The following is a 46,283-nucleotide window of genomic DNA, read 5'->3' as shown; positions in this document are numbered from 1 at the left end:
CCCCGAGGGATCCCTCCACGGCTACTTCGACGCCAACCCCTACGACGGCCGAGGCGACGACCTCAGCGGCCAGGGCGCCATCGACACCGAAGGCTGGACCCAGACCCTCCTTTCCGCCCAGCCCAACAGCGTCATATGACGGTCCGCACGATCCAGTACGGCGATGCCCCCGAACGCGCGGGGCATCGCCGTACTGACGCCCCGGCGCGCCGGTCAGCCACCTCATGCTCCGCCCGAGCGGCAGCTTTGCAAGGCTCGGCACAGTGCTCGTGCTTCTCACGGCTCGTGGATCCGGGTACGGCGAGCAGCGTCAACCTGGGCATCTATTCGCACAACACCACCTGGTCAACGCGATGGCCCTACCGCTTCTTCGCCCGCTGGGCCCGCGCCGGAGTCATCAACCAGATCCAGGCCGCCCTCCTGTTGAATCAGCTCGCTGATCCAGGGCGAGGCTTCACCGCCGTTGTCGTCGGCGAGCCGCAACGCGCGTTCCGACCGGTGGATCCGGCGCACTGCGACGGCGAGTGTGCTCCTTGTCGCGTTTGTGGCCGCGATCGTTTCGTTCCGTCACATGCACGAATTGGCTCTGAGACACGGGGAAGACAGGTTGGCCGCGGCGCTGATCCCTTTGTCGGTGGATGGGACGATCATCGCCGCGTCGATGTCTCTTCTCCTGGCATGCCGGTATGGCAAGGGCGGTGGGGCCCTGCCGTGGACGCTCCTGGTGGTCGGTGGGCTGGCGAGTTTGGGGGCCAACGTCGCGGTGGCCGAGCCCACATTGATCGGCCGAGTGATCGCCGCATGGCCGAGTTTTGCCCTGATCGGGGCCTACGAGATGCTCATGAGCCAGGTTCGGCGTTCTGCCGGAGAGCAGAAGTTCGCTGGTGCCCGGGAGTGGGCGAGGCAGGCGCTGGACACCTTTGAAGGTAAATGTTAATCATGTTACGCGGCAGTGATCACTATTGCTGCTTTTGCGTTCGGGTCTCGTACGGCTGACTCGGGAGTGGCGTTGTGATCAGTATGCGTTCGCGTTTCTTATGCCTGGTCGCCGCCATAACAGTGGCGCTCCCCGGGCTGGTGGCGGTCACGGCGCCGGCGTCCGGCGACACCGACACGGCCGCCGCCGCGGCCTGCATCGCGGGCGCTCCCCCGCCGGAGCCCACGCCGAACGCGGAGCGGCAGGCGGTCTCACCGATCAAGGAGCTCAAGGGCCTGACGGTCCGGCCCTCCTACACGGTCACGGCCGACGCCAAGGCGACCAAGACGATCTCGTACGACGACGTCCGGCTGGACCTTGGCGTGACTGCGCTGGACGAGCCGACCGAGATCGGGATCACGCCGCTGACCGAGGAGCAGCTCCCGGTGCTCGGCGCGGGAATGGAGAACGTGACCGAGGGGCCACGGGCCGGCTATCGGTTCACGCCGACGCCGTACGAGTTCGAACAGGACATCACGGTCAGCGTGCCGTATGACGCGGCGGAGCTCGAGGCGGCGGGGCTCACGCCGCAGGACGTGCGGACGTACTACTTCGACCCGGTGAGCAGCTGCTGGCAGGCGCTCGAGGTGGTCTCGGTCGACACCACGCGGCAGCTGATCATTTCGCGGACGAACCACTTCACCGACATGGTGAACGCGACGGTGAACGCGCCTGAGGGTCCCGACCAGGTGTCGTTCGACCCGACCAGGATCAGCGGTATCCAGGCGGCCGATCCGTCGAACGCGGTCAACCAGATCGCCGCGCCGACGGCGAACAACCAGGGCGAGGCGCGGCTGGCCTATCCGCTGGAGCTTCCGGCGGGACGCGAGGGCATCGAGCCGGCGCTGAGCGTGGCTTCGGCGCTACAGCATCTCGCCCAAGCCGGTCGCTGAACTCCCGCCGTCCCGCTTTGCGCAACACCGCCCGGATGACCTCAGCGTCCCGGTCCCGCGCCGTCCATAGCGGGCGGCGGCACGCGCCGTACCCGAACTCCGGCTTGCCGTCGCTCATAGTCCACACCGTAAACGCGCTGAGCCTTCAGTCCCAGCGTCCTGCATCAGTGCAGGTCAGGCAAATCCGTTGGAAATTTCCCCAGGACTAAAGGCCTCCCCTCGGTGGCGGAGGAGAGACTCCCGCACGCCGGGCGGGGCCCCGCCCCGCCCGGCGTCGGTTTCCGGCTCGGCCGTGAGCAGCAGGGCCGTAGCCTGTGCCGTATCGCGTTCGCGGTGCTGTGCCTGGCGGGTCGCGCCGACATGCCTCCGAGGAAGCTCTCTGCCGCGGTTGGCGACGGCGGGGGTGCAGCGGTGGATGCTGTCACGGCGCCCTCGTCATGGCCGGCGGGCCTCTGGGCGGCGGCGGCGCTGTGGCGGGCCGCCGATCGGTGACCCGCCCGCGCCGCCGCCGGTCACGGTGTGGCCGTGCCTCCGTCCACGCCGATCGCCGGGAGCGGCCGCGCTGCCCTGGTCGCCGCTGTGTCAGGCCCGCACGCCGCCTCCAGCAGGTGGTCCCCGATCGCGAAGTCGATGGCGTGCGCGACAGGGCCACCGTTCTCGTCGAGCTGCTGGTAGTTCCTCAGGTTGGTGCCGAAGGCGAACTGGTGGCCGCCGTCGGCGTTGGAGAACGCGAAGGTCTGCATGCCGGGGACGCTCCCGTCGTGCCCCCAGAACCTGCCGCACGGCAGGTCGAGGGGGAAGATCCCGAGACCGTAGTCGAACACAGCGCCTGAGAACGACCGGATGGGTACGGTCTTCTGCATCTCGGCGAGCAGGGTCGCGTCGAGCAGCTCGCCGCGCAGCAGCAGCCGGAAGAAGCGGTTGAGGTCCTCCATCGTCGAGGCGACCGCACCCGACGTCCAGGCCCAGGACATGTTGTAAACGCTGTAGTCCTTGGGCGGGTCGAAGTACCCGAACAACGCCTCGTACGCCTTGGAGCTCGGCCCGGGGAGGTACGGCGTACGCGGGAACGACGTGTGCCGCAGCCCGGCCTTGCGGAAGACGTGGTCGGTGATGTACCGCTCGGCGCTCGTGCCCGTCACCTTCTCCAGCAGCAGGCCGGCGATGACGAAGTTGGTGTTCGAGTACGCCCCGGGTGTCACCCCCGGCTGCCCGGTCGCGGGGGCGCCGAGCCCCGCCCGCGCCAGTTCCTCGGGCGGGAAGGTACGGAAGCGGTTGGCGTCCAGGCTCTCGACCGTCGGGAAGAGCACATCGGTGTGGTTGGCGATGTGGCTGGTGTGGTTGAGCAGCATGCGTACGGTGATTTGCTGCCCGCGCTCCCCCGGGATCAGCTCCGGCAGGTAGCGGCCGATGGGGGCGTCGAGCTCGATCGTGCCCTTGCCGACCTGCTGTAACACGGCGACCGCGACGAACGATTTGGTGATGCTCCCGGCCCGGTGCACCATGTCTGGACGCATCGGGCGGCGGGTCTCGGCGTCGGCGACGCCTGAGGCGCCCTTCCAGCTCCGCCGGCCGTCCACGACGTTCGAGTAGATGCCGTACATGCCGGCCTCGTGCACGGCGTCCAGCGTCTGGCGCAGCCGCTGCCGGTCGAGGCCGCCGTCTTCAGCGGCGGCCACGGGGCTCGCCGCGAGCAGCGCGACGGCCAGGGTCGCGGCTCCCAGCCGCGAGGCGAACGTGGCTAATCGACGAATGGTCATGACGCTCAGCATGAGCCTTCCGCTCGGCGGAGGGTAGTGCGTGTGTCACAGGACCCGCATGACAGAAATCAGCTCTCGCACCGGGTCGGCGCGGCCGTCGTCGGCGAGACCGTGCAAGGCGGTGTCCATGACACCTGCCTTACCGCCCCTGGCCGCCGGGAACGTCTCCCCAGGTCACAGCAGGCGACCGGGGCCGCAGCTCAGGTGCGGTTCCTGCGTGGATATGCAGGGGGGGGGTCACTGCGGGCGAGCTTCTGCGCGGACACCTCGGCGTCGTCGGCGACCTGGAACGGCTTTCCGTCGCCGCTCCCCTCCACGACGAACCCACCGTGGCGCTCGCTGAACTCCCGCCGTCCCGCCTTGCGCAACACCGCCCGGATGACTCAGGTTCCGCGCCAGCAGGTCGTAGAAGCGCTTCTTCTGGGCGGGATCACGGCGGCGGCTCACCACATGCATGATCACTAGGCGCGGTGGGCGGACGATGCCCAGGCCGGTGTCCAAGGCGATCATCTCGTTGCGAACCACCTGGTAACCGGTCGCGTTCCGGCACCTCGAACGCCTCCACCACGGCGGCGTGGGTCGGCGTCGAGCAGTGCCTGGATCTCGCCTGGTGTGCGGCCTTCGACCAGGTCGACGTACAGCAGCGGCATCGCGGATCTCAGCCCTGCCGACCGGTGACGACGGCGAGCAGACCATCGTCGTGTTCGTTTTCGGATGTCATGGGCGTTCTCCCATCGTCGGTTCGTGTGGCGGGTTACAGGTTTGCCGTGAGGCGGGTCAGGATGCGCGCCGCGGGCTCGGCGGACGCGTGCCGGAAACCGGTGCCGGCCCACAGGTGGAGGCGCTCGGTGTCACCGGCGGCGGCCGCGGCTCTGCGCAGTGGGCTGGTCAGGTGGTGCAGTGCGGGGTAGCCGGCCGGGGCGAGGTGGTGGTAGCGGTCGGTGAACGCGTTGCGGAGCGCGCGTGCGGGGCGGCCGGTGAACGCGTGGGTGACGAGCGTCCGGTCGCGGGCCGGGTCGGCGAGAGCGTCCTGGTGCGTTTTTGAGGCGCCGCTTTCGTCGGAGCGGATCAGGACGGTGCCGACCATGGCGGCCGCGGCGCCGGCCCGCAGGACCTCGGCGACGGCATGGCTGGTGGCTATACCTCCCGCGGCGATGAGCGGGAGATTGGTCACGTGGGCCACTTCGCGCACGAGCCGGGCGATCGGTGTCGCTGCGGGGATGCGGTCGGGGGTGAGGGTGCCCGAGTGCCCGCCGGCCGCACCGGCCTGCACGGTGAGGAGGTCAGCACCGGCGTCGGCGGCGCGGAGCGCTTCTTCGGTTGAGGTGACCGTTTGCATGATCAGCGTGCCGGCGGCGCGTAGCGCCTTGATGATCGCCGGATCCGGGATGCCGAAGGTGAAGCTCGCCAGCGGGACGGGGTCCGCCAGGAGGAGGTCGATCTTATCTCGCCAATGGTCGTCGTCTTCGGTGAGGGCGACTTCGGAGAGAGTGAGTCCGTACTGGTCGGCTTCGGGCTGGAGGGTGAGGGCGTAGCGGCGGTAGGCGGCGGGGTCGACCGGGATCGGATTGGGGGCGAACAGGTTGACGCCGAACGGAACGAAGGCGGCCCGTGCCTCGGCAATCTGCTTGGCGAGTGCTTCTGGATGCTTGTAGCCGCCGGCCAGCAGGCCGAGGGCGCCGGCTTCGGCGGCGGCCGTGACCAGCCGGGGTGTGGTGGGTCCGCCTGCCATGGGTGCGGCCAGCACGGGAACGGACAGGCCGATGGCGGTCAGTGCGCTGTTCATCGGGCTCTTCTCCCCTGCAGGCTTGGATCCGGGCCGGGCCGGTCCGGATCGTGGGACACCACCGAACGATCAGTTCGTTCTCGGCTCGTCGTCCTCGCTCCGAGGTTAAGAGGTGGGACTCGCGACTGTGAAATGCCGATTGTGGTCCATTTATGCTTCTCAGGAATTTGGCTGCCGTCAGGGAGTCGTGGAGCTTCTCGTAAACCGACCGGAGCAGGACCGGAGGGTCGGGCGGGGACGCGAGCAGCGGAACCAGTCGCGGGATGTTCGGCGCCATCCATTCGCCGTGCTTCTCGAAGCCGGCGACCGACGTGTGGGCCTGGATGACGGTCAAGGGCGTGGCCTCGTCATCGATCGACTCGTGGACCGAATAATGAAAGGCATTCCGGGTCGGCGTTGATCGAGTCGGCGAACTCGCGTAGGAGGCCGATCAGAGCGTCGCGCTTACCAGCCGCCGGCTGGGGCCGGTTGATGAATACCACCGTGGCCATGTTCTCTCCTGGAGAGAATCTTCAGAGGACCTCGGCGCCCAAGGCGATGTCGAAGCCGGCGCCGTTGCGTGCCAGGCCCACCAGGAGGATTCCGGCCCATTCAAGGACGTAGGCCATCTCGAGCCCTCCTGCGTCGAGGGCCCGCATGTCCAAGCTCTCCAGAAACGCCGCGACACGTGCTTTCGCCTCGGCGCTGTCGCCGGCGAAGAACACGTCCAGGGGCGTGTCTTCAGCAAGGACGCCGCGGAAGATCGAATTGAATGCCTTCACGACGTGTGCACCCTCGGGGGCGGCGGCGGCGATCTGCTGGGACACCGAGTTGCCCGCGGTAGTCACGAGTCCACTTACGTCGGCGTTGAACGGGTTGGTGATGTCGATGAGGATCTTGCCGGCCAGCGCATCGCCGTAGTGCGCGACCACTTCAACCGCGCCGGTGTACAGGACGGCCACGATGACGATGTCACCCGCCGGCCTTGCGCCGAACGTGCCGACAGTGGCTCCGTTGCCGATCTGGTCGGCGAGCGCCTGAGCCTTGGCGGTGTTGCGGCTCATGAGCTCGATGGTGTGGCCGTGCTTCGCCGCCCGGGTGCCGATGGCGGTGGCCATGTTGCCCGAGCCGATGATGCTGATGGTGGTCATGACGTGTTCCCTTGTTGTGTATGGATCAGTTGGTCGTGGGGGTCTTGCTGGCGTGCTGGGCCGGGGTGTCGAAGGTTCGCCGGCGACCAGGTGTCGGATCGGCCCGCTGACGACCTGGTCGACGGGCTCGGGCTGGCCGGCCTCGTGGTGGAGCCGGGTGCCGCCGCGGATCAGGGCACCGCAGATGACGGCACCCGCCCAGAAGGCGCCCGCGGCCCACCAATAGCCGACGGTGAACCCGTGCACGGTGGCGCTGACGACGGCGGTGCTGCCGTGGTGGGTCAGGTAGTGGTTGGTGGCGGTGGCGATAGGCGGCACCGCGGTTGCGGTCGGCGAGTACGCGTAGCGGGTGACGGTCGACCTTCTAAAGCACGACGAAGCCGTTTAGCCGGAGACCGCCGGCGGGATCAGTGCGACCGCCGAGCTCCAGCCGTCGGTCTGGGCCTTGGCCGAGCCGAAGACCACCCCGAAGATCGCCGCCGAGCCGACATCATGTCGTACTGCAAGGACGGCAACGACGCGAACTCGGCCTGGACCTCCGCGCCCGGCTGGACGCGCGATACCAACCCGCTCCAGCTCGGGTACCTGCCGGCGCCGCGCCGCGCCAGACCGCCGGGACCGGCGCCCGGCCTGCGCGGCGCGGCGCTGACGACCACCAGCGACGCGCTCAGATCACTGTGGTGCCGCCGTCGACAACCAGCTCCATGCCATTGACGTAGCTCGAGTCGTCCGAGGCGAGGAACAATGCGACCGACGCGATCTCTTCAGGGCGGCCCATCTCTCGCCGCGGGATCACGGATTCGAACTGCGCCTTCATCTGCTCGTCCAACACCTCCTCCATTTTCGCCGTGACGACCGAGCCGGGGGTGAGCACGTTCGCCCGGATCCTCCTGTCCCTCAACTCGGACACCCACACCCGTGCGTAGGCGTGCAGTACGGCCTTGCTCGCTGCGTACACGCTCCAATCGGGGTAGCCCCGGAGCGACGCGTTCGACCCGGTCATGACGATCGAGCCTCCGTCGTTGAACAGTGGCAGCGCCTTCTGGACCGTGAACAGCGTGCCGCGCGCGTTCAGCGAGAAGGCGGCATCGAACTGCTCCTCGGTGATCTCGCCGAGCCTGCCCTGCTCGCCGGTCCCGGCACTTGCCCACAACACGTCGACCGTGCCCTTTTCCTGCTTGACCGTCTCGAACAAACGGTCCAGATCATCGAGGTCGGCCGAATCGCCCTGCACGCCGGTCACGTTCCGGCCGATCAGCTTGACGGCTTCGTCCAGCACGTCCTTCCGCCGGCCCGAGATGAAGACGTGAGCTCCTTCATCAACGAACAACTTCGCACCGGCCAGCGCCATCCCACTTGTCGCGCCTGTGATCACCGCAACCTTGCCATCGAGCTTTCCCACGACCACTCCATTCACATGCTGTGCCGATGTTATGTACACCGATCTGCGTACTTAACGTAGCGAACAGTCGCGCGGGGTGCAAGCTATGCACACCGATCGGTACCGAAGTGGGCTACGCTGGGCATGTGACAGAGTTGGAGAAGGGGCCGCGGGGCCTGCGCCGCGGCAGGGGCGCACGAGAGCGCATCCTCAGCGCGTCACATCGACTGTTCCGCGATCAAGGCATCAACTGCACCGGCCTGGACCAGCTCTGCGCGGTGGCTGAGGTGTCCAAGCGCACGCTTTACCAGCACTTCACCGGCAAGGACGAGCTGATCGCCGAATGCCTACGCCGATTCGATCCCGACATCCTGCCCGAAGTGTTCGACCGCACCGACCTCACACCTCGCGAACGACTCCTCGCCGCGTTCGACGTGCACGCGCCCCTGTGCCCATTCATCGCGGCGGCCGTCGAAATCCCCGACCCGGGCCACCCGGCACGCGTACACGCCCGCAACTACAAAAAAGGCTTTGCCGCCCGGCTCACCGATACCGCCCGCGAGGCCGGCGCCACCAACCCCGAACAGCTCGGCGAGCAACTGGCGCTGCTCCTGGACGGCGCCTCGGCCCGCAGCCGAGTCCTCAACACCGAAGCGTTCACCACCGCCGCCGCCATCGCAGCCGTCCTCATCGACAACGCCATCCCCACGGCAGCGGCACCGGCCGGCGCAAGCGCTGTCGAGTAGCACGGCCAGGATGACGATGACGCCGGCCGGGGCGGCGCCCCACGTTCCGGCCGTGGCGCCGGCGCCGACGTGTTCGAAGGCCAGCAAGGATGGCCTCGGAGGCGTAGCCGTGCCCCCAGTGCGCGCGGCACAGGCGGTAGGCAATTGAGACGGTCTCGCCCGCGTCGGTGGGGGCGTGGTCCCACAGGCCGACCCCACCCACCAGAGATCTAATACCCCGTCACAGCTGCCGGAGCTGTTCGCCGCGGCGTGGGCGGCCCGGCCGCGGTGAGAGCGCGGTGGGGGCAATCAATCGGTCACTCGTCGGCTGTGGGAGGGACCGGCTGCATGACGTCGAAGCGGAGCGGGAACGCGGGTGGGGTGAGGAGGGGCTGGCGGCGGCGCTGAGTCCACAGGACGGGGGCGCCGGTGGTGGTGCGGGCGAGGACGGCGCGGCGTTCGACGCGGACCCCGTCGGCGGGGATGGCGGCGGGTTCGAGCTGGTGGGTGGGATGGACGCCGCCGGAGGCCGGGTCGATGAGGAGGTCGCTCTCGGCCTCCGGGAGGAGCACGGCGACCGGGCCGGACAGGTCGGCGGCACGCCCCTGGACGAAACGCCGGATACCGCCGATGGCCTCGATCTCGTACGGGTGCCAGTAACGGGGGAGGCGGGTCATCGGCCGGTACGCGAAACCTTGGCGGCCGGCGGCATCGATGTGCGCCGGCGGGTCGGGAATCGCGTCGCCCTCGCCGCTGACGCTGCGGCCACGCAGGCGTTGTTCGACCGCCCACAGCAGGTTGGCGTCCTCGTCGGTGCCGATGGCGACCTCGTCGAGGACCGGCCCGGTCAGCGGGGTGGCGGCGGTGGCCCAGACGATCAAAGATCGCGAATCGAGCCCTTCGGTGGCGAACAGGCTCCAGCCGGTGGGTGGGGCGAGTGTCCAGTCGTCGCCGAAGGAGTCGTGCACGATCACCTCGTCCAGGGTGACCACGTGACCGGCACGGGCCGTCACCGGGAAGGTGAACCAGTTGTCGGACTGGTTCACCAGCAGGTCGATGAGCAGTAGCGTGGGCAGGTGCGCGCGGTCCGGGGGGTAGCCGCCGATGTCCACCTTGGCGTCCTCGATCTGCCACCAGCGAGGTAGCGGCGCACCGGGGTACACGACGCGGCGCGGGTACAACTCCACGGCGTCGGCCGGTTCGGTGGCCGCCCCCAGCGGATGGTCGGCGTCCACCGAGTACCAGTCCAGGTCGCCGCCGTCGTGCCGGTCGAGGGTCAGTACGGCGTCGCCCGCGGTGAAGGTGGTGCTGTAGCTGAGTTCGGCCGGGTCCCACAGGTCGGCGGGCTCCTGGGCGGGTGGGCGGTACCCGCCGAACCACGCCTCGTCGAGGCCGAGGGAGGCACGCCGCCGCCAGAGGATCCTGCCGTCGAACCCGGTGCCGTCCAGGATCTCGTACGGGACGGGGAGCGCGGTGAGCAGGAGTTCGGGGTCGGCGGGGAGCGGGGTGCCGGCGGCGAGCGCGGCGGCCGCCACGGCACGCCCGGCCGCGACACGGCGGCCGGTGGACCACGAGTCGCCCGGTTCGGATTCCACGATGGCCTCGGCGGGCACGGAACGCGGATCCAGCGCGGGCTGCTCGCCGATCGGATCGATCGGGGTCAACCTGGCCCGGTAGCTGATCCGGACCGGAGACGACGCGTCCTCGCCCTGGTGCTCGCCGAGTTGCCACTGCCGCCCGAGCAGCCAGGCCGGATCGGCCACCTCGGCGGTGAAGCCGCGGGCCAGATCCGTCTGCGCCGGATCGGCCTCCAGCCGATGCATCGTGCCGTACATGAGCGCCATCGCGTCACTTTCGAGGTTCCAGGGGGACCGTGGTGGCCCCGGTGGCGGGCAGGAGGGCGGTAGGCAGCATGCCGCGCAGGCCGGGGGACAGGTCGGCGGGGCGGGCGACCCGGGCGTGGGCCAGTTCCCGGGCGCCGGCGACGAGCTCGACCAGCAGGTCCGGATCGAACTCGACGGCCGGGTCCGGCGGTACGGCCAGCAGGATCGCTTGCTGGGCGCGGGCGCCCGGAGCGTCGAAGCCGAAGGTGACCGCGGTGGTCTGCTCCGTGTCCGGGATCACCTCGGTGAACCGGTCGATCACGGCCGCCGCGACGTCCGGCCCGCCCGGCGGGGCGTTCAAGGCCAGGCCGGAGCCCGCGAAGGCGAGGATCAGACGGCGGCCGTCCTCGGCGGTGACCTGCCACGGATCGCCCGGCTTGTTGGTCCAGGCGGTCAAGGCGGGACCGCAGGATCGCGGGGTCTCGGCGACGAGCTGGTGCGCCTCGATCCGGGCCACGGACTCGCGTACGGCGGCGACCGTGGGCAGCCACTCGTCCCCGATGCCAGGGTCGGCGGTCAGCGCCGGGAGGGCCGTGCGTGGCAGGCGCGAGGTGACGGCGAGCTGGCCGGTGGGGGAGGCCAGCGCCGCCAGCGCCGCCACCAGATCGTCGCGAGCGAGCGCGGCGGCGGGGGACGGCTCGCCGGGGCCGGGCGACGCGGTTCCGGGGGCGGCGGCCAGCCGGGCGGTGAGGAGGTCGGCGGCACGCTCGGCGACGGCGATGACCTGGGCGTCCGGGCCGGTCGCGCCCGGCGGCGGGTCGGGGGCGACGCCCCAGGCACGGGCGGCGCGGCCGAGCCTGGTCAGCACGGCGAGGTCGGGCACGGCGGCGCCGAGTTCGGTGACCAGCGCGGCGCCGAGCGCGGTCAGCGTGTCTGCCACCACGATGTACCGGGCCAGCAGGTCGGCGTCCACGGTGGTGACGTCCACCACCGCGTCGGCCTGTTCGGTGAAAGCGTCGGGACCGGCGGGCCGCCGGCCGAGCAGAGCGGTCAGCCGGGCGGCGGCCTCGTAACGGGCCGGGCCGGTGCCGCCGGCGAGCACGGCGTCGGCCGCCTCGACGCCGAGGTTCGCGGCGCCGGCCTCGACCGCCAGGCGTTCCAGGTCGGTGAGGGAAAGAGCGGGCGCGTCCACCGGGAGCAGCCCGAGGTCGGCCAGGGTGACGGTCGCGGTCGCGCCGCTTCCCTCGGCGACCGTGAACGTCCAGCCGCCGGCCGTGCCGAGCTGCTGTTCGAGGAAGAGCGCCACCGAGGGGTCGGCGAGCAGCCCCGGACTGAGGCAGGCCCGGTCCAGCGGGTCCGCGGGCGGCACGGGTGCGGTCACGCCGGGCAGCGCGACGACGACGCAGGTGGTCACCGCGCGGCCCTGCCGCGGCGTCCGCAGGATCTCCAGGTGCGGCGGGCGGGACAGTCCGGCGGCGGCGTCCATGACCGCCCCCGCCACCTCCGCCCGCCCGTGCGTGACATGCTGCACCGCCTCGGCGACGAGCAGGTCGCCATAGGCGTCCACGGCCGTCCGCAACCGGGCCAGTCCCGCCAGCCGGTCCGGGTCGAGGGACAGCGAGGAGGGCGGCGCGGCGAGTACGGCGAGCCCGTCGCAGACCCGCCGCCCGGCGTGCTCGGTGCGAACCGGGAAGTCGTGCCGTAGCCGCGCCACGTCGGCGGGTGCGAAGACCACCCGTTCCACCTCGCGGCCGAGCGCCTCCGCCAGATGCGCCCCGACCCGCACGTGCTCGGCGATCCGGTCGGCGTCCCGCACACCGCGTGAGGTCAGCTCCAGGTCCCACCGCGCCGAACCGTCGTTCACCGCGCGGTCCCGCAGCACCGTCGCGGCCAGTGCCTGGGCGGGGGAGGGGGCGTGGATCATCCCGGCGGAGTTGGGGCCGGGCGTACCCGGCCGTGGGCCGTCCACCCATCCGTACACGCCGAGCCGCGAGCGGGTGTCCCCGTCGGAGAGCAGGGTGTCGAGGCGGCGGGTGGGCAGGCCGGTCAGCCACGGGTCGACCCGGAACGCGGCGGTGTCCACCACGGCCCGCAACAGCCGTTCGACACGGGCCTCGTCCAGGGAGGTCAGCCCGAGCAGGCCGTCGGCGACGGCGGCGAACCGGCGGGCTTCGGGTGTGGGCGCGGTGAGCGCCGCCACCGAGACGGCGGAGATCCACGACTGCAGCCTGCCGGGTGTCGAGGCGTCCCAGGCGACGGGTTCCGGCGCGGGCGGCGGATCGCCCACGATCACCCGGCCGACGTCCCCGATGGCCACCTGGAGCGAGCGGATGGCCAGCCGCAGCAGCAGGCTGTCCGGCGGGAACCTGAGCAGCTCCTTCTCCAGGGTGTCGATGCTCTGGTAGATCCACGGCACCTCGTACGCGATCTCGACCAGGCGCTTGAGCACCTCGCCCAGCCTCATGCCCTCGGGTAGTTTCTCCGGCACGACGAGTGGTATCCGCAGCGGGCGTGGCGCGCCGGCGGTGCCGTACCGGCGCACCGGATCCAGCTTGAGGTCACGGGACAGCGGGTGCCGGTCGTGCCAGGCCCGGTCCAGGTCGTCCCAGGTCAGGCCGTAGCCGAGCAGGGTCAGGACGAGCCACCACAGTTCGAGTGGCCAGGCGTGCCGGTGCCGGAACAGCGGTGAGGCAGGCAGTTGGCCGATCAGTTCGAGCAGCTGGGCGGTGGAGGCGCCGACCACCGTGCCGCGGGCCCGCGCGGCCGCCGCGTACTCGGCGCGGAGCCGCAACAGGGGCTGCGCGAGCGCGTCCTCGACGGCGGGGTCGCCGGCGTCGGCGGTCCACCGGTCCAGTACGGTCACCGGCAGCAGGCCGTAGGGCTGGGAACCGACCCGCAAGGTGGGGAACGGGCCCTCGGGCAGCAGCGCGGCCGGCGCCCAGGCCGCCGCGTCCGCGGTGCCATCACCGGTGACGCCCCACACGTCCTGCCCGGCGAAGCCCCACAGCGCGGGCCAGAGCCCGGCGACCATGGCGGTGGACGGGTCCCGGTGCGGTTCGGCGGTGCCGGGCAGCGGGCCGAGCCGAGACGGATCACCGGTGAGCGCGGCGGACACCTGCCGCTGCACCTCGGTGGGCGGGCTTTCGAGGAGATCGCGCCAGGGCATCGGGTCCTGGCCGAAGGACGCGGCCGGTCTGCCGTCCACCGAGTTGGTCGGTTCGCCGGGCGCCAGCAGGCCCAGCCGTCCCGCGTCGCGGTGGTCGGCGAAGAGCCGTGCGGGGTCGCCGTCGCCGAGCCCGGTGACGTACAGGACGTCGATGTCGGCGGGGTTGCCGGACAGCGCGAACTTACCGGCGAGCCCGGCGGCGACCGCCTCGTCCCAGTTCTCCCACCAGCGGCGGTCGCCCGGCGCGTCCGGGTCGGGGAAGTCGGTCAGCAGCCGGGTCCGGTCGACGGTCAGGGTCAGCACCTCGACCGGCGGTCCGCCGCCTCTGGCCAGCCAGACGTGCAACTGTTCGGGGAACCCCTCGACGCGGGGGAAGGCGGGCTCGGTCCTGATCTCCTCCGGCGCCGCCTCCCGTACCGTGATCGTGCCGCCCGGGCCGGGGGTCGCCATGCGCCGGACCAGGTAGAGCGCCCGGGCGCCGCCGCCGACGTGGCCGGCGAGGTCGCGCCACGCCTGCTCGGCGGCCGCCGGGGTGGTCGCCTGGCCGAGCGTGTCCGCGTACAACCGGAGTGCTTCCAGTTCGCCGTCGGAGACCTTCGGATCGTGCCGGGCGAACCAGGGTTCGTCCGGCACGACGCGAAGCCGTACCAGTCCTGGTGAGAACCGGGTCTCGATCCGTACGGGAAGCAACACCCCGATGGTCGCGTGCATCCTCATCCTTCCGGGTCGAGCCGGTCGCCGCGGATCAGCACCCGGACCGGCCGGGCGAAGCTCGCCGCGGCCCAGGTCTGCGGGGCCGCGGAGGCGGATTGGTCGTTGGCGAACCGGTAACCGGCTGGAGGTTCCTCGAAGACCAGCCAGTGCCGCGTCACGGCGTCCGGGTCGAAGCCCTGGAAGCCGAAGAAGGTCACGTCCGTGCCGAGCCGCCCCTGGAAGCCGGGGAACACGCGCGGCGCGGCGGGGTCGGGGTCCTGGCCGAAGTCCGGAACTCCGCCGTGCTCGGCGGTGACCAGGTAGACCAGGGTGGCCGGGTAGCGCAGGAAGAGCTGCCCGCGGGACACGATCACCAGGTCGCGCTGTGACACTCCGGCGGGGCGGTGCGGTGCGGTGCCGAGTTCGCTGGCGTCCGGCCAGGTGAGGATGCCGCGGATGTCCGCCACCGGCAGGCCGGTGGCGGTGTCGCGGCGGTTCCAGAACTCCCGCAGCGGGGTGCAGCCGGTGGCGACCGGGATGTTGCGCCAGCGCAGTTCGGCGAGCAGTTGCGTGTTCAGCCCGACGAGCAGCGAGTCCACGAACCTGGGGTTGGTCTCCAAGGCGATCACCGAGTTGTCCGGCAGCGCGCCGACGCCGGGCAGCAGCCACTCGGCGAACGCGTCGTTCACGTCGCTCCACACCGGGCGGTCCAGGCCCACGCACACCTCCGGCGGGGCCAGCGGCTGGGCCGCGTCGAGCCCGGTCACGGTGGCCAGCACCCGGACCCGCGCGGGGCCGTCCACGCCGGTCGGATCGAAGGCGGCACCGACCTGCTCGGACATCGCGCCGAGGTCCACCGGGTCGCACGGAACCTCGTCGGCGGGCGGTTGCGCGAACGCGCGGAGCAGGTCGAGCAGGTCCTCGGGGGAAGCCGGGTGCGGGTAGCGCTCCAGCAGGTCGCGCAGCGCGACGGCGAGCCGCTCCACCGCGTCCTTGTCGTCCCTGACCGCCGCGGCGGCCGCCAGCGACGCGAGCGCCACGGCCCACGGTGCGGGTGAGCCGTCCGCGTGACTCCGCTCCAGCCGTCTGGCGAGCGCCTCAGTCAGTTCGCGGAGGTCCGGATGGGCCCGCGCGGCCAAATCGTGTGCCTGGCCGGCAAGCGGTTCCAGCTCGACGTGCCCGGTCTCCACCGCCTTCTGGCGGTTGGTTTCCAGGTCGGCCGGATCGATGCCGTGCTCGCTGAGCGGCACCCCGTCGTCGCTGCGACCCGGTTCGCGCGGGCAGTCGTTCAGCGCGATCAAGACGTCCCTCGGCCGGACGCGACCCCGTGTGGTGAGCCGGGTACGCGGCGGGCCGGTCCGCAGGATGCGCCGCAGCGCGGTGGAGAACACGCCGCTCGGCAGCGGACGGTCAGCAGCGGTGGCCAGGTCGGCGACCGTGCCGGAGGGGGTGACCACGCGGCCCAGGGCGGGCCCCAGCAGCCACAACCGATCCAGCGGGTCGGCGGGCATCCGCCGGTTCCACAACCCGCCCGCGGCCTGTAGCCCCAGCACGAGCTGGGCGATCCGCTGACGGGCCTCGGCCAGCGCGCCCGCCGACGCGCTCACCTCGGCGGACAGCTCCTCCTGCAGCCGGATGCCCAACTCCAGGCCGACACCGGCGACGCCGCGGTCCCTCGGGTCGGTGTTCAGCGTGCCGCCCCAGACGGTCTGTTCGGGGGCGCCCAGCCGCCACGCCTCGCCGTACCGGGGCAGGCCCACGATGGGGCGGCCCTTGTCGTCCCTGGCGGGGGTGCGCAGGCCGTCCAGGTCGCTGAAGACCGCGGCGGGCAGCGGCGCGTCGACGGCGCCCAGCGGGGCCAGCGCGCCCCGGACCTCCAGGTCGCCCGCCTCCGGGACGCGGGGATAGTCGAGTGGGGCGCGCCCGGTCTCCGGACTGGCCGCGCCGGGACGAAGCAGCGCTGCCAGGTCCTCGAAACTGCCGGGGGGAGTCGCGGTGCGAAACGCCCACCAGTCGTATACCTGGACGCTCACGGGAGCGGTGCCGTTCCAGTTCCGTTGCCCGGCGGCGTCGAACGCGGGCACCAGCACGGCCACGTAGTCGGTGCCGGGCTCCAGGGGATGGGAGCCGGACAGCACCCGGGCGATCCGCCGCCCTTCGGCGTCCTGCTGGACGTGCGCCCACGGATAGTGTCCGCCCGCCGCGCCCAGGGGATGTTTCTGCTGCACGCCGGGGGTGAGGGTCACCTGGCCCGCGGCCAGGGTCAGCTCGACGTCCGGCCGGCCGGTGACGAGCACCAGCCACGGGTGCTGCCCGCCGGTGCCCGCCGCCGGCCGGGGCGCGGGGGTGTACCGCCAGGGCAGCGTGACGTCGGCGAACTCCACGTGCGGGCAGCGGTCGGTCTCGTGGTCGATGGTGCCGGGCGCGGGGTACCGGTTGGTGATCGCGCCGGGTGCAGGCCCCACCACGTCGGCCGGTCCGGCCAGCAGGAAGTTGACGGTCCCGGTGGCGGTACCGGTCGGCGCGCCGTCCGGAGCGGTGCCGGTCAGCGTGACGGTGGTCGTGACCTTGGCTCGGCCGTCCTGGACGCCGGTGGCGAGCCCGGCGATCCGCTCCCGCGCCCACCCGTGAAACGTCAGCCGCTGGTCGGCCATGCCACCCTCCTGGAAAGGTCGTCGCGACTAGAAGGACATGGGGCCGACGAGGTCGGCGTCGGCGACCGCGGTGCCGTGGCCGCCGACCACGGCGAGTTGGTGCGCCTGGGCCTGGGACAGCCCGGCCATGGCCACCCCGCCCCCGGGGGCGTGCACGGTCCAGCTCTCGTCCCGCACGGAGAGGGCCGGCGACACCGCCGCCCGCTCGGCCGGGCCGATCCGGCCGGCCACCGCGGACTGCAGCCAGTACGGCAGCGCGAACGCCCTGATCAGGATCGGTGGAGCGGGGAGCCTGATCACCTTGACCGTGACGTCCAGCGCCGCGGACGGTCCGTCGTCGGCGCCCTCGGCGCCCAGCCGTACCCCGGCGTGCAGCCGTTCGAACGCGCGCCGGTTGAGCGCGTCGGCGTCCTTGAGTTCGGTGAAGCTGCCCGGCGCGAACCAGTCGGTCTCCGGCGTGGTGACCTGCGGCCCGCTCGCGGTGACCGTCTCCGGGCGGGCCAGCGGCGCGCCCTCGAACCGTTGCAGGAGCAGGTCGAGCGGTGCCCGCCGCTGTGTCCACGCCACCTGCCCGAACGGGGAGATCACCGGCAGTCCGGTGTTCTTCGCGGGCTCGGCCGTCACCCTCGGGTCGGCGCCGCCCACCGCCCGCAGGTTCGCCGGGTCGCCGAGTTCGCCGGCCAGTTCGGCCACCGCGGAGGCGACGGGGGTTACCGCGGGTGGCGTCGAGGAGCCCAGCTTGAACGTCTCCTCGAAGCAGATGTCGAACCAGAGGATCTCGAAGCAGACCTTGCCGTGGAAGATCACCGGCCCCGGCCCGGACACCTCCCCGGACAGGTCGAGACCGCCGAGGTTGCGGCTCTTCCAGCGGACCTTCACCGAGGCGTGGACGTCGAACCGGAAGTGGAACGGCTGGAACCGGATGAGCGTGTCGAAGGCGAGGAATCCGCGCACGTTGAACGGGCCCAGATTGATGATCACCTCGATGGACGAGCCGAACTGCAGCGTGTTGGTGGTGACCGCGAAGTAGCCCTCGAACCGGAAGTACAGGATGTCGGTCGGGGCGCCCCGGGTCATCGCGATCCGGGTCAGGCCGGAGGGGAACACCAACGGCGCCGGATTGTAGGCCGGGTGGAACCCTCCCACGGTCAGCACCAGGTACGGCTCGGCCCCCCACGAAAGCCGGAACGACGCCCCGCCGGTCAACTCCAGAATCTCCAGCAGATGGCTGTCGACCAGCACCGCGTCGAACGAGACGACCTGGCCGGCCAGGTCGATGACCCCGAGCACGTCCAACCGGATCTGCAGGTACGGTCGCCCGCCGGAGGGGTTGTCGATGCCGGCCCTGGCCGAGCCCAGGATGATGATCTTCCGTGGCCCCGGCAGCTCCATGAACACGCCGAGGTCGAACCGGACCAGCTCGGCCCAGGACAGTTGCAGCGTCGGCCCGACCACGATCACGCCGGGAGCCGGCGGGAACACCGCGGCCAGGTCGGCGAGCAGCAACGGAGCGTTGCGCACCGGGTCCTCGGGGGCGAGGATCCGTCCCGCGGTGCCGGTGATCATCCGGTTGCGCAGCGCGTCCACGTCGGTCTGCCTGTTCAGCGCCAGCAGGCCGCCCACCGACGACAGCGCCAGGCCGAAGCCGAGCTGGATCGGCGGGAAGGTGGCCCGCATCAGGATCAGCAGCGCGTAGCCGGGGGCGCCGCCCGGCATCCGGGTGTCCAGCAGCCCGGCGGCCTGCACACCGACGATGCCGAGCTTGAGGGCGAGCAGCCCGCCGTACCGCCCGGTGGGCTCGTCGTAGCGGATGAACCCGCCGCCGGTGACCGGACCCGCGTTCACCGCGAGGCCCAGCCCTAGCGGCGGCAGGAAGCGGAACGTCAGGTCCACCGGGCCCAGGTTGCCGTCCCGCACGGCCAGGTCGGCGCCCACGCCGATGCCCTCCACGGCGGCGTCGAACGGGCCGAGCGTGATGCCGCCGGTGAGTCGCACCCGCAGGCCGACTCCGGTGGCGCCGGGCTGGATGGACAGGTCGAGGCGCTCCAGCCGCAGCGGGCCGATCCGCAGCGCCAGCGGCACGATGACCGCCAGGCCGGCGCCGCCGCGCAGGGTCAGCCCGTCCTCGTCGGTCCATCGGGCGCCCAGGTCGAAGTCGATCTCCAGGGTGCCCGGCAGGACCGTGGCGAGGAACCCGTCCGCGCCACCGAACTGGAGCACCAGTCTGCCGGAGGTGATCGCGGCGTCGAGGACCAGCTTGGCGCTGATCCCGGCGCCGTCCGCGGCGAAGGCCGCGCCGAACGACGCCTGGACCGAGGCCGCGGTCAGCCGGGTGCCGGTGGCCTGGCCGAACAACAGGATCGGCCCGGGACCGGCAGGCAGCCGGGCGAACCTGGCGGTCACCTCGCCCGACACCCCGGGCGCCGGGGCCTGCGGCCGGAACGTGGCCGGTGGCTCGATCCGCAACGCCGCGCCCAGGTTGAGGTTGCCGGTGCTGTGCAGATGGGCCGCCCAGTTCCGCCCGATGGGCAGGGGGATGTCCAGCCCGGTGAGATCGAACGCGTCCAGCACCAGTTCCAGCGGAGTGGGGGTGCCCGGTGGCAGGCCGGTGACCGGCGTCAACCGGAAGAAGAAGGCGGCCAGTTCGGGCCGCCCGTCCACGTCAGGGGTCACCACGACCGGGAGGCCCAGATCGCTGAGCAGGTCGCGGACCCGGTTGAGCAGCAGTCCGGTGTCCAGCGCCGGGTCGCCCCAGCGGTAGAGCTGGGCCAGCGCCTGCGCCGGGTCGTTGAGGAGTGTGCCGAGCCGGTCCAGCCGGACCCGGCGGAGCAGGTACGCGGGCCGATCGCCGTCGGCGGTCACCTCCAGTTCGTCGAGCAGCCCGAGCAGGATCAGCGGGCGGCCCGCCGCGGGATGCCGGGTGACGAGGTAGGTGACCGCGCTGAGGTCGATCATCCGCTGCGGCAGGTCGGCGAGCACCGCCTGCACCGGGGCGGAGACCACGCCGCCGCCCTGGACCGCGGTCCGCACCGCGGCGGCGAGTGCCCGGCACGCGGTGAACGCTGCGGCCACGGCGGGCAGCAGGGTGGCCAGCGCGTCGGCGATGTCGCCCGCGTCGCCGCCGGTGAGCGCGTCGGCCAGCGCGGTGATCTTCGGTGGCAACGCGGTGAGTTCGGCGCCGGCGGAGGCGACGGCGGAGGTGACGCCCGGGGCCTGCGCCACCGCGGGGGGCACCGGCAGGCCGAGCTCGGCGAACAGTTCGGCGATCTGCCCGGCGGCGAGCCGTTCGGCGATCGGTTCGAGCAGCCGGCCCAGTTCGACGGCCAGCCGTTCGGCGGTGCCTGCCATCAGCGGATCCCCCCTTGGCCGTCGGCCTGCGCGGGCCCTGGGCCGTCGGCCTGTCGCCGCTCTCGGGCATCGGCCTGTTCCTGTGCCTGTTCCTGTTTCTTGCCGTCGTCCGGCGGATCCGGTGGCCGGTCCGGTGCCATCGGGCCGAACAGGCGCCGCAGCGCGGCGACGAGGGGACGGATGACGAGGGCCCGGACGATGGCCCGGGCCCGGGGATGGCCTTCCAGATGCCGGGCCACCGCCGGGCTGAAGCTGTAGTAGACCCGGTCGAGCAGGTCGGCGGCCTTGGCTCCAGCCGGGGTGGCCCGCAGTCGTTCGTCGCGCAGATGCCGCAGATATCGCACGTCCGGGTGAGCGGGGTCGCCCAGGGTCGCGGTCGCGATCAGGCACACCCTTTGCAGCGGTGGCTCCGGTGGCGTCGGCTGCGCCGAGGTCACGACGACCTTGAAAAGGCCGAACAGCGCCGCGTGGATCTCTCTGTTGATCTTCCGGAAATGGCCGGGGACGTCCCGGTAGTCACAGTGGAAGAACTGCTCCTCGAGGTGTCCCATCTCCAGCGTGTAGGCGAAGAGGGGTTGCCGTGCCGGGTTGAGGAACTGGCGGCTGCAGGCGTAGTCGTCGGAGCATCCCGAGTTGGGACCGCCGCCCACCGGCAGGTACAGGAACGCGCTCTGCCCGGAGACGTACAACGAGTGGGTCCACTGCGGGGTGCCCGAAGCCGGCAGGGCGCCGCCGCCCGCCGATCGCAGGATCGCGTCGCGCATGATGTCGGCGCCGAACTTGCCACGGGACCGGATCCGGTGCGGCGGGTCGTCCGGTAAGTACTCCTGGTAGTCGGTCCGGCCGACCGGCAGTTTGGAGTCCCCCTTGGGCAGCCCGTCACGCGTGCCGTTGAAGACCGCGTTCTGGAACGTCATCGTCGGGACGTCGCCGTTCTCCTCCAGACCCCAGGAGTAGAGGATGTTCCGCCCGGCCATGTGCACGTCGACGTAGTAGCCGATCGGCAAGGTGTCCAGCAGCGACTCGACGTTCTTCGTCTCCTGCTCGGAGTGCTTGCCCGGCCCGCGGTAGGTGTCCGCGGCCGGATCGGTGGATGCGGGGGTGGTGTTGCCGTACCGCGACTTGTACACCGGCACGTCGAAGTAGTCCTCGAACTTCCAGATGATGTCGAAGTTCCGGTTCAGGTCGACCCCGATGTTCCCGCCGGCCTGGGGGCTGACGTTCTTGCGCCAGCCGATGGCGTCGATGGGAGGGGTCAGGTCGAATTCCCTGCCGTCCGGGTTGACCAGTGGGAACAGATACAGGTCGAGGTTCTCCACGATGCCTTTGACGTCGGCGAACTTGATCGCCCAAGGCTTGTAGGTCACCGCCGTGCCGCCGACGGGGGTGACCGCCATCGCCGGAAAGCCGATATCGGCTCCGGTGGTGTAGGCCACCAGCAGGTTCCGGGCCAGCGTCACCAGCGCGTCCGGCGGTGCCCACTCCCGGGCGTGCACACCTCCGGTGACCAGTACGGCAGGGCGGACGCCGCCACCTTTCGCGATCTTGATGTAGCTCTGCGACTTGTTCTTGAACGTCTTGCCGGCGAAAACCGTCCGGGTGCACAAGGTGGGGAAGGTCACGGCGAGGTCGGCCAGGGCGTCCTCTATCTGGTGGGGAAGAAGGGGTGCCTTGATGTCTGGATAGGGAGCTGGCACCTCACACGTCCGGCGAAGACGGGGCGATGGAGTCCTCGACCTGCCGGTTGAACCGCTCGATGGCGTCGGTGCTCATCATCACCGTCACCACGCAGCCTCGTGCCTCCAGGTCGGGAATCACCGATTCCGCCGCGTAGCCCCCCACGCGATAGCGATCCGCGCCCAGGCTCTCCAGCGAGGGCTTGACCACGTAAAGTTCCTCGACCTCTGACAGGCCGGTCAGTACCTCGCTGGTCGCGTCGATCTGCAGCAGCGCCATGGGTCCTCCTCGCCGAACGACCTCCCGCCGTACCTAAACGCCAATGAACGTCGGCCGCTCGGGCATGTCAAGCCGTCAGGGGCACCAATGCCCTACACATGCCAAGCTGATCCCCGAGCTTGCCCCGAGTCCTTCCTCCGCACGATTTCGGGGCGGGTCACCCGGCAGTTGGCCGAGAACGTACGCACGATCGCCAGATGCGCACGACCATCCCCTTTGACTACTCATCGTTGCTATAGAGTCACTCTTAGTAGTTTTCGGTGTGGGAGAACGAACTCCCGCGGCGGCGAAGCGAAAGGGTGTCGGATGATCACGCAGCGATACGGTCCCTTGGAGATCGGGTTCACCACGCGCCTCCAAAGGTCCTGGCACGACGGAGGCTCCGGGGCGGACAAGAACGGAGCGTTCTGGCGGCCCCTGACCGAGGAGCTGGGCGGCAACTGGCGCCACCTCGGGTCGATGGGCCGCTCCCACTTCAACAACATCGCCGGCAAGGAGGGGGGCCTGGTGGTGCGCGAGGCCCAGCAAGGCTCGGGCGCACTCAAGCCTCCGGTCGACTTCCAGCTGATCTGGAAGGATGCGGGCAGCGGCGCGGACGCCGACGGGGCGGTGTGGCGGCCGGTGCCACCGTCCGGGTACGTCGCGCTGGGCGATCTGTGGACGGGGTCGTGGGCCAAGCCGGCCGCGGGCCACATGGTGTGCGTACGCCAGGACCTGGTCCGGCGCGGCGATGTCGGTTCGATGGTGTGGTGGGACAAGGGGTCCGGCGCCGACGCGGATGTGTCGGTGTGGAACGTGCAGGCCCCGCCGTATCCGGGCAACGACGACCAGGAGCGGATCATCATCGCCCCGGGGCTGGTGACCGCCGTGGCCTCCTACGACAAGCCGGGCCCGACCCCGGCCACCTGGGCGCTGGACCTGCCCGCGGCGGTGGAGAAGAAGAACGGCCCCGCGACGCCGGAGATGACCTCCTTCGAGGAGCCGCCGCGCTACACCACGGCGGTGGTGGACCGCAGGGTGGTCGTCCCCTACACCATGGTCACCGACAACGGTCGCGAGGAGCCGTGGAAGGTCGAACATTCGCCGTTCTACACACTGGAGCGCACCCGCTTCTACACCTTGCAGACCTACCACGACAACCGCAGGGGCAGCCAGCCGGGCCAGCAAGGGGTGGACGTACAGACCGGAGTGTCGCGGGAGGAGAGCAACGCCTACTCCCAGAAGACCGGGATGAGCGTCACGGTGGAGGCCGGGGTCGCGTTCAAGGCGGTCAGCGCGAGCGTGTCCACGAGCGTGTCGATCGAGACCGGCTATGAGCGCCGCAGCAGCATCACGACGTTCTCCAACACCACCAAGCGCCAGACGATCTCGACCCCGGGCGGGTCGGCGGGGTGCCTGTGGTCGCGCACCGACGAGCTCACCCCGCTGCGCGCGGACGGGGCAGCGGCCTCGGGCGCCAGCCCGCTCGGGTTCAACGTCGCCTCCTACGTCACCGGCGAGTACCCGCCCGGTTCGGGTGTCGAACTGCTTCCCGAACGCCCGGCCGCCTCCCAGCAGGGCGCCGACATCACCGAGCAGGACTCGGCTCCGGTGACCGCCCCGGCCGCCGGGTAAGACCTCGGCCCGGGGGGCGCCGAGTGCGAGGCCGGGCCCGCCCCCGCCATCGGGGGCGGGCCGTTTCGGGTTCGGGGCCGCAGGTCGTCGCCAGATGCGCACGACCACCCTTTCGACTACTCATCGTTGATATGGCGTCACTTTTAGTCGTTGCCGGTGCGGGGGAGACCGAACTCCCACGGCGGCGAAGCGAAAAGGAGGCAGCCATGTCCGAGACCACGCCCAACTCAAAGGGGCCGGCCCCCGCCCAATGGACCCCCACAGCACCCCAGCCCACGCTGATTCCGGCAGCCGACGTCACACCCGAGGACATCGCGACCCTGGCAATCGAGTACCGCGATGGTCAGCCCGTCATCGTCGCCAGCGGCGGACAGGCCATCCCAGCACGGCTCAAGGTTGTGGATGCATCCGGCAGCGCCCGTGCTCTCTACGGGCCGGTGAACTGGTCGAGCAACGAGCCGATCACGCAGATGTGGTACCCGAGCAACGACTACTTCACCAGTTCGTGAGGCTGACCTCACAGCCCTCAGCAACCCCATGAGACCCGGGGTCATAGATCCGTTCGGGCGGGGTGAGACGGGCCGCGCTGCTCGGTATACGGGTCGTATTCGACTCCTTCCAGACGCGCACCCAGGCGCCACGCGTTGCCGAGTCTGCCCGGCGCCGGTCGGCAACGCCTGAAACATTGGGCGTCAACACCCTGTTGACGCCCATTGGGAGGCGCCGCGCAGATCTTCCTGTTCCTGGAACTCATCGGGCCCACCGGATTCGCCCAACGGGTGGAGCAGCTCTTCGCGCTGGCCTACCCGGTGCCTGGCCGAACGTGAAGACCAACACCCGCCGCCGCTTCATCGAATTCGACGACCGTGGCGGCGACTGGTCCGGCAACGGGTACACCATCCGCGCTCTGCCCACCCAGCTGGGCTACCTGATCACCGACGAAGCCGGCACCCGCCTGGGATACACCGGTGACACCGTGTGCTGCCCCGCGGTGGAAGAACTCGCCCGCGCAAGCTCAGCACTCGTCATGGACACCTCTTTCCACCACAGCAAGGCCGGCCACATGGGCCTGGACGACGTCGAGGCCGGAATCCAGTTGAGCATGTCGCACCCGTCGGACTCGGCGTTGACGGGCTTCAATCGTCCTCGGTCAAGGCCGGCAAGCGACCCGTGACCCTCCTCAGCCCGGCAGAGCGTCCTCCAACTGCGCCAGCTCCTCCGTACTCAGCGTGAGCTCCGCGGCCTTGGCCGAGTCGGTGATGGAGAGCGGGCGGCCGGCTCCCGGTACCGGGATCACGGCCGGAGAGCGGGCGAGCAGCCAGGCCAGGGCGATCTGCTGCGGGCTGACGTCGCGCTCGGCTGCGATGTGGTGGAAGGCGGTGCCGACGGAGGTGGGGCCGGAGGGCCCGTCGAGGGAGCTGCGGGAGATGCCACCGAGTGGGCTCCAAGGCAGAAAGGCCAGACCCAGCTCTGTGCTCAGCCGCAGCTCTGGCTCGCTGTCACGGACGGCGGGTGAGTACTGGTTCTGCACGGACACGAGTCCGTCACCGAGGATCTGATGCGCCTGGCGGATCTGGGCGGTGGTGACGTTGGAGATTCCCGCGGCGCGGATCGTGCCGGCGTCGAGTAGCTCGCGCAACGCGCCGACGGACTCCGCCCAGGGCACGGCCGGGTCCGGCTTGTGCAGCTGGTACAGGCCGATCGCGTCGACGCCCAGGCGCTTGGCAGAGGCCTCGGCAGCCTGCTTGAGATGAGCGGGGCTGGCGGTGATGGTCCAGCTGCCGTCGCCGGGGCGGCCGCGGCCGCCCTTGGTGGCCACCAGGACGCCGGAGGTGTCGCCACTGTAACGGGCCAGGGCGCGGGCGATCAGCAGCTCGTTGTGTCCCGCCTCGCCGGCGTGCCAGTGGTAGCTGTCGGCGGTGTCGATGAGCGTGACGCCGGCGTCGAGGGCGGCGTGGACGGTGGCGATGGCCCGCGTCTCGTCCGGGCGGTGCTCGATGGACAGCGGCATGGCGCCCAGGCCGATGGCGCTGACGGCGGTGTGGGCGATGGTGCGGTACTGCATGGCGGCTCAGTTCCTCGCGGCGGGTGACGGCTCGGTGGTGAGGGTTTCGGCGACGGCGCCGGGCAGCCAGTCGGTGGTGTGGCTGAAGGAGAAGCCCAGTGCCTTCGCGCGGTCGTTGCTCATGGCGTAGTGGCGGTCGAAGGAGAACGCCGAAGCCTCCTCGTCCGCGGCGACGGTCCTGTAGACGGGCTCCCGGCCGGTCTGCGTGGCGATGATCGCGGCGAGGTGGTGTACATCGAGCGCGCCGTCGGAGCAGGCGTTGACCGGACCGGTGAAGCCGGCTGTGGCAGCCCACAGCAGCAGGTCCGCCAGCTCCTGGTAGTGGATGAAGACCGTGGGCAGCGCCTTCGCGTGTACAGCGATCTCATCGCCCTTGGTGATGCGCCCGGTGTAGTGCGCCAGCCGGCCGGTGAACTCCTGCGCGCCGCCGCCGAGCACATGGGCGCTGCGCACACTGGCGAACTCGAAGCTGCCGGCGCGGGCGAAGACGGCCTCCGCCTGTCGCTTGCCCTCGGCGTAGTGCGCCTCCAGGTACACCTCGTCGTGCCAAGGAAGGTCCATGGCCACCAGCCAGGTGGCCGGGTCCACGATCTCCTCCGGCACCGGCGTTCCCGAAGGCACAGCCGGCAACGCGGCGGTCGCGGGGTCATAGACCTCGATCGTGGAGGTCATGACGTAGCGCCGGGCGCGGCCGGCAAAGGCGCGGGCGGCGATAGCGGCCTGCACCGGGGTGTAACAGACCTGGTCCACCACGACGTCGAAGGTGCGGGAGTCGAGCGCGGCCGTCAGGGCGGTCTCGTCGTTTCGGTCGACAACGAGGTGCTCGACACCGGCGGGCGGCGGCGTGGAGCCGCGGTTGATCACAGTGACCCGGTGGCCCCCGGCCTGCAGGCGCTTCACCAGGAGCTTTCCGAAGTACCGGCTTCCGCCGATGACGCAGATCTTTTGCATCCCCTCACTCTGGAGCCCTATCGTCATCAGCAGAAGTCCTGGCTTACTGGATAGGCATTAAGGAAAACTGTTGATCGATGTGCAGCGGCTCCGCGTTCTGCGGGCGGTGGCGGAGCACGGCAGCTTCAACCAGGCGGCCACGGCTCTCCGCCTCACTCCCTCGGCCGTCTCCCAGCACGTGGCCGCCCTGGAGCGCAGCCTCGGCGCCCAGGTCGTCGCCCGCAGCACCCGCGGCGTCACCCTCACCCAGGCCGGCCAGATCATGGTCGGCGCCGCCGAAACCGTCGCCGCAGAGCTCGAACACGCGCAACAGCAGGTCGCCCAGCTCAGCACCGGCCGTACCCAACTCACCGTCGCCACCTTCACCAGCGGCGGCAGGCTCCTGCTGCCCGCTGCTCTCGCCCGGCTCATGGCAGTCCATCCCCGCACCGTGCTCCACGTCAGGGAGGGCGAACCCGAAAACACCCTGCCGCTCGTCCGTCAGGGCGCCGTGGACCTCGCCCTTGCCTACCACTTCGACGGCCCGCTGCCCGTTGGGCCGGGCCCCAGCTCCAGCCTGGAGTGGACACCGCTCCTGGAAGACCCTCTGCACGTCGTCCTGCCGCAAGGGCATCGACTCGCCAACCGCGACGCGCTCGACCTCGCCGAGCTGGCAGCGGAACCCTGGGTGCTCGGCTGCCTGAAGACCGAGACATACCTGCGCCGCTACGCCGAGCGTGCCGGCTTCGATCCGGATGTGCGCGGCACCACCACCGACTACTTCTTCGCCCGCTCGCTTGTCGCCGTAGGCGTGGGAATCTCCCTGATCCCCTCTATTGTGCTCGCCCCGGAGATCCCCGGCCTATGCACCGTCCCGATCAAGTCGCCGACGCCGATCCGGCACATCGGCGTCGCCGCAATCAGCCGTAGCGACCGGCCCCACGTCACGACGCTCATCCACGCCCTTCGCGAGCAGGCGATGCGGCAGCACAAGGGGAGTTGATCCCGCCACGGGTAGTGGAACGGCGAACCGGGGTTGGTGTCACATTGTGTGACACAGAGGATTTCTCCAGGGTTAGGCGGGGCCCGACAGGGGCGGTCGAGTAGATGGTCGCCAGTTCGCGGACGGCCCGGTTACATCCGGTGAAAGAGGGACGGCCTCGTCCCCTCGGCGTCAACGGACGCGACACCAACCCCGGCTCGCCGGTCGCGGAGTACCGGGAGGTCGGCCTCCAGTAGGAGTTTGATCAACGATGCTCACTCTGTACGGTTGATCTTCGCAGATGCTTGAACATTCGTGCGCTGTTGAGAATGATCGGCGTAGTGGTCTGGAGGCTGCACCGTGGCAGAGCACGACACCCCCCTGCTTCCCGTCATGACGCTGGGCACGGAAGGGGCGGGCAAGACGGTCTACCTCGCCATGCTGTACAAGGCGCTGTTCGCGGACTACGCGCGGCGCGGGTACGTCATCAGCACGCACCTGCACGTCGCGCAGACGCTGAACTTCCTGGCCCAGGAGGTGAACAAGCCCGGCCTCGACTGGCCGGAGTCGACCAGCTCGATCCATCGCGACCTTGACTTCAGCTGCCGGGTGTCCATCGGCGGCGAGCAGATAGAGGTGCTCAGGCTCCGTTTCTACGACTACCCGGGTGAACTGCTGAGGGACGCCAGGACGCGGGCGGAGCTGGGGGACGAGCTCGACGAGAGGGTCGCGAGCGCTCACGCGATCATCGTCATGCTCGACGGGCGCGAGATCCTGGCGCTGCTGCGCGGCGAACCCCGGGGAGAGGAGTACGTCAACCAGAGCCTGGTCCCCATCATCCAGCAGGCACAGCGGCCCCGGTGCCCCATGCAGGTCGTGCTGACCAAATGGGATCTCCTGGCCGACGCCGGGTACACGCTGCGCGAGGTGCGCGACCGGCTCATCGAGGTGAACATCTTCCGCGGCCTGCTGTACGACCGGCTGAGCAAGTCCGGCAAGAACCGCCTGATCCCCCTGTCGGCGGTGGGCCGCGACGTGGTCGAGCTGCGGGAGGCACCCGACGGATCCGAGCGCATGGTCAAACGGCAGGGCCGTGAGCTCAACCCCATCAACATCGACGTCCCGCTGGCGGTGATCCTGCCGGACCGGGTGGAACAGGCCATGGCCCTGCTGAGCCCCACGACGCTGAGGAAGCTTGAGCGCAAGCTGGCCCGGATGCGCCGCAGGCGGACCCGTAAAGGGATTCACCTGTTCGGGCGCACGTTCTTCGAGAGTACGGCGGAGCCCCTGACCGAGGCGATCTTCCTGCGGTTCCTCGACGCGCCCACCGCCAAGTTCGTCACGACTCTGGTGGTGTCGGCCTTTCGGGCCGGCTCCGCACAACGCGCCACAGACCCGGAGGGCGACACGCCCGAGAGCGATGCCGACGAGGAGCAGAGCTCGGCCATGAGCGCCCAGGCCGCTTTCGTGAGAACCCTGGCACCCCACTCGGAACAGGTCATGAGATTGCTGATGGACGCCTTCGACAGGCGCGTGCAAAGGTTCGAGAACGACTGTCCGGGATGGGACCTGGCCGAAGGGCTCGCCGACTGGGAGCGCCGAGACCAGGAGGTGAACCTCTCATGAGCGACCAGCTCGTCGGATGGCCGTTCCTGATCAGCCGCGGCCGGAAGCTGGGCTTCCAGGTGGTGGTCGTGCCTGGCTTCCTCGAGCAGGCCGGGGAGGCGGGCGTGCTGTTCGCCGCCGCGGAGACTGGCCCAGGGCAGCCCACAGGGCCGGGCCGGCGGGTGAGGAGCGTCAGGACCGCTAACGGCTCGTTCGTCACGCTGGTCTACCGGCAGACGCGCGCCGCCTCCGACACCCCGGTCGACGGCGACACCGTGCTGCGTGATCGGCACGGACGGCCGATTCCCCTGTTCGAGGGATACGCGCTGCAGGGCCGATACGACGACGTGCCCATCAGCGAGGCCGAGTGGGAACACGTCCATGCCGTGGCGCTCACCGGGCTGCTTCGCATGCTGGTGGACGAGGACCCGGGATGGCACCCCATTCCCGGCGACTCGGTGTCGCTGTCGTCGGGCGCCGAGCAGGTGGCGACGCCGCCCGAGCTGGAACCCCGGCCCACCATGAACGCGCGCGGCTGCCGCTCCCGGCTCCTGTCGATCTTCACTGTCGTCGGGCTCGCCGCCGTGACGCTCTGGATTGTCCTCTCCAGGTTGGTCTAGTCAGAGCAGGAGCATGCCGATGGCGGCGGTGGCCGTGATGGCCAGGGCGAGCGGGACGAAGGGCGCGGCGGGGGGAAGAGACCCCAACGGCGCCAGAGCTTGCTGGTGATCGCGACACCCTGAACAGGCTGCTGCGGCATGCTCAACTTGAGCCTATCGCTGAAATGGTGATCTTCCGGGCACGGTCCACGTTCCGGACCCACCGACTAGCCACGCGAGATCACATACGACCACATCGCCAGCACCGACCCGGTAACGACCGTTTGCCGACACTCCCGAGCCGGTTGGCTAGCTCGGGCAGATTGCGGCCTCGATGTGGGCGAGTTGGACGGCGAGGATGTCTTCGAACGCGGCGCGGCGGTCCACCCCGAGAGGGCGGACGTCGCGGGCGAAGTGGGCCAGGGCCGGGAAGTGTTCGGGGTCGGCGCCGAGTACCGCGACGCGGAACAGCTCCATGCCCTGTTCGTACTCTTCGGGGGTGACGGTGCTGATCCCGGCCTCGGAGGCGATCAACGCGGCGACGAGGACCGTGATCCGGTGGTAGCGCGCTGGGATCTCCTCGTCGGGCAGTCCCGACGCGCGCAGAGCCTGCAGCACCTCTTCCATGACCAGCCGGGAACCGGTACCGCCTGAGGCGTAGCGTCCCCAGACCGCGGCGAGCTGGGGGTGCTGACCGAAGGCCTCTCTCACGCGCAGGGCCAGGGTCATGATGCGCTGCTTCCAGTCACCCTCGGGCCGGTAGCCGTCCATAGCGGCCAGGAGGATCCGGTCGGCGACCGCTCGCAGCAGTTCAGTCTTGCTGCGGAAGTGCCGGTAAAGGCTGGAGGAATCGGTGCCGAGCACTGCCGCGAGCTTGCGCACGCTGAACGAATCGGCGTCGCCCGTGCGCAGCAACTCCGCCGCCGCATCCAGGATCTCCTCGGTCGACCAGCGCCTTCTGCCTGCCATCTCACCCTCTCGCCGGGACTCAGCCTAACCTATGCACTTGGTGATGCACGCACCGCGTGCATAATGACAGCATGAGTGCACGAGCGGCCCGGCAGCAGTCGGCCGGCGTGCCACTCGTGCCCTGTTACCCGGGCCAGGCGGCCGACGTGCGGCTCACCCGGGAATACGAAAGGACGCATGTCGTGAGGAACCCGCTGGACCCCGCAAAGCTGAACACCGCCGTTGAAAACGTCCACCGCGCCGGAATGCCCGGCCTGTTCGCCGAGGTGCGTGACCGCGACGAGGTCTGGCGCGGTGCCGCCGGGGTCGCCGATGTCGCCACCGGCCGCCCTGTCTCCGCCGGCATGCGGCACCGCGTCGGCAGCATCACCAAGACCTTCACCGCCGCCGCGGTGATGCAGCTGGTCGAAGGTGGTCAGGTTGGTCTCGACGCGCCGATCGGCCGCTACCTGCCGAAGCTGGTTCCCGGAGAACGCGGCGATGCGATCACGGTCCGGATGTTGATCAACCACACCAGCGGCCTCGCCGAATACCTCCCGTACGTCTACCCCTCCCTCAAGGCCTTCCCGGCCGTGGCCCACACGAGGCCGCAGAGCCTGGACGACCACCGGCTCACCCGGTTTCACGCCATCGAGCTGATCGAGAAGGGCGTCTCCGCACCCGCTTCCAGCGCGCCAGGCGGCACTCCGGGGTTGTACTCCAACACCAACTACCTGGTGCTCGGCCAGCTTCTGGAGCAGGTAACCGGTACGAAGGCCGAGACGTACATCACCCAGAACGTCATCGAGCGCGCTGGACTGCGGGACACCGAGCTTCCCGATGGACCGCGCTTCAGCGGGCCGCAGTCGCAGATCTACGAGGCGTGGTTCGGCATGATCGAGCCGCCGCGCGACTTCAGCGTCTTCGACATGTTCTTTGCGGGGCCGGCGGGTTCGCTGATCTCGACCGTCGCGGATCTCAACCGGTTCTTCGGCTTGCTGTTCGACGGTGAGATCGTCAGCCCGTCGTCGCTGGCGGAGATGCGGCGCACCGTCCGCGTCATCTCCCAGGAGAGCAAGATCATCGACTACGGGCTGGGCCTGTACCCGATGGAGATGCCCGGCGGCGGCACCTTCTGGGGGCATGGCGGCACCGTCTGGGGTGCCGGAGCACTGGCCATGACCAGCGCCGACGGCAAGCGGCAGATGTCCGTCGCGGTGAACATGCAGAGGTGGAACAGGCTCGACTCCACGGGCAGGCCGCAGCCCCATCCCATCGACGACGCGCTCGCGGCTCTGTACCGCATGGCGATGCACGGCTGACCGTGCCGGAGAAAGTCGCTTTCACCAAGCGACAAGCATGCCGAGACGGGATGGCGGCAGGAACGACCGCAGCACGTTCGGCACTGCGACGCCGCAGGCTCCTGGCGGTGATGCCGGCGAAGGCGTGCGACCTCGCCAGCCCCGACCTGCACCGAGAGCTCCACGGCGGGCTCCAGGTCGTGGAGACGGCGGTCAGGGCGACCCTTCGTCAGCATGCCTGCGCTCCGCAAGCGAGGGCCGCGCAGATAGAGATCCTCGAGTTCCTCCGGATGGCCTGTCGGCTGACGGGGGCCCCGCCACGAAGACAGGAGAGCGATGACCACGACCGACTTTGCGCCGACGAGGGAGCAGTCCCCGCCCTCACTGGACGCCGATGACGCGGCGAGACAGTCCATGGCAGGGCTGCTGCGCCCTTACCGATGGAGCTTCGCCGCCGTTGTCATCTTGCAGGTGATCGGCGCCGTCGCGGGTCTGGCGCCGCTGCTGGCGGTCGTCGAACTGGGGCGCGGCCTGTTGGCGCCTGGCCCGATCGATCACGATCGTGTCTGGTTCGTCGTGATCGTCGGTGCGGTCGGCTTGCTCGTCCGACTGCTGTTCACGGCCGCGTCATCCGGAATCGGGCACCTGCTCGACGGCCGGGTGCAACTGGCCCTTCGCCGGCACCTGGCCGCGCGGCTGGGACGCGTGCCGATCGGCTGGTTCTCCCGGCGCCGGACCGGTGAGCTGGCCAAGGTGGTGGGCGAGGACGTCAGTGCCGTGCACCCGTTCATCGCCCACGCCCCCGGCGAGCTCATCGCCGCGTTCGTGGTGCCACTCGTCTCCCTGATCTACCTGTTCACCATCGACTGGCGGCTCACGTTGATCACGCTGATCCCGGTGGTGCTGGCCGTGGCGCACGTCCCGCTGATGATGACCCCGACCCGGCTGCGTGAGGAGAAGCAGTTCGATGCGGCCATGGGGCAGATCGCCAATTCCGTCGTCGAGTTCGTCCAGGGCATCTCGGTGGTCAAGGCGTTCGGCGGTTCCGGACGCGCCCACCGCAGGTTCCGCACGGCCACCGACGATTTCGTCGGCATCTACTACCGCTTCGTGCGCGGCCTCTCAATGATCGCCGCCGGTATGCAACTGGTGCTGTCACCGCCGTTCGTGCTGCTGGTCGTGCTGATCGGCGGCACCGCCCTGATCGGGACCGGTGGCCTGCCCCCGGCCGACCTGCTGCCTTTCCTGCTGCTGGGACTGGGCCTGACCGCTCCGGTGGCGGCCCTCATCGCCCACAGCTTCGACGACCTGCAGACCGCCAGGCGCGCGATCGGCCGGATCCGGGACGTCCTCGACGTGGCGCCGCTGCCGGAGCCCGCGCATCCGCTCTCGCCGCAGGGTCACCGGGTGGAACTGCGTGACGTCCGCTTCGGCTACGAAGACGATCGCGAGGTGCTGCGCGGGATCGACCTGGTCCTCGAACCGGGCACGGTCACCGCGATCGTCGGGCCCTCGGGCAGCGGCAAGTCCACGCTGGTCCAGTTGCTGCCGCGCTTCTTCGACCCGACCCACGGTTCGATCACCCTGGGCGGCGTCGATCTGCGCGAGCTCGCCGGCTCCGACCTCTACCGGATGGTCTCCTTCGTCTTCCAGGACGTGCGCCTGCTGCGCGCATCGGTCGCGGACAACATCGCGCTTGCCGTACCGCATGCCGACCTCGACGAGGTGATGCACGCCGCCCGGATGGCGAGCATCCATGATCGAATTCTTGAACTGCCACGCGGCTACGACACGGTGCTCGGGCAGGAGGCCGGGCTGTCGGGTGGCGAGGCGCAGCGGATCGCGCTCGCCCGCGCGCTGCTCGCCGCCACACCCGTGCTGGTGCTGGACGAGGCGACCGCATTCGCCGACCCGCAGACCGAGCAGGCGGTACGGCAGGCATTGGCGGCGCTGGAGGGCGATCGCACGATCCTGGTCATCGCCCACCGCCTGGAGACGGTCGCCGACGCCGACACCGTCGTGATGCTGGACAACGGGTTGATCGTCGAGCAGGGCAGGCCCTCCGACCTCCTAGCAGAAAACGGAAAGTTCGCCGCCTTCTGGCAATCCAAGGAGTACCGATGATTCGCATGCTGCTGCGCGTCCTGGGCCATGATTACGCCCGGCCGGTGCGTCGCACCGTGGCTTTGATGACGATGACCGCGATCGTCGAGGGTTTGTCCTACGCCCTGCTGGTTCCCGTGCTGCGGACCCTGTTCGGCGGCGACCCCGCAGACGCGCTGCCCTGGCTGATCGCGTTCGGCGGCGCGGTCGCGATCTACGCGGTGCTGCGCTATGTCAGCGATCTGTTCGGCTTCCGCGCCGGAACCACGTTGTTGCGTGGCATGTATCACCGCCTCGGCGATCATCTGGCCCGGCTGCCCCTCGGCTGGTACAGCACCGGCCGAGTCGGGGAGGTGTCCGTCCTGGCCAGCCAGGGCGTGCTGGAGACGATGGGCGTGATCGCGCATCTGCTGGCGCCCTACATCTCCGCCTTCGTCACCCCTGTGACGATCGTTGGCGTGATGCTCGCCTTCAATTGGCAGCTGGGGCTGGCCGCGCTGGTCGCCGTGCCGCTCGTGGCGGCGATCCAGATCTGGACCGGCCGCTCGATGGCCGCAGGCGATGCCGGCCGCCACGAACGTGACACCGAGGCCACCGGGCGGGTCATCGAATACCTCCAGGCCCAGCCGGTGCTGCGCGCCGGCGGCCGGAGCGTCCAGCGCTTCACGTTGCTCGACGACTCGCTGCGGGAACTCCAGCGCGCGTCCCGCCGTACCGTGTTGTCGGTGTTGCCCGGCATGATCGGCCTGACGCTCGTGGTGCAGGCGATGTTCACCGTGTTGCTGGTTCTGGGCGCCTACCTCGCGCTCGGCGGGAGCATCGGTGTTGCGGAGGTGCTGACGATCCTGGTGCTGGCCGCCCGCTGCGCCGATCCGGTCCTGTCGCTGGCCGACATCGGCGGCAAACTCCGCGCCGCGCGCTCCGGACTGGCCAGACTCGACGCGGTCCTGCGCACCGAGCCGCTGCCGGAAGCACCGGAACCGATCCAGCCGGTGGGCCATGGCTTGGAGTTGGAGTCCGTCGCCTTCCGGCATGGCGACCGCACGGTGTTCGACGACTTGTCGTTGTCCGTGCCCGAGGGACAGCGGCTCGCCGTGGTCGGCCCCTCAGGCGCGGGCAAAAGCACACTGCTGCAGTTGCTCGCGCGGTTCCACGACGTGGACGCGGGCGCGGTGCGCGTAGGCGGCGTGGACGTGCGCGCCATCGACACCGAGGAGCTGATGGCGCAGATCGCCATCGTCTTCCAGGACGTCTACCTCTTCGACGGCACGATCGAGGAGAACGTACGGCTCGGCCGTCCCGACGCTTCCGAAGCCGAGGTGCGAGCGGTGGCGACCGCGGCGCGGCTGAACGAGGTGATCGAGCGACTGCCCGGCGGCTGGGCGGCACATGTCGGCGAGGGCGGCGCGCTGCTGTCCGGCGGTGAACGCCAGCGGGTCTCGATCGCCCGAGCGCTGCTGAAGAACGCGCCCATCGTGCTGCTGGACGAGGTGACCTCCGCGCTGGACCCGGTGAACGAGGCAGCCGTCCACGAGGGCATCGAACGCCTGATGGCCGGCCGGACGGTCGTGATGGTCGCGCATCGGATGCGGACCGTCCAACGCGCCGATCGCATCGCCTTTCTCGACGGCGGCCGGATCGTGGAAGAAGGCCGCCACGACGAGCTGCTCCGCCGCGGCGGCCGTTACGCCGACTTCTGGAATGTTTCCCTAACACCGGCAGCACATGACTGAGCCGGTAAAGTCCTGCGCGGGCTGCTTCAGGGGGAATTTGATTTCAGTAGATTGCACCTTGTGTTCTAGTAGTGCCTTGCCAGGTGGGGGTTGTCTCGTCCGATATGCGCTTGGTGAGTTGTTGATCGAGGCAATGTGGATCGTCGCTTGGGAACTGGCGGGGAGGGTTTCATAGTCGCGGGCCAGGCGGCGGTATAACATGAGCCAGCCCAGAGTTCGCTCGACGACCCAGCGGCGTTTGACGACCTGAAAGCCGCGAGTCTGGGTGTTTCTGGAGACGACTTCGACGTCGATACCGAGCTTGGCGCCGTGCTCGATCGTGGTGTTTTTGAAGCCGGTGTCGACCCAGGCTTTCGATATCGTCGGGTAAGCGTTTTGGCATGGTCGAGCAGTCGTATTCCGGATACGGGTCTACTCGGCGGCCATGGGCCGCTTCGCGTCGTGGTGTAGGGCGTCGATGATGACAACGCGGCGTTCCTGACCTGCCGGGCTACTGGCCGCCGCTGCTTTGATCGCCTGGACAGCCCTGCGCGGCTCCCGGGCAGGGCGGCGGACGGCTCGCCCCGGTACCAGTACGTGACCTCGGCAGCCGAGCAAAGATCACGACGGGCCTTCGGGCGCACCCGGCGCACCTTGACCACGTGGTCACCTCCACGATGGCGTGATCAGGTGTGACGGCGGCTGCGGTAGGCAGCGGTCTTGGCGCGCGCCGTGCAGGCCGCGCTGCAGTAGCGGCGTGAGGCGTTGCGGGTCAGGTCGATGTAGACGGCCTCGCACTGGTGCGCCTCGCACTGCCCGAAGCGGTCGGGGCCGTAGCCGTCCACGATGAGGGCCAGCGCGGTGGCGAACTCGCCGCCCAGCGCTTCCACCTGGGTGCCCCCCGAGCCGTGGAAGTGCAGGTGAAACGGCTGGCCGACGTCCTCGACCAGGTAAGGCTGCGCACCGTACCTGCCGATCATGGCGTTGATGCGCTCGGCCTGGTCGGCTGGGTGCTCGGCCAGCAGCGCCTGCCGAAGCTCGGTAGCCAGGTCGGTCAGGCGCCGGCCCGCATCCGGGACGGCGCGCAGGGCGGCGCCGGTGCGGTCACCGAGCTGGGCGGCGATCGTTGCCGCCAGGTCCTCGCCCGTCAATGGCTGCACCGAGGCGCCGCCCCGCTGACGTGCCGTGGCCAGGTTGACCAGCTCGGCGATCAACGGGGCCTGCCGAGTGACGTTACAGGCTATCTCCACTTGACTAGTAACACTCCTTCTGCGTGTCATAGGCGTAATCCAGTTAGATAGTAACGGAGTCGCCATGTTCGCGCCCTATCGCCGTCTGCTCACCCACTCCGGCGTCCCCCACCTGCTCGCCGTCGCCCTACTCGTCAAGCTGGGCACACCCGTGCTCAGCCTCGCCCTGCTGCTGGTCGCCGTCGACCGGCTCGGCTCCTACGCCACCGCCGGACTCGTGCTCACCGGCCACGCGCTGGCCTTGGCCCTGTGCGCGCCGCTCGGCGGACGCATCGCCGACCGGTACGGCCCGCGCCCGGCCCTAACCGGTTACCTGGCCGCCCACGTTCTCGCCTACACCCTGCTCCTGCTCGCCCCGCCCGCCCTGATGATCGGCGCCGCGGTGCTCCTCGGCGCCACCACCCCGCCCGTCGGATCTGTCATCAGAAGCGCCTGGCCACGCCTCGTCCCCTCCGCCTCCCTGCCCGCCGCCTACGCCGCCGACAACGCCATCAACGAACTGATGTTCATCGCCGGCCCTCTGCTCGTGCCGGTCCTGATCTGGGTCGTCTCCGCCCAGAGCGTGGTGAGCGCCGCGGGCGCCACGGTCCTGGCCGGCACCGCCCTGCTGCTGGCCTCCCCCGCAGTACGGAAGGCCCCGCTCACCCCGCCGGCCCCGCCTGGCAGGTTGCGCCTGGCCGGGCCGCTCACCCACCGATACACCCTCCTCCTGCTGACCATCACCGCCTTCGGCACGTTCACCTTCGGCTGCCTGCGCATCGCCACCGTCGCCTCGGCCACCGCCTTCGGCTCGGCCGCCTCCGCCGGTCTGCTGATGGGCCTCCTGTCGGCCGGCGCCCTCCTGGGCACCCTCGGGTACGGCGCGCGAGCCTGGCCCCTCAGCGGCGGACGCCTGCTCGTCCTGCTCTCGCTCGCCGAAGCGGCCGTCCTGCTCGGCGGAGTCTGGGCACCCGGCTTCGTGACGCTTGCCATACTGATCACTTTTGTCGGCCTGGTGACCGGCCCCCGTGACGCTGCAGTGCCCGCCCTGCTCGCCGACCACACCCCTGCTCGCTACCGCACCGAGGTCTTCGCCTGGCTCAACACTTTCATGTGGGCCGGCTACGGCCTGGGCACCGCCGTCGCCGGCCATCTCACCGGCCCCCATGACACCGGCGCCACCGCCCTCACCGCTGCCGCGGCCGCGGCAGCGGCGGCCGCGATCCTGGCGGCCGTCGCCAGCAGACTCGCCTCGCCCTCGCCCACCGCAGCGCCGACCGACACTCCTGCCCAGCGATCTGATCACGTGGCGGATAACTGAGACGGAAAGCGGCCGGCACCGGGCAGACCCGGCGCGACCACCGCAGCCGGGTCCTGCTGTACCGACCGGCCAGCTCCACCCACCAGTCCTCGGACTCCGCCGCGTCGGCATGAGCAGGCACGCTAGAGCGCTCAACCAAGGCAAACAGCCCAGGCCCGGATCGCCTACGAGCCCCACCCCGAGCTCGCGGCGGCTACATTGCGTCCGGTCGCTGCGGCCCGGATGGAGGGCACGGCTGGCGGGGCGGGGTGCTACTGGTTCCGCACCTCACCTGCGGTGTTTCACCAGAATGTGTTTCACCAGAAGTGGCGTGCTGGGGAGAACACCTTCACCCTGCTCGCCTACTCCGGGCACAGCTCGGTCGCCTCGCTGGCCCGCTGGCAGAAAGGCCTTGCCCCGGCAGCGCGCCGCCGCTGACCTACATCTCCACCCCTTCCCCCCTTCCGAGCGAAGGGTGGGAGGCTTTCGCGGTCGCCTTGACACGGCACCGGGATGGCGCAGCGTTGTCCACATCACCTGCGGTTTCCCGGGGACGGCTGGGTTTGATGGCGCTGCATGTGCATTCCGGGGGGACATGATGACAGAGCAGGGGCCGCGGAACAGGCTTGGGGCGGTGCCGCCACGGGTGTGGCTGGCGCTCGTTCTTCTGGTGCTGGCGATCGTGTTCATCTTGCAGAATCGGCAGGAGGCGGCCATCCAGTTGTTCATGATCGTGGTGACTGCCCCGTTGTGGATCACTCTGGTGGCGTGCGTCGCCATCGGGATGCTGATCGGTGCGCTGATGAGCCGCAGGGGCGGACAACGACGATAACGCATGATGCGCAGGCGTCCGTGTCGTTGCGTTCGGCCGGTGTGACCTGCTCGGATACTCGGTGGCATGACGAGCGGACTTCGAGAGCGTGTACTGCCCGAGACGCAGCGCCGCCCGCTGGAGGAACTGGTCGAGAGCCTTGACCTGTGCTCGGGGGACCTTCGCTCGAAACGGTCGGCTTTCTGGACGATGCTCACACTGTCGGCGGTGATCGCCTCAGCCGGAGTGCTCCTCGACTCGACGGCCACCGTGATCGGCGCGATGATCATCGCGCCGCTGGCCACGCCGATCATGGGTATCGCTCTGGCGACGGTGCGGCACCGCGGCCAGGGCGCGATCGGGTTCGCTCTCCTGGGCAGCCTGCTGGTGATCGTCATAGGGGTGGCGTTCTCGGCGGTGCTTCCCGCCTCCTACGAGTTGCTCGCCAACAACCAGATCGCGGGACGGACCTCGCCGAAGCTCATGGACCTGGTGGCCGCGCTCGCCACCGGTCTGGCCGGTGCCGTGGCCCATGCCCGCCGTGACGTCGCGGCCGTGCTGCCGGGTGTGGCGATCGCCATCTCCCTGGTCCCGCCGCTGGCCGTCGTCGGCGTGTGCCTCGGCCGGGGCGCGGGCTGGCTGGCGCTCGGCGCGCTGGTGCTCTTTCTGTCCAATTTGCTGGCTCTCGTGCTCGGCGGAATCGCGGTGTTCTCCGCGGCGGGTTACGCCGCCGATGCCGTCGCCCTTGCTGGCCGGAGCCGCCGCCGTACCCGTCTCACGCTGTGTCTGCTGCTGGTCCTGGTGGTCGTCCCGTTGTCCGCCAACACCGTTGTCAGCTGGCTGCTGACGTCCTGGAGCGCGCAGGCCAGGGCGGTGGCCGCCGACTGGATTTCCACCGTGCCGAACTCGTCGGTCGCCGGCGTCGACGTCGTCTCCCGGGAGCTTCGTATCCGCGTGCGGACGCCGGGTGATCTGCCGCCGATCCCCGGCCTGCTCAGCGCACTCCGCGGCCGGATTCCGGACTGGGTGCCGATCGTGGTCGAGAGCACGCGGGGGAGCACGATCCAGGCCGGCCGGGTGGGTGCTCCCTCGTGAGGGTTCACCCGTCCTTGCTGACCGCTGACGCACCGCATCCGCTTCCCGCGGTGCCCGTTCCAGGCTGCCTGAAAGGCTGGGCAGCGGCGTGATCGCCGGTGGCGACATCAGGGGAACGCGTTCCCCCATGAGGCGGCTGCGCCCCGATCTGTGAACAACGCGGCATTCTCCAGGCAGACGGCTTGCTTGCGGCATGCCCGCAGCGTGTCGCGAGCAATGTCAGAAACGCGCCAACAGTTGATGATGACTTCACGCTCATCCGGGGATGTCGGCAAGCGATGGACGACACAGCGGCTGGAGGAGCGATGACGGTGAGAGGGCTGCGGCGAACCCTGGGCGACCGGCTCCTGTGCACGGGCATGCGGTGAGGGCCCGGGCCCGCTATCCCGCCATCAGCGACCACGGCCTGATCGGCGACCTGCAGACGGCCGCCCTGGTGACCTCGGACGGGACGATCGACTGGTTCTGCTGTCCCCGCTTCGACTCCCCGAGCGTGTTCGCCTCGCTCCTCGACCACGACCGCGGTGGCCACTTCCGGATCGCCCCGGACACCGGCCAATACGTCAGCAGGCAGCTCTACCAGCCGGACACCGCCATCCTCATCACCCGCTTCATGACCGATTCAGGCGTCGGCGAACTGCTGGACTTCATGCCGGTGGCCGGGCGCGACACCCGCCACCACCGCCTGATCAGGGTCGTGCGCGTCGTCCGCGGCGAGCTGGGATTCGTCATGGACCTGCAGCCGCGCTTCGACTACGGCCGCCGCGACCACGACGTGCACCTCGCACCGGAGGGCGCCGTCTTCACCGACGGCACATTGAGCCTGACGCTGCACCTGGCCGAGGGGTGCGGGCCCGCCGAACGCGCAGGCACGGGCGTGCGGCTGGCCATGCGCCTGCGGGCCGGCGAGACGAGCGGAGTCGTCCTGGAGTCCGCGGACATCGCCCCCCGGCGCGTCCCCCTGCACGAGTTCCTGGACGCGTACCGGCAGACCACCGGCTTCTGGCGCGACTGGACCGGCCGCTCCAGCTACCGAGGCCGCTGGCGCGAGGCGGTCTCCCGCTCGGCGATGGCGCTCAAGCTCATGACGTACGCGCCGACCGGCGCCATGGTCGCCGCCCCCACCACCGGGCTCCCCGAGCAGGTCGGTGGCGAGCGCAACTGGGACTACCGCTACACCTGGGTCCGCGACGCCTCCTTCAGCATCCACGCCCTGCTCGGCCTCGGATATGTCGAGGAGGCCGCCGCCTTCGCGGGCTGGCTGCGTGACCGCGTCGCCGAGCACGCCGGTGACAGCTCCGGGCCCTTGAAGATCATGTATCGGGTGGACGGCTCGTCCGACCTGGACGAGGAGACGCTCGACCATTTCGAGGGTTATCGCGGCTCCCGTCCCGTCCGGGTCGGCAACGGCGCCGCCGACCAGCTTCAACTCGACGTCTACGGCGAGCTCATGCACGCCGTCCATCTCGCCGACACGTCCGGGTTCCAGACCATGCACGCAGGCTGGGACGCTCTCATGCGGATGCTGGGCTGGCTGTGCGACAACTGGGACCAGCCGGAGGAGGGCATCTGGGAGACGCGGGGCGGGCGCAAGGACTTCACCTACGGACGTCTCATGTCCTGGGTCGCCTTCGACCGCGCCATCCGCCTGGCCCAGCACAGCGGCCGGCCCACCGACCACGGGCGGCTGCTGACCGAACGCGACCGTGTCTACCGCCAGATCATGGAGAACGGCTGGAACCCCGAGCGGCAGGCCTTCGTCCAGCACTACGGCAGCGATGTTCTGGACGCCTCCCTGCTGCTCATGCCGACAGTCGGCTTCATCTCCCCGCAGGACACCATGTGGCTGACCACGCTGCGGGCCATGGACCGGGACCTGGTCTCCGACAGCCTCGTCTACCGCTACGACCCCGCCGCCTCGCCCGACGGGCTACGCGGCGACGAGGGCACCTTCACTCTGTGCACGTTCTGGTACGCCGAAGCGCTGGCCCGCTCCGGCCGGCTCGACGAGGCCCGGCTCACGTTCGAGAAGATGCTCACCTACGCCAGCCCTCTCGGCCTGTACGCCGAGGAGATCGGGCTCACCGGCGAGCAATTGGGCAACTTCCCTCAAGCGTTCAGCCACCTGGCTCTGATCAACGCGGCCGTCATCCTGGACCACAACCTCGACCACGGCACGCCCTGGACGCACCCATCGTCCGCACCCGGTAACCGATGAGCTCCCATCGCCATCTCGGGGAGGATCAGTGCAGGACGTTTCGACTTGATTTCCCCCGCCGAGGATACGGCGGGTGGCGTGCTCGGTGACCGCCAGAACGTGCAGGCGGGCGCCGGTGGGAGTGCGAAGCTCGAAGAAGTCGCACGCCGCCAAGGCGCCTCCATGACCTGCACGGATGAATATCCGGCACCCGCGGTATCCGGTCCCCCTGGCGCTGTCGACACCCGTCGTTCACGTCACCACGCCGAACATTAACGATCTTCTCGGAAAACGATCTACCCAAACACGCACTAACCTACGCGGGGCATATTCGATGAGTCAACGCGAGCTGTTGACAAAAGGGAGAATATCGGTCAAAATCGCTCTGTTGGGAAGAAAATCGACATCATGGTTGTTTCTGCCAAAATCCTCTGTCGCTCACATCCCTCCGCCGTCGTTATGCGATGGGCGTGCGCCTGGTCGGCCGACTTCCATTCGGAGTACTGGAAGACAATCATATATTTCGCCTCTCTTGCACGCAGAAAAGGGGAATATAGTTGACGACATTCTGCCTTCTGGGGCCTCTGCGCATCGGGCGGACGAGTCCCACGGAAATATCCTCTCCCAGCGTCCGGGCGCTTCTGGCGGCATTGCTGCTTCAGCAAGGAGAGCCGATATCCCGCGGCAAGCTGATGATGATGCTGTGGAACGACCCGCCCGCTTCCGCCGAGGCCAATCTTCGCCAGTACGCCGCGCGACTGCGCTCATGTCTCGGCCGTACGGCCCCCGACCAGGCCCGCCACCTCCGGACGATTCGCGGCAGCGGGGAGAGCGGCTCCTACCAGTTGCTCGTCGAGCCCGAGCAGTTGGACGTGGCCAGGTTCCTCAAACTGGGCGCCGAAGCCAGGAAGGCGGTCGACGACGGGAGGCTTCAATCCGCCACCGCGCTGCTGGAGTCCGCGCTCGCGCTCTGGAGCGGTCCTTCCGCGGGCATGAACGTCAGCGGGTCCCTTTATCTTCAGGATCAGCTTCAGGTCCTCACCGAGCTGAAGGGAGATGCCGAGGAACTTCTGCTGGAAACTCAGCTCACGTATCTGCCGGCCAAGAAGCTCGTCCCCATGGCACGCAAACTGGTGGCCGAGCACCCTTTGAGAGAGCGGTCCTACGCCCTGCTGATCCGATGCCTGTATGCCGCCGGAGGCAGCGCGGAAGCCCTTGGCATTTACGATCGTGCCCGTTCCAGGCTGAACCAAGAGCTCGGACTCGAACCGGGGCCTGCGCTTCAGCAACTCTTTCTGGGCATCCTTCGTCACGACAATGAGCTTATTTACACATAATTACGGGGAAAAATCCGGATATGTGTCGCGGTCAAACGTACTCAACCGCCACGGTCTGCACGGTGACGGTCCGCCACTTCGATCAGCCGGCCCAGGGTTCATGGGGGAGCACCTTGTGACGTTGTACGAATGGTTCGTGGCCGGTGCGGAGCGCAACCCGGACGGGCTCGCCCTCGACGTCGGCCCGCACCGCCTGACCTACCGCGAGCTGCGTGCCCTGGCCGACCGGCTCGCCGGCCACCTGCTCGAACACCACGGGGGACCGCCTCGGGCCGTCGGCCTGCTGGCCGCCCGCAGCCTGGTCGCCTACACGGGTTACCTCGCCGCGCTGCGCCTGGGCGCCGCCGTGGTGCCGCTCAATCCCTCCGTCCCGGCGGCCCGCAACCGGCTCATGTGCGCGGGGGCCGGCGTGGATCTGCTGCTCCGTGAGGACGCCACGGACGTCGGGGCATCCGCCACCACGGTGACCGTGAGCCCGGAGCGCCTGAGCCGCCTGCCCGGGGCCGCCGGGCTCGGCCGGCACGGCGGTGCTGACGACCTCGCCTACGTGCTGTTCACCTCGGGTTCCACGGGCGTGCCCAAGGGCGTGCCCATTCTCCACCGCAGCCTGGACACCTATCTCGCGGCGAACATCGACTACTTCGAGGCCGGTCCGGGCTGTCGCTTCTCCCAGACGTTCGACCTGACCTTCGATCTGTCGGTCTTCGACATGTTCGTCGCCTGGGGATCGGGTGCGGCGCTGGTCGTCCCCACCAAGCTGGACCTGCTGGCGCCGAGCGGCTACGTGCGTACGCGGGAGCTGACCCACTGGTTCTCCGTCCCGTCGATCGTGTCGCTGGCTCGCCGCCTGAACACGCTGGCACCGGAACAGATGCCCACACTGCGGCACAGCATTTTCGGCGGCGAGCAGCTCACCCTCGACCAGGCCGCCGAGTGGCGGCGGGCCGCCCCCGCGAGTGTCGTTCACAACCTCTACGGGCCCACGGAGGCAACCATCACGTGCGCCCGCTACAGCCTGCCCGCCGACCCCGCCGACTGGCCACGGACCAGAAATGGGGCGGTGCCCATCGGGGCCGTACACCCTTGGCTCGAACAGGTCGTCCTCGATCAGGAGGGGCGCCCGGCCACCGAGGGCGAGTTGTGCGTGCGAGGCGTCCAGCGTTTCCCCGGCTACCTGAACGCGGAGCAGAACAAGGGCCGGTTCGTGGCGTTCGACGGCGGGCGGGCGGTGTGGTTCCAGGCGGGAGACGCCCTCACCGACCGGCACTGGTATCGGACCGGCGACGTGGTCACGCGGTCCGGCGGGTCGCTGCTGCTCCTGGGCCGGCTCGACGACCAGGTGAAGATCCGCGGCTACCGGATCGAGCTGGGGGAGATCGAGACGGTGCTGCGCCGGCACCCGGGCGTGGTGGACGCCGTGGTCACCCCGCTGACCTCGGACGACGGAGAAATCGACCTGGTGGCCGCGTACACGGGCGGGCCGGTGAGCGGTGCGGAGCTGACGGTGCTCGTCAAGGAGTCGTTGCCCGCCTACATGGCGCCGTCGCGCTTCGTTCACCTGGACGACCTGCCGCTCAACGTCAACGGCAAAATCGACAGAAGGCGGCTCGCGGCCGGCCTGGCGGAGTGAGGACGGAAGCCCGGAGACGGGCCCGCCGAGCGGTATTGTCCATGATCAAATCAGTTCGCACGTTGACATTCCGGAGGACGTGTCTTGGCGGCAGAAGAGTCGACGGGGAAATCATCCATAGCCGCTGTGTTCAACCGCGCGGCGGCCGTTTATGACCAGGTCGGCGTGGACTTCTTCGGGCCCGCGGGCCTTCGGCTGGTCGAACTCGCGGCACTTGCGCCAGGCGAATCGGTTCTCGACGTGGGCTGCGGGCGGGGCGCGAGTCTTGTTCCCGCCGCCGCGGCGGTCGGAGCGGACGGATCGGTGGTGGGCATCGATCTCGCCCCTGCCATGATCGACAAAGTCAACGCAAAGATCGCCGAGGGCGGTCTCCGGCATGCCCGCGCGGAAATCGGCGATGCCGAGTCCCCCAACTATTCAGACGACTCGTTCGATGCGATCATTGCGGGGTTCGTCATATTCTTCCTGTCCGATCCGGTCGTGGCGGTCGCGAAGTACTCCCGGCTGCTCCGGCCCGGTGGTCGTCTGGTGATG

At 69.8% G+C, this 46,283-nt stretch carries 37 protein-coding genes and 2 pseudogenes (1 of these 39 only partly in view); 19 read left to right on the top strand and 20 right to left on the bottom strand.

Annotation, left to right across the window (positions count from 1 at the left end; all coding sequences use genetic code 11):
• Nucleotides 1-345: 345 nt before the first annotated feature.
• Nucleotides 346-513, bottom strand: coding sequence for a hypothetical protein (locus MBA17_RS39020; RefSeq protein WP_238502728.1), 168 nt, complete (start codon nucleotides 511-513; stop codon nucleotides 346-348).
• A 31-nt stretch (nucleotides 514-544) separates the two neighbouring features.
• On the opposite strand from MBA17_RS39020, the gene MBA17_RS39015 reads away from it, so the two are divergent.
• Both MBA17_RS39015 and MBA17_RS39010 read left to right on the top strand, forming a co-directional pair.
• The gene (locus MBA17_RS39015) at nucleotides 545-937 is read left to right on the top strand and encodes a DUF2637 domain-containing protein (RefSeq protein WP_455432939.1); all 393 of its coding nucleotides are present in this window, start codon (nucleotides 545-547) and stop codon (nucleotides 935-937) included.
• A gap of 83 nt (nucleotides 938-1,020) precedes the next feature.
• Complete coding sequence (locus tag MBA17_RS39010; RefSeq protein WP_238502726.1) at nucleotides 1,021-1,869, top strand: hypothetical protein; 849 nt, start codon at nucleotides 1,021-1,023, stop codon at nucleotides 1,867-1,869.
• 512 nt (nucleotides 1,870-2,381) lie between these two features.
• On the opposite strand, the gene MBA17_RS39005 is transcribed toward MBA17_RS39010, so the two are convergent.
• The 7 genes and pseudogenes from MBA17_RS39005 to MBA17_RS38980 all read right to left on the bottom strand — a co-directional run bounded on the left by MBA17_RS39005 (nucleotide 2,382) and on the right by MBA17_RS38980 (nucleotide 7,947).
• Entirely contained in the window at nucleotides 2,382-3,629 is a 1,248-nt protein-coding gene (locus tag MBA17_RS39005) for a serine hydrolase domain-containing protein (RefSeq protein ID WP_238502724.1), read from the bottom strand.
• Nucleotides 3,630-3,829: 200 nt separating this feature from the next.
• On the bottom strand, nucleotides 3,830-4,000 hold the full coding sequence (locus tag MBA17_RS39000) for a hypothetical protein (protein ID WP_238502722.1): 171 nt from the start codon (nucleotides 3,998-4,000) through the stop codon (nucleotides 3,830-3,832).
• 55 nt (nucleotides 4,001-4,055) lie between these two features.
• A pseudogene (locus MBA17_RS50735) lies at nucleotides 4,056-4,139 on the bottom strand (hypothetical protein); the annotation flags it as partial.
• Between the two features lie 244 nt (nucleotides 4,140-4,383).
• Complete coding sequence (locus tag MBA17_RS38995) at nucleotides 4,384-5,415, bottom strand: nitronate monooxygenase (protein WP_238502720.1); 1,032 nt, start codon at nucleotides 5,413-5,415, stop codon at nucleotides 4,384-4,386.
• Nucleotides 5,416-5,762: 347 nt separating this feature from the next.
• Nucleotides 5,763-5,906 carry a hypothetical protein gene (locus MBA17_RS38990; protein ID WP_238502718.1) on the bottom strand — a complete coding sequence of 48 codons (144 nt, stop codon included), beginning with the start codon at nucleotides 5,904-5,906 and terminating at the stop codon, nucleotides 5,763-5,765.
• Between the two features lie 21 nt (nucleotides 5,907-5,927).
• Nucleotides 5,928-6,545 carry an NADPH-dependent F420 reductase gene (locus tag MBA17_RS38985; protein ID WP_238502716.1) on the bottom strand — a complete coding sequence of 206 codons (618 nt, stop codon included), beginning with the start codon at nucleotides 6,543-6,545 and terminating at the stop codon, nucleotides 5,928-5,930.
• A gap of 667 nt (nucleotides 6,546-7,212) precedes the next feature.
• Nucleotides 7,213-7,947, bottom strand: coding sequence for an SDR family NAD(P)-dependent oxidoreductase (locus MBA17_RS38980; protein ID WP_238502714.1), 735 nt, complete (start codon nucleotides 7,945-7,947; stop codon nucleotides 7,213-7,215).
• A gap of 125 nt (nucleotides 7,948-8,072) precedes the next feature.
• On the opposite strand from MBA17_RS38980, the gene MBA17_RS38975 reads away from it, so the two are divergent.
• Nucleotides 8,073-8,672, top strand: coding sequence for a TetR/AcrR family transcriptional regulator (locus MBA17_RS38975; RefSeq protein ID WP_238502712.1), 600 nt, complete (start codon nucleotides 8,073-8,075; stop codon nucleotides 8,670-8,672).
• Here MBA17_RS38975 and MBA17_RS50730 read toward each other — a convergent pair.
• The 7 genes from MBA17_RS50730 to MBA17_RS38945 form a co-directional block, all read right to left on the bottom strand.
• Nucleotides 8,614-8,874: a GNAT family N-acetyltransferase gene (locus MBA17_RS50730; RefSeq protein WP_455432938.1), complete on the bottom strand. Its 261-nt coding sequence runs from the start codon at nucleotides 8,872-8,874 to the stop codon at nucleotides 8,614-8,616. The genes MBA17_RS38975 and MBA17_RS50730 overlap by 59 nt on opposite strands.
• A gap of 94 nt (nucleotides 8,875-8,968) precedes the next feature.
• Nucleotides 8,969-10,495 (bottom strand): hypothetical protein, encoded by a 1,527-nt coding sequence (locus MBA17_RS38970; RefSeq protein WP_238502710.1) that lies wholly within the window; start codon nucleotides 10,493-10,495, stop codon nucleotides 8,969-8,971.
• Between the two features lie 4 nt (nucleotides 10,496-10,499).
• A complete protein-coding gene (locus tag MBA17_RS38965) occupies nucleotides 10,500-14,351 on the bottom strand; it encodes a hypothetical protein (protein WP_238502708.1) in 3,852 nt (1,283 codons plus the stop codon).
• A 2-nt stretch (nucleotides 14,352-14,353) separates the two neighbouring features.
• Complete coding sequence (locus tag MBA17_RS38960) at nucleotides 14,354-16,987, bottom strand: hypothetical protein (RefSeq protein ID WP_238502706.1); 2,634 nt, start codon at nucleotides 16,985-16,987, stop codon at nucleotides 14,354-14,356.
• Between the two features lie 27 nt (nucleotides 16,988-17,014).
• The gene (locus tag MBA17_RS38955; RefSeq protein WP_238502704.1) at nucleotides 17,015-20,335 is read right to left on the bottom strand and encodes a DUF6603 domain-containing protein; all 3,321 of its coding nucleotides are present in this window, start codon (nucleotides 20,333-20,335) and stop codon (nucleotides 17,015-17,017) included.
• The gene (locus MBA17_RS38950) at nucleotides 20,335-22,032 is read right to left on the bottom strand and encodes a M14 family zinc carboxypeptidase (protein WP_238502702.1); all 1,698 of its coding nucleotides are present in this window, start codon (nucleotides 22,030-22,032) and stop codon (nucleotides 20,335-20,337) included. The genes MBA17_RS38955 and MBA17_RS38950 overlap by 1 nt, the downstream gene beginning before the upstream one ends.
• Nucleotide 22,033: 1 nt before the next feature.
• Entirely contained in the window at nucleotides 22,034-22,291 is a 258-nt protein-coding gene (locus MBA17_RS38945; protein WP_238502700.1) for a hypothetical protein, read from the bottom strand.
• Nucleotides 22,292-22,597: 306 nt separating this feature from the next.
• Between MBA17_RS38945 and MBA17_RS38940 the strand changes: the two genes are divergently transcribed.
• The 3 genes from MBA17_RS38940 to MBA17_RS38930 all read left to right on the top strand — a co-directional run bounded on the left by MBA17_RS38940 (nucleotide 22,598) and on the right by MBA17_RS38930 (nucleotide 25,079).
• Complete coding sequence (locus MBA17_RS38940; RefSeq protein ID WP_238502698.1) at nucleotides 22,598-23,905, top strand: Vps62-related protein; 1,308 nt, start codon at nucleotides 22,598-22,600, stop codon at nucleotides 23,903-23,905.
• A 206-nt stretch (nucleotides 23,906-24,111) separates the two neighbouring features.
• Nucleotides 24,112-24,414 carry a hypothetical protein gene (locus MBA17_RS38935; RefSeq protein WP_238502697.1) on the top strand — a complete coding sequence of 101 codons (303 nt, stop codon included), beginning with the start codon at nucleotides 24,112-24,114 and terminating at the stop codon, nucleotides 24,412-24,414.
• A 314-nt stretch (nucleotides 24,415-24,728) separates the two neighbouring features.
• Complete coding sequence (locus MBA17_RS38930) at nucleotides 24,729-25,079, top strand: MBL fold metallo-hydrolase (protein WP_238502696.1); 351 nt, start codon at nucleotides 24,729-24,731, stop codon at nucleotides 25,077-25,079.
• A 6-nt stretch (nucleotides 25,080-25,085) separates the two neighbouring features.
• On the opposite strand, the gene MBA17_RS38925 is transcribed toward MBA17_RS38930, so the two are convergent.
• Both MBA17_RS38925 and MBA17_RS38920 read right to left on the bottom strand, forming a co-directional pair.
• Nucleotides 25,086-25,970 (bottom strand): aldo/keto reductase, encoded by an 885-nt coding sequence (locus tag MBA17_RS38925; RefSeq protein WP_238502695.1) that lies wholly within the window; start codon nucleotides 25,968-25,970, stop codon nucleotides 25,086-25,088.
• 6 nt (nucleotides 25,971-25,976) lie between these two features.
• Nucleotides 25,977-26,921: an NAD-dependent epimerase/dehydratase family protein gene (locus MBA17_RS38920; RefSeq protein WP_238502694.1), complete on the bottom strand. Its 945-nt coding sequence runs from the start codon at nucleotides 26,919-26,921 to the stop codon at nucleotides 25,977-25,979.
• A gap of 79 nt (nucleotides 26,922-27,000) precedes the next feature.
• On the opposite strand from MBA17_RS38920, the gene MBA17_RS38915 reads away from it, so the two are divergent.
• From MBA17_RS38915 to MBA17_RS38905, 3 genes are all read left to right on the top strand, one after another.
• Nucleotides 27,001-27,903: a LysR family transcriptional regulator gene (locus tag MBA17_RS38915; protein ID WP_238502732.1), complete on the top strand. Its 903-nt coding sequence runs from the start codon at nucleotides 27,001-27,003 to the stop codon at nucleotides 27,901-27,903.
• Between the two features lie 339 nt (nucleotides 27,904-28,242).
• A complete protein-coding gene (locus tag MBA17_RS38910) occupies nucleotides 28,243-29,508 on the top strand; it encodes a TRAFAC clade GTPase domain-containing protein (RefSeq protein ID WP_238502693.1) in 1,266 nt (421 codons plus the stop codon).
• The gene (locus MBA17_RS38905) at nucleotides 29,505-30,107 is read left to right on the top strand and encodes a hypothetical protein (RefSeq protein ID WP_238502692.1); all 603 of its coding nucleotides are present in this window, start codon (nucleotides 29,505-29,507) and stop codon (nucleotides 30,105-30,107) included. Before MBA17_RS38910 ends, MBA17_RS38905 begins: the two co-directional genes overlap by 4 nt.
• 288 nt (nucleotides 30,108-30,395) lie before the next feature.
• Here the strand turns inward: MBA17_RS38905 and MBA17_RS38900 are convergent, their stop codons facing one another.
• Nucleotides 30,396-31,055, bottom strand: coding sequence for a TetR/AcrR family transcriptional regulator (locus MBA17_RS38900; RefSeq protein WP_238502691.1), 660 nt, complete (start codon nucleotides 31,053-31,055; stop codon nucleotides 30,396-30,398).
• A 71-nt stretch (nucleotides 31,056-31,126) separates the two neighbouring features.
• Here MBA17_RS38900 and MBA17_RS38895 point away from each other — a divergent pair, with 71 nt between their 5' ends.
• The 3 genes from MBA17_RS38895 to MBA17_RS38885 all read left to right on the top strand — a co-directional run bounded on the left by MBA17_RS38895 (nucleotide 31,127) and on the right by MBA17_RS38885 (nucleotide 36,171).
• Entirely contained in the window at nucleotides 31,127-32,356 is a 1,230-nt protein-coding gene (locus MBA17_RS38895; RefSeq protein ID WP_238502690.1) for a serine hydrolase domain-containing protein, read from the top strand.
• A 315-nt stretch (nucleotides 32,357-32,671) separates the two neighbouring features.
• Nucleotides 32,672-34,459, top strand: a complete 1,788-nt coding sequence (locus MBA17_RS38890) for an ABC transporter ATP-binding protein (RefSeq protein WP_238502689.1) — start codon at nucleotides 32,672-32,674, stop codon at nucleotides 34,457-34,459.
• Nucleotides 34,456-36,171, top strand: a complete 1,716-nt coding sequence (locus MBA17_RS38885) for an ABC transporter ATP-binding protein (RefSeq protein ID WP_238502688.1) — start codon at nucleotides 34,456-34,458, stop codon at nucleotides 36,169-36,171. Before MBA17_RS38890 ends, MBA17_RS38885 begins: the two co-directional genes overlap by 4 nt.
• Nucleotides 36,172-36,214: 43 nt before the next feature.
• Here the strand turns inward: MBA17_RS38885 and MBA17_RS38880 are convergent.
• Nucleotides 36,215-36,572: pseudogene (locus tag MBA17_RS38880) on the bottom strand (transposase); the annotation flags it as partial.
• Between the two features lie 264 nt (nucleotides 36,573-36,836).
• Nucleotides 36,837-37,400, bottom strand: coding sequence for a CGNR zinc finger domain-containing protein (locus tag MBA17_RS50725; RefSeq protein WP_238502687.1), 564 nt, complete (start codon nucleotides 37,398-37,400; stop codon nucleotides 36,837-36,839).
• Nucleotides 37,401-37,464: 64 nt separating this feature from the next.
• Between MBA17_RS50725 and MBA17_RS38870 the strand changes: the two genes are divergently transcribed.
• The 7 genes from MBA17_RS38870 to MBA17_RS38840 all read left to right on the top strand — a co-directional run.
• A complete protein-coding gene (locus MBA17_RS38870) occupies nucleotides 37,465-38,700 on the top strand; it encodes an MFS transporter (protein WP_238502686.1) in 1,236 nt (411 codons plus the stop codon).
• 613 nt (nucleotides 38,701-39,313) lie between these two features.
• A complete protein-coding gene (locus MBA17_RS38865) occupies nucleotides 39,314-39,511 on the top strand; it encodes a lipopolysaccharide assembly protein LapA domain-containing protein (protein WP_455432937.1) in 198 nt (65 codons plus the stop codon).
• A gap of 66 nt (nucleotides 39,512-39,577) precedes the next feature.
• On the top strand, nucleotides 39,578-40,585 hold the full coding sequence (locus MBA17_RS38860; protein ID WP_238502684.1) for a TIGR00341 family protein: 1,008 nt from the start codon (nucleotides 39,578-39,580) through the stop codon (nucleotides 40,583-40,585).
• Nucleotides 40,586-40,949: 364 nt separating this feature from the next.
• Nucleotides 40,950-42,803 carry a glycoside hydrolase family 15 protein gene (locus MBA17_RS38855; RefSeq protein WP_238502682.1) on the top strand — a complete coding sequence of 618 codons (1,854 nt, stop codon included), beginning with the start codon at nucleotides 40,950-40,952 and terminating at the stop codon, nucleotides 42,801-42,803.
• A 536-nt stretch (nucleotides 42,804-43,339) separates the two neighbouring features.
• Nucleotides 43,340-44,119, top strand: coding sequence for an AfsR/SARP family transcriptional regulator (locus MBA17_RS38850; RefSeq protein ID WP_238502680.1), 780 nt, complete (start codon nucleotides 43,340-43,342; stop codon nucleotides 44,117-44,119).
• 115 nt (nucleotides 44,120-44,234) lie between these two features.
• Nucleotides 44,235-45,749: an amino acid adenylation domain-containing protein gene (locus tag MBA17_RS38845; RefSeq protein WP_238502678.1), complete on the top strand. Its 1,515-nt coding sequence runs from the start codon at nucleotides 44,235-44,237 to the stop codon at nucleotides 45,747-45,749.
• Nucleotides 45,750-45,833: 84 nt separating this feature from the next.
• Nucleotides 45,834-46,283, top strand: the 5' portion of a protein-coding gene (locus MBA17_RS38840; RefSeq protein WP_238502676.1) for a class I SAM-dependent methyltransferase. The gene runs 390 nt beyond the window's last position; 450 of the gene's 840 nt are visible here — the first part of the coding sequence; its start codon is at nucleotides 45,834-45,836; its stop codon lies off the right edge, out of view.

Origin of the sequence: Dolomitihabitans soli (assembly GCF_022213955.1) — a bacterium.
Classification (GTDB): Bacteria; Actinomycetota; Actinomycetes; order Streptosporangiales; family Streptosporangiaceae; genus Streptosporangium_A; species Streptosporangium_A soli.
The sequence above is the reverse complement of the archived record's forward strand: the minus strand, read 5'-3'. Positions and strand labels throughout refer to the sequence as shown.

Excerpts from the sequence above, each read along its gene's own strand:
- MBA17_RS38995 (WP_238502720.1), bottom strand. The coding sequence starts at position 5,415 with ATGAACAGCGCACTGACCGCCATCGGCCTGTCCGTTCCCGTGCTGGCC.
- MBA17_RS38860 (WP_238502684.1), top strand. The coding sequence starts at position 39,578 with ATGACGAGCGGACTTCGAGAGCGTGTACTGCCCGAGACGCAGCGCCGC.
- MBA17_RS38920 (WP_238502694.1), bottom strand. The coding sequence starts at position 26,921 with ATGCAAAAGATCTGCGTCATCGGCGGAAGCCGGTACTTCGGAAAGCTC.
- MBA17_RS38925 (WP_238502695.1), bottom strand. The coding sequence starts at position 25,970 with ATGCAGTACCGCACCATCGCCCACACCGCCGTCAGCGCCATCGGCCTG.
- MBA17_RS39005 (WP_238502724.1), bottom strand. The coding sequence starts at position 3,629 with ATGACCATTCGTCGATTAGCCACGTTCGCCTCGCGGCTGGGAGCCGCG.
- MBA17_RS38970 (WP_238502710.1), bottom strand. The coding sequence starts at position 10,495 with ATGGCGCTCATGTACGGCACGATGCATCGGCTGGAGGCCGATCCGGCG.
- MBA17_RS38935 (WP_238502697.1), top strand. The coding sequence starts at position 24,112 with ATGTCCGAGACCACGCCCAACTCAAAGGGGCCGGCCCCCGCCCAATGG.
- MBA17_RS38955 (WP_238502704.1), bottom strand. The coding sequence starts at position 20,335 with ATGGCAGGCACCGCCGAACGGCTGGCCGTCGAACTGGGCCGGCTGCTC.
- MBA17_RS38940 (WP_238502698.1), top strand. The coding sequence starts at position 22,598 with ATGATCACGCAGCGATACGGTCCCTTGGAGATCGGGTTCACCACGCGC.
- MBA17_RS38965 (WP_238502708.1), bottom strand. The coding sequence starts at position 14,351 with ATGCACGCGACCATCGGGGTGTTGCTTCCCGTACGGATCGAGACCCGG.
- MBA17_RS38885 (WP_238502688.1), top strand. The coding sequence starts at position 34,456 with ATGATTCGCATGCTGCTGCGCGTCCTGGGCCATGATTACGCCCGGCCG.
- MBA17_RS39010 (WP_238502726.1), top strand. The coding sequence starts at position 1,021 with ATGCGTTCGCGTTTCTTATGCCTGGTCGCCGCCATAACAGTGGCGCTC.
- MBA17_RS38890 (WP_238502689.1), top strand. The coding sequence starts at position 32,672 with ATGACCACGACCGACTTTGCGCCGACGAGGGAGCAGTCCCCGCCCTCA.
- MBA17_RS38900 (WP_238502691.1), bottom strand. The coding sequence starts at position 31,055 with ATGGCAGGCAGAAGGCGCTGGTCGACCGAGGAGATCCTGGATGCGGCG.
- MBA17_RS38990 (WP_238502718.1), bottom strand. The coding sequence starts at position 5,906 with ATGGCCACGGTGGTATTCATCAACCGGCCCCAGCCGGCGGCTGGTAAG.
- MBA17_RS38945 (WP_238502700.1), bottom strand. The coding sequence starts at position 22,291 with ATGGCGCTGCTGCAGATCGACGCGACCAGCGAGGTACTGACCGGCCTG.
- MBA17_RS38985 (WP_238502716.1), bottom strand. The coding sequence starts at position 6,545 with ATGACCACCATCAGCATCATCGGCTCGGGCAACATGGCCACCGCCATC.
- MBA17_RS38905 (WP_238502692.1), top strand. The coding sequence starts at position 29,505 with ATGAGCGACCAGCTCGTCGGATGGCCGTTCCTGATCAGCCGCGGCCGG.
- MBA17_RS38960 (WP_238502706.1), bottom strand. The coding sequence starts at position 16,987 with ATGGCCGACCAGCGGCTGACGTTTCACGGGTGGGCGCGGGAGCGGATC.
- MBA17_RS38895 (WP_238502690.1), top strand. The coding sequence starts at position 31,127 with ATGAGTGCACGAGCGGCCCGGCAGCAGTCGGCCGGCGTGCCACTCGTG.
- MBA17_RS38870 (WP_238502686.1), top strand. The coding sequence starts at position 37,465 with ATGTTCGCGCCCTATCGCCGTCTGCTCACCCACTCCGGCGTCCCCCAC.